The 57,671-nt window shown below is 49.5% G+C and carries 51 protein-coding genes and 1 tRNA gene (1 of these 52 running past the window's edge); 26 read left to right on the top strand and 26 right to left on the bottom strand.

Annotated elements, in window-relative coordinates; all coding sequences use genetic code 11:
- Both HR45_RS08910 and HR45_RS08905 read left to right on the top strand, forming a co-directional pair.
- A protein-coding gene (locus HR45_RS08910) for an efflux RND transporter permease subunit (RefSeq protein WP_037442096.1) crosses the window boundary here: on the top strand, nt 1–2,472 show its 3' portion. The gene continues 654 nt to the left of window position 1, outside the view; the window shows 2,472 of its 3,126 coding nt (coding positions 655–3,126); the start codon falls outside the window, past its left edge; the stop codon is at nt 2,470–2,472.
- A gap of 505 nt (nt 2,473–2,977) precedes the next feature.
- Nucleotides 2,978–3,571 carry a transglycosylase SLT domain-containing protein gene (locus HR45_RS08905; protein ID WP_052074630.1) on the top strand — a complete coding sequence of 198 codons (594 nt, stop codon included), beginning with the start codon at nt 2,978–2,980 and terminating at the stop codon, nt 3,569–3,571.
- 33 nt (nt 3,572–3,604) lie between these two features.
- On the opposite strand, the gene HR45_RS08900 is transcribed toward HR45_RS08905, so the two are convergent.
- Nucleotides 3,605–4,447, bottom strand: a complete 843-nt coding sequence (locus HR45_RS08900; RefSeq protein WP_037442095.1) for a 23S rRNA (adenine(2030)-N(6))-methyltransferase RlmJ — start codon at nt 4,445–4,447, stop codon at nt 3,605–3,607.
- Between the two features lie 127 nt (nt 4,448–4,574).
- Here HR45_RS08900 and HR45_RS08895 point away from each other — a divergent pair, with 127 nt between their 5' ends.
- The 3 genes from HR45_RS08895 (at nt 4,575) to HR45_RS08885 (ending at nt 6,513) form a co-directional block, all read left to right on the top strand.
- A complete protein-coding gene (locus HR45_RS08895) occupies nt 4,575–5,339 on the top strand; it encodes a class I SAM-dependent methyltransferase (RefSeq protein WP_037442093.1) in 765 nt (254 codons plus the stop codon).
- 122 nt (nt 5,340–5,461) lie between these two features.
- Entirely contained in the window at nt 5,462–6,007 is a 546-nt protein-coding gene (locus HR45_RS08890) for a DUF2937 family protein (protein WP_063355103.1), read from the top strand.
- A 26-nt stretch (nt 6,008–6,033) separates the two neighbouring features.
- The gene (locus HR45_RS08885; protein ID WP_037442091.1) at nt 6,034–6,513 is read left to right on the top strand and encodes a peroxiredoxin; all 480 of its coding nucleotides are present in this window, start codon (nt 6,034–6,036) and stop codon (nt 6,511–6,513) included.
- Between the two features lies 1 nt (nt 6,514).
- Here HR45_RS08885 and envZ read toward each other — a convergent pair whose 3' ends face one another.
- From envZ to modA, 5 genes are all read right to left on the bottom strand, one after another.
- The gene (gene envZ, locus HR45_RS08880) at nt 6,515–7,834 is read right to left on the bottom strand and encodes a two-component system sensor histidine kinase EnvZ (RefSeq protein ID WP_037442089.1); all 1,320 of its coding nucleotides are present in this window, start codon (nt 7,832–7,834) and stop codon (nt 6,515–6,517) included.
- Nucleotides 7,831–8,556, bottom strand: coding sequence for an osmolarity response regulator transcription factor OmpR (gene ompR, locus HR45_RS08875; protein ID WP_037442088.1), 726 nt, complete (start codon nt 8,554–8,556; stop codon nt 7,831–7,833). Before ompR ends, envZ begins: the two co-directional genes overlap by 4 nt.
- Before the next feature lie 175 nt (nt 8,557–8,731).
- The gene (modC, locus tag HR45_RS08870) at nt 8,732–9,817 is read right to left on the bottom strand and encodes a molybdenum ABC transporter ATP-binding protein ModC (RefSeq protein WP_037442087.1); all 1,086 of its coding nucleotides are present in this window, start codon (nt 9,815–9,817) and stop codon (nt 8,732–8,734) included.
- Nucleotides 9,811–10,509, bottom strand: a complete 699-nt coding sequence (modB, locus tag HR45_RS08865) for a molybdate ABC transporter permease subunit (RefSeq protein ID WP_037442086.1) — start codon at nt 10,507–10,509, stop codon at nt 9,811–9,813. Before modB ends, modC begins: the two co-directional genes overlap by 7 nt.
- Before the next feature lie 3 nt (nt 10,510–10,512).
- On the bottom strand, nt 10,513–11,280 hold the full coding sequence (gene modA / locus HR45_RS08860) for a molybdate ABC transporter substrate-binding protein (RefSeq protein ID WP_037442085.1): 768 nt from the start codon (nt 11,278–11,280) through the stop codon (nt 10,513–10,515).
- 80 nt (nt 11,281–11,360) lie between these two features.
- On the opposite strand from modA, the gene HR45_RS08855 reads away from it, so the two are divergent.
- Entirely contained in the window at nt 11,361–12,221 is an 861-nt protein-coding gene (locus HR45_RS08855; RefSeq protein ID WP_241461084.1) for a TOBE domain-containing protein, read from the top strand.
- Between the two features lie 84 nt (nt 12,222–12,305).
- Here HR45_RS08855 and HR45_RS08850 read toward each other — a convergent pair whose 3' ends face one another.
- Nucleotides 12,306–15,149, bottom strand: a complete 2,844-nt coding sequence (locus HR45_RS08850) for a glycine betaine ABC transporter substrate-binding protein (protein WP_162180649.1) — start codon at nt 15,147–15,149, stop codon at nt 12,306–12,308.
- Nucleotides 15,150–15,681: 532 nt separating this feature from the next.
- Between HR45_RS08850 and HR45_RS08845 the strand changes: the two genes are divergently transcribed.
- Both HR45_RS08845 and HR45_RS08840 read left to right on the top strand, forming a co-directional pair.
- Nucleotides 15,682–16,368 carry a hypothetical protein gene (locus HR45_RS08845; RefSeq protein ID WP_052074629.1) on the top strand — a complete coding sequence of 229 codons (687 nt, stop codon included), beginning with the start codon at nt 15,682–15,684 and terminating at the stop codon, nt 16,366–16,368.
- Nucleotides 16,361–16,813: a hypothetical protein gene (locus HR45_RS08840; RefSeq protein WP_037442082.1), complete on the top strand. Its 453-nt coding sequence runs from the start codon at nt 16,361–16,363 to the stop codon at nt 16,811–16,813. The genes HR45_RS08845 and HR45_RS08840 overlap by 8 nt, the downstream gene beginning before the upstream one ends.
- 232 nt (nt 16,814–17,045) lie before the next feature.
- On the opposite strand, the gene HR45_RS08835 is transcribed toward HR45_RS08840, so the two are convergent.
- Nucleotides 17,046–18,875 (bottom strand): flotillin family protein, encoded by a 1,830-nt coding sequence (locus HR45_RS08835; protein WP_063355102.1) that lies wholly within the window; start codon nt 18,873–18,875, stop codon nt 17,046–17,048.
- Between the two features lie 10 nt (nt 18,876–18,885).
- A complete protein-coding gene (locus tag HR45_RS08830; protein WP_037442080.1) occupies nt 18,886–19,551 on the bottom strand; it encodes a YqiJ family protein in 666 nt (221 codons plus the stop codon).
- 254 nt (nt 19,552–19,805) lie between these two features.
- On the opposite strand from HR45_RS08830, the gene greB reads away from it, so the two are divergent.
- Nucleotides 19,806–20,288: a transcription elongation factor GreB gene (gene greB / locus HR45_RS08825; RefSeq protein ID WP_037442078.1), complete on the top strand. Its 483-nt coding sequence runs from the start codon at nt 19,806–19,808 to the stop codon at nt 20,286–20,288.
- 79 nt (nt 20,289–20,367) lie between these two features.
- Here the strand turns inward: greB and cysM are convergent, their stop codons facing one another.
- Entirely contained in the window at nt 20,368–21,246 is an 879-nt protein-coding gene (gene cysM, locus HR45_RS08820; RefSeq protein WP_037442076.1) for a cysteine synthase CysM, read from the bottom strand.
- A 212-nt stretch (nt 21,247–21,458) separates the two neighbouring features.
- Between cysM and cysP the strand changes: the two genes are divergently transcribed.
- From cysP to HR45_RS08800, 4 genes are all read left to right on the top strand, one after another.
- Complete coding sequence (gene cysP / locus HR45_RS08815) at nt 21,459–22,466, top strand: thiosulfate ABC transporter substrate-binding protein CysP (protein ID WP_037442074.1); 1,008 nt, start codon at nt 21,459–21,461, stop codon at nt 22,464–22,466.
- A gap of 133 nt (nt 22,467–22,599) precedes the next feature.
- A complete protein-coding gene (gene cysT / locus HR45_RS08810; RefSeq protein ID WP_037442370.1) occupies nt 22,600–23,445 on the top strand; it encodes a sulfate/thiosulfate ABC transporter permease CysT in 846 nt (281 codons plus the stop codon).
- Between the two features lie 9 nt (nt 23,446–23,454).
- On the top strand, nt 23,455–24,321 hold the full coding sequence (cysW, locus tag HR45_RS08805; protein WP_037442072.1) for a sulfate ABC transporter permease subunit CysW: 867 nt from the start codon (nt 23,455–23,457) through the stop codon (nt 24,319–24,321).
- A complete protein-coding gene (locus tag HR45_RS08800; RefSeq protein WP_037442071.1) occupies nt 24,318–25,448 on the top strand; it encodes a sulfate/molybdate ABC transporter ATP-binding protein in 1,131 nt (376 codons plus the stop codon). The genes cysW and HR45_RS08800 overlap by 4 nt, the downstream gene beginning before the upstream one ends.
- Nucleotides 25,449–25,577: 129 nt before the next feature.
- On the opposite strand, the gene HR45_RS08795 is transcribed toward HR45_RS08800, so the two are convergent.
- The 3 genes from HR45_RS08795 to plsB form a co-directional block, all read right to left on the bottom strand.
- A tRNA-Gly gene (locus tag HR45_RS08795) sits at nt 25,578–25,651 on the bottom strand.
- A 132-nt stretch (nt 25,652–25,783) separates the two neighbouring features.
- Nucleotides 25,784–27,031, bottom strand: coding sequence for a tryptophan permease (gene mtr / locus HR45_RS08790; protein WP_037442068.1), 1,248 nt, complete (start codon nt 27,029–27,031; stop codon nt 25,784–25,786).
- Nucleotides 27,031–29,457, bottom strand: coding sequence for a glycerol-3-phosphate 1-O-acyltransferase PlsB (plsB, locus tag HR45_RS08785; protein ID WP_037442066.1), 2,427 nt, complete (start codon nt 29,455–29,457; stop codon nt 27,031–27,033). The genes mtr and plsB overlap by 1 nt, the downstream gene beginning before the upstream one ends.
- 144 nt (nt 29,458–29,601) lie before the next feature.
- Here plsB and lexA point away from each other — a divergent pair, with 144 nt between their 5' ends.
- Nucleotides 29,602–30,222 carry a transcriptional repressor LexA gene (lexA, locus tag HR45_RS08780; RefSeq protein WP_037442064.1) on the top strand — a complete coding sequence of 207 codons (621 nt, stop codon included), beginning with the start codon at nt 29,602–29,604 and terminating at the stop codon, nt 30,220–30,222.
- On the top strand, nt 30,219–30,686 hold the full coding sequence (locus tag HR45_RS08775) for a cell division inhibitor SulA (protein ID WP_052074628.1): 468 nt from the start codon (nt 30,219–30,221) through the stop codon (nt 30,684–30,686). Before lexA ends, HR45_RS08775 begins: the two co-directional genes overlap by 4 nt.
- An 80-nt stretch (nt 30,687–30,766) precedes the next feature.
- Here the strand turns inward: HR45_RS08775 and HR45_RS08770 are convergent, their stop codons facing one another.
- The 4 genes from HR45_RS08770 to HR45_RS08755 all read right to left on the bottom strand — a co-directional run bounded on the left by HR45_RS08770 (nt 30,767) and on the right by HR45_RS08755 (nt 35,157).
- Nucleotides 30,767–32,488: an ArnT family glycosyltransferase gene (locus HR45_RS08770; protein ID WP_037442062.1), complete on the bottom strand. Its 1,722-nt coding sequence runs from the start codon at nt 32,486–32,488 to the stop codon at nt 30,767–30,769.
- The gene (locus tag HR45_RS08765) at nt 32,485–33,195 is read right to left on the bottom strand and encodes a TVP38/TMEM64 family protein (RefSeq protein ID WP_241461083.1); all 711 of its coding nucleotides are present in this window, start codon (nt 33,193–33,195) and stop codon (nt 32,485–32,487) included. The genes HR45_RS08770 and HR45_RS08765 overlap by 4 nt, the downstream gene beginning before the upstream one ends.
- Nucleotides 33,167–33,904, bottom strand: a complete 738-nt coding sequence (locus HR45_RS08760) for a glycosyltransferase family 2 protein (protein ID WP_037442060.1) — start codon at nt 33,902–33,904, stop codon at nt 33,167–33,169. The genes HR45_RS08765 and HR45_RS08760 overlap by 29 nt, the downstream gene beginning before the upstream one ends.
- Nucleotides 33,905–34,098: 194 nt before the next feature.
- Nucleotides 34,099–35,157: a polysaccharide deacetylase family protein gene (locus tag HR45_RS08755; protein WP_081933432.1), complete on the bottom strand. Its 1,059-nt coding sequence runs from the start codon at nt 35,155–35,157 to the stop codon at nt 34,099–34,101.
- A gap of 18 nt (nt 35,158–35,175) precedes the next feature.
- On the opposite strand from HR45_RS08755, the gene HR45_RS08750 reads away from it, so the two are divergent.
- Nucleotides 35,176–36,516 (top strand): MATE family efflux transporter, encoded by a 1,341-nt coding sequence (locus tag HR45_RS08750; RefSeq protein ID WP_037442058.1) that lies wholly within the window; start codon nt 35,176–35,178, stop codon nt 36,514–36,516.
- A gap of 54 nt (nt 36,517–36,570) precedes the next feature.
- On the opposite strand, the gene nfuA is transcribed toward HR45_RS08750, so the two are convergent.
- The gene (gene nfuA, locus HR45_RS08745) at nt 36,571–37,149 is read right to left on the bottom strand and encodes a Fe-S biogenesis protein NfuA (RefSeq protein WP_037442056.1); all 579 of its coding nucleotides are present in this window, start codon (nt 37,147–37,149) and stop codon (nt 36,571–36,573) included.
- A 144-nt stretch (nt 37,150–37,293) separates the two neighbouring features.
- Nucleotides 37,294–38,025 (bottom strand): ComF family protein, encoded by a 732-nt coding sequence (locus HR45_RS08740; RefSeq protein WP_037442054.1) that lies wholly within the window; start codon nt 38,023–38,025, stop codon nt 37,294–37,296.
- Between the two features lie 21 nt (nt 38,026–38,046).
- On the opposite strand from HR45_RS08740, the gene bioH reads away from it, so the two are divergent.
- Together bioH and HR45_RS08730 are read left to right on the top strand one after the other, a co-directional pair.
- Complete coding sequence (gene bioH, locus HR45_RS08735) at nt 38,047–38,826, top strand: pimeloyl-ACP methyl ester esterase BioH (RefSeq protein WP_052074627.1); 780 nt, start codon at nt 38,047–38,049, stop codon at nt 38,824–38,826.
- 44 nt (nt 38,827–38,870) lie between these two features.
- Entirely contained in the window at nt 38,871–39,392 is a 522-nt protein-coding gene (locus HR45_RS08730) for a hypothetical protein (RefSeq protein ID WP_037442052.1), read from the top strand.
- A 55-nt stretch (nt 39,393–39,447) separates the two neighbouring features.
- On the opposite strand, the gene HR45_RS08725 is transcribed toward HR45_RS08730, so the two are convergent.
- Nucleotides 39,448–41,793 (bottom strand): Tex family protein, encoded by a 2,346-nt coding sequence (locus tag HR45_RS08725; protein WP_037442050.1) that lies wholly within the window; start codon nt 41,791–41,793, stop codon nt 39,448–39,450.
- A 171-nt stretch (nt 41,794–41,964) separates the two neighbouring features.
- Nucleotides 41,965–42,528, bottom strand: coding sequence for a NapC/NirT family cytochrome c (locus tag HR45_RS08720; protein ID WP_037442048.1), 564 nt, complete (start codon nt 42,526–42,528; stop codon nt 41,965–41,967).
- 493 nt (nt 42,529–43,021) lie between these two features.
- Here HR45_RS08720 and HR45_RS08710 point away from each other — a divergent pair, with 493 nt between their 5' ends.
- The 5 genes from HR45_RS08710 to HR45_RS08690 all read left to right on the top strand — a co-directional run bounded on the left by HR45_RS08710 (nt 43,022) and on the right by HR45_RS08690 (nt 50,874).
- Entirely contained in the window at nt 43,022–43,447 is a 426-nt protein-coding gene (locus HR45_RS08710) for a hypothetical protein (protein WP_037442044.1), read from the top strand.
- A 115-nt stretch (nt 43,448–43,562) separates the two neighbouring features.
- A complete protein-coding gene (locus HR45_RS08705; protein WP_052074626.1) occupies nt 43,563–43,925 on the top strand; it encodes a heavy metal-binding domain-containing protein in 363 nt (120 codons plus the stop codon).
- A gap of 40 nt (nt 43,926–43,965) precedes the next feature.
- A complete protein-coding gene (locus HR45_RS08700) occupies nt 43,966–45,657 on the top strand; it encodes an efflux RND transporter periplasmic adaptor subunit (protein WP_052074625.1) in 1,692 nt (563 codons plus the stop codon).
- Nucleotides 45,638–48,772 (top strand): efflux RND transporter permease subunit, encoded by a 3,135-nt coding sequence (locus HR45_RS08695; protein ID WP_037442042.1) that lies wholly within the window; start codon nt 45,638–45,640, stop codon nt 48,770–48,772. The genes HR45_RS08700 and HR45_RS08695 overlap by 20 nt, the downstream gene beginning before the upstream one ends.
- A gap of 179 nt (nt 48,773–48,951) precedes the next feature.
- Entirely contained in the window at nt 48,952–50,874 is a 1,923-nt protein-coding gene (locus tag HR45_RS08690; RefSeq protein WP_037442040.1) for an alpha/beta hydrolase family protein, read from the top strand.
- Between the two features lie 78 nt (nt 50,875–50,952).
- Here HR45_RS08690 and gpsA read toward each other — a convergent pair whose 3' ends face one another.
- The 3 genes from gpsA to HR45_RS08675 all read right to left on the bottom strand — a co-directional run bounded on the left by gpsA (nt 50,953) and on the right by HR45_RS08675 (nt 52,999).
- The gene (gene gpsA, locus HR45_RS08685) at nt 50,953–51,972 is read right to left on the bottom strand and encodes an NAD(P)H-dependent glycerol-3-phosphate dehydrogenase (protein ID WP_037442039.1); all 1,020 of its coding nucleotides are present in this window, start codon (nt 51,970–51,972) and stop codon (nt 50,953–50,955) included.
- 6 nt (nt 51,973–51,978) lie between these two features.
- A complete protein-coding gene (secB, locus tag HR45_RS08680) occupies nt 51,979–52,455 on the bottom strand; it encodes a protein-export chaperone SecB (protein ID WP_037442037.1) in 477 nt (158 codons plus the stop codon).
- Between the two features lie 115 nt (nt 52,456–52,570).
- The gene (locus tag HR45_RS08675; RefSeq protein WP_037442035.1) at nt 52,571–52,999 is read right to left on the bottom strand and encodes a rhodanese-like domain-containing protein; all 429 of its coding nucleotides are present in this window, start codon (nt 52,997–52,999) and stop codon (nt 52,571–52,573) included.
- Nucleotides 53,000–53,220: 221 nt separating this feature from the next.
- Here HR45_RS08675 and gpmM point away from each other — a divergent pair, with 221 nt between their 5' ends.
- The 3 genes from gpmM to HR45_RS08660 all read left to right on the top strand — a co-directional run bounded on the left by gpmM (nt 53,221) and on the right by HR45_RS08660 (nt 56,786).
- Nucleotides 53,221–54,753 (top strand): 2,3-bisphosphoglycerate-independent phosphoglycerate mutase, encoded by a 1,533-nt coding sequence (gene gpmM, locus HR45_RS08670; RefSeq protein WP_037442033.1) that lies wholly within the window; start codon nt 53,221–53,223, stop codon nt 54,751–54,753.
- Nucleotides 54,754–54,781: 28 nt separating this feature from the next.
- Entirely contained in the window at nt 54,782–55,897 is a 1,116-nt protein-coding gene (locus HR45_RS08665) for a murein hydrolase activator EnvC family protein (protein ID WP_037442356.1), read from the top strand.
- A gap of 127 nt (nt 55,898–56,024) precedes the next feature.
- Complete coding sequence (locus HR45_RS08660) at nt 56,025–56,786, top strand: divergent polysaccharide deacetylase family protein (protein ID WP_052074624.1); 762 nt, start codon at nt 56,025–56,027, stop codon at nt 56,784–56,786.
- A gap of 1 nt (nt 56,787) precedes the next feature.
- Here the strand turns inward: HR45_RS08660 and HR45_RS08655 are convergent, their stop codons facing one another.
- Both HR45_RS08655 and HR45_RS19245 read right to left on the bottom strand, forming a co-directional pair.
- Nucleotides 56,788–57,240: an Rrf2 family transcriptional regulator gene (locus HR45_RS08655; protein ID WP_037442029.1), complete on the bottom strand. Its 453-nt coding sequence runs from the start codon at nt 57,238–57,240 to the stop codon at nt 56,788–56,790.
- A gap of 12 nt (nt 57,241–57,252) precedes the next feature.
- A complete protein-coding gene (locus HR45_RS19245) occupies nt 57,253–57,504 on the bottom strand; it encodes a YkgJ family cysteine cluster protein (RefSeq protein ID WP_081933431.1) in 252 nt (83 codons plus the stop codon).
- Nucleotides 57,505–57,671 lie beyond the last annotated feature (167 nt).

Below are 57,671 nucleotides of genomic sequence, written 5' to 3'. Positions count from 1 at the left end.
TTCGGTGGTGCTCCCGCAGTACCAGGCCAAGAGCTGAATGCGACGATTACTGCGCAAAGCCGTTTGCAAACACCAGAACAGTTCCGCCGTATCATTCTGAAATCAAACGAAGCAGGTGCTAACGTTTATTTGGGAGATGTAGCACGCGTTGAACTGGGCGCAGAAAACTACAGCGTCACGTCGCTGTATAACGGTCAACCCGCAAGTGGTTTGGCAATCCGTCTGGCCACTGGTGCTAACGCCCTAGATACGGCCAAAGCGGTACGCGCTAAGTTAGACGAACTGAAGCCTAACTTTCCGCACGGCTTAAAGGTTATCTATCCATATGACACCACACCATTCGTTGAAAAATCCATTGAAGGCGTAGTCCATACGTTGCTAGAAGCGATTGTACTGGTGTTCGTCATCATGTACCTGTTCCTGCAAAACTTCCGCGCCACCTTGATCCCAACGATTGCCGTGCCAGTGGTACTGCTGGGTACCTTCGCGATTCTGTCATTTGCGGGTTACTCCATTAACACCCTGACCATGTTCGCCATGGTGCTCGCCATCGGTTTGTTGGTGGACGATGCGATTGTGGTGGTGGAAAACGTTGAGCGGGTGATGGCCGAGGAGGGTCTCAGTCCGAAAGAAGCCACCAAGAAGTCGATGGGGCAAATTACCGGCGCCTTGATTGGTATCGGTGCCACCCTGTCAGCGGTGTTCGTGCCGATGGCCTTTATGTCGGGCTCAACCGGGGTAATTTACCGGCAGTTCTCCATCACCATTGTCTCAGCGATGGCGCTGTCGGTGATTGTGGCGATTGTGCTGACTCCAGCGCTTTGTGCCACCATGCTGAAGCCGATCAAAAAAGGGGAAGTTCACGGCCAAACTGGCTTCTTCGGTTGGTTTAACCGCAGCTTTGAACGTTTCACTAACGGCTATGAAAGCACTGTGGCCAAGTTCCTGAAACGCAGCTTCCGCATGATGCTGATTTACGTTGGCTTTGTTGCGGTCGTGGCGTGGATGTTCACCCGTATGCCAACCGCGTTCCTGCCCGATGAAGACCAAGGCATGCTGATGACGCTGGCGACTTTGCCACCGAACTCATCACAAGAAAGTACCGAAAACGTCCTCAAAAAAGTGTCTGATATGTATCAGAAAGAAGATGGCGTGAAATCTGTGTTTACCGTCGCGGGCTTTAGTTTCGCCGGCCGCGGTCAAAACATGGGTATGGCGTTCGTGAACATGAAAGACTGGTCAGAACGCACCAATGCTAAAGACAGTGTGCAAGCGGTAGCTGGTCGCATGATGGGAGCCTTCTCGCAAATCAAAGATGCGATGGTATTTGCTATCGTGCCGCCAGCAATTATCGAGCTGGGTACGGCGAACGGTTTTGACGTTTATCTGCAGGATCTGACTGGCCAAGGCCATGAAGCATTGATCCAAGCCCGTAACCAGATGTTGGGCATGGCATCACAAGATCCGAAATTGATGGGCGTTCGTCCTAACGGTCAAGAAGATGCACCTATGTATAAGCTGAACGTGGATCACGAGAAGCTGAAAGCCTTGGGTGTTGAAATCAGCACAGTGAACCAAACCCTCGCTACCGCGTGGGGGAGTTCATATGTGAACGACTTTATCGACCGTGGTCGTGTAAAACGTGTGTACGTGCAAGGTGAAGCCAAATACCGCATGCAACCAGACGATTTAGATAAATGGTACGTGCGTAACAACAGCGGCACCATGGTGCCATTCTCCGCCTTCGCCACTGGCGAGTGGGAGTATGGTTCGCCACGTCTGGAACGTTTTAATGGTATCTCAGCCGTGAACATCCAAGGGGCTGCAGCGCCAGGTTACAGTACCGGTGACGCAATGGCCGAGATGGAAAATCTGGCGAAACAACTGCCACCTGGCTTTGCCTTGTCATGGAACGGTATCTCTTATGAGGAACGTTTGTCGGGTAACCAAGCACCAGGTTTGTATGCGTTGTCGCTGTTAGTCGTGTTCCTGCTGCTGGCCGCATTGTACGAAAGCTGGTCAGTACCGTTTGCGGTAATTCTGGTAGTGCCACTGGGTATTATCGGGGCATTGCTGGCAATGAACGGTCGCGGCCTGTCTAACGACGTATTCTTCCAGGTCGGCTTGTTAACCACTGTAGGTCTGGCGACCAAGAACGCCATTCTGATTGTGGAATTTGCCAAAGAATACTACGAGAAAGGTGCCGGACTTATCGAAGCTACCTTGCACGCAGTCCGTGTGCGTATCCGTCCAATTCTGATGACCTCACTGGCATTCGGTTTAGGTGTGGTACCACTGACCGTCAGTACCGGTGCAGGCTCTGGTAGCCAACATGCTATCGGTACCGGGGTGCTGGGCGGTATGATGAGCTCTACCTTCTTAGGTATCTTCTTCATCCCAATCTTCTTCGTGGTAGTTGAGCGTCTGTTTGTGAAAGGTAAACCGACTGAAGCGCCAGCCAAAGCTGAATAAGCCTGAGTGATTGCATGCAAAAAGCCCGACTGTTGAGTCGGGCTTTTTATTTACCGCTTATCGTTCTATCTTTAGCATTAGTTCGCTGAATTTCAGGCAAAAAAAAGACCCGGGGAGGGTCAAAGGTAAGCTTAATGAACTAATCACTGTGTAACCATGTACGCGTTCACTTTAGCTGAGTAAGTCTGAATAGATGCTGAATATTTTTTAGCCGAATTATTAATATTCCTTCATTAATGAATGTTGCTAATAGCCAGCCAATATAGAAACGACGTACAAAAGCACTAAATTTGCCACTTAGAATGCGAATCACTAGCGTAATTGACTAAAACATAACGTTAAGTAACGCCAAAGATAGCATAATGATATTGAAAACTACGATGATGTTGAATTTATCACCTGTTTCAAAACAATTAGATAAGAGAGACATTTGATGCAACTAGCATGGCGACAAAACCTCACTAAATCAGGCGTAAGACGTCAATTTGCCAGAGTTTTCTGTGTCATGTTCACCTGTTTGTTAGTACTGCTATGCCAAGGTGTTTTTGCGCAAGAAAGTAAAGAACGCGTATTTCGTTACGAAGATGCTAATGGAGTGGTAGTTTTTAGTGATCAACAACCCAAAAACCAATCGTTTGAAGTGCTGCTTTATGATTGTTACGCCTGTAATCCCGATTCTAAGGTCGACTGGCATAACACTCCGCTGTTTACCGAGCAATACCGCCAAGAGATAAGCTTAGCCGCCAAGCAACATCAGTTAGATCCAGCGCTCATTCGCGCGGTTATTCATGCCGAGTCCGCCTTTAACCCAGCAGCGCGCTCACGCACTGGAGCGGTGGGGCTGATGCAATTGATGCCCGCGACAGCCAAAGAGGTGGGAGTCAGCAACCGCTACAATCCAAGTGACAATATCGAAGGCGGCAGCCGTTACCTTGCCGAACTGATGCAACGTTTTCATGGCAATATGCAATTGGCCTGCGCCGCCTACAATGCCGGACCGACATTAGTCAGCCAACTGGGTGCCGTGCCCGACTACCCGGAAACGCAAAGCTATGTCGAGCGGGTGCAGATCTTATGGCAACGCTATCGTCAGCAGTAGCGCTCAATTAACTTATCAGGCAACCGCTGACTGTTACTCGCCCACTTCCCACGTAAGCTGAATGCTACCATCTGCTTCGCCCAGCAGCGGTTTTAAGTAGTTGAGCATCTCTTCTGCCAGAGTATCTAACTGCCAAGGGGGATTGATCACCCACATGCCCGCGCCGGTCATGCCAAATTCATCGGAATCCGCCCGGACATTTTGCTCAATGCGTAACTGACGGCGAATACCACTGTTTTTCAAGGTTTGCAGCATGGCTTCGGTGCGCTCACGATCCACCACCGGATACCAAAGCAAGTACACTCCGGTAGCAAACTTGCGATGCGCTTTGATGATGGTGTCCGCTACAGCATCGTAGTCGCTTTTGATTTCGTAACTTGGGTCAATCAAAATCACCCCGCGACGCTCTAACGGTGGCACGGCGGCCAACAAACCTTTCAAACCGTCGCCGTTTACCATCTGCACCTGCTTATCACCAGCAAAGTAGTCTGCCAACATCTCTTGCTCGGTTGAGTGCAGCTCATGCAGTACCATGCGGTCTTGCTCGCGCAGATTCATATCCACCAGCGCGGGCGACCCGGGATACTGTACTAATTCGTCGCTATCGCCATTAAAGTGCTGCACATTCTCCAGATACAGCTGCAAACTCGGTGGCAGGTCAGGGGCTTGCCACAAGCGTGCTACGCCATCGCGGTACTCACCGGTCTTTTGTGAGAACTCATCCTCTAAGCTGTAACCACCCGCACCGGCATGAGTATCGATATAGACAAAGCCTTTTTCCTTCTTTTGCAGCAATTGCAGCGTGTGTAACAGCACCGCGTGCTTAAGCACGTCAGCATAGTTGCCTGCATGAAAACCGTGGCGATAACTGAGCATAATAAATTCCGTCGACCGAGTTGGCCGCATTATAGAGAGCCGCACGCCAAATTGCATCCGAGCAGCGCTATCCGCCATCCCCCAGTTTTGGCATAATGCGGCCAATTCATGATTAAGGAACTCGCCAGTGAGTCGCACACCGTTTGATATCTATTTTGACGCAGACAATAGCGCCCTCAACGCCATCGCCGCAAGCTGGCAGTTGCAGCATACCGATGACGCGTTATTTGAGCTCAAATATGTCGAGCAGCAACTCACTCTGTTTAAACGCGACGAACCTAAACTTGGCGGTATCAACGTCGATTTCGTCGCGGGCGCTGTGGCCCACAGACGTAAATTCGGTGGCGGCCGTGGCCAAGCGATTGCCAAAGCCGCGGGGTTAAAACAAGGGGAAAATCCGACAGTGCTGGATGGCACCGCCGGGCTTGGCCGTGATGCGTTTGTGCTGGCGAGTCTTGGCTGCACTGTATCACTAGTCGAACGTCACCCTGTGGTTGCGGCCTTGCTGGATGACGGCTTACAACGCGCTTATCAGGATGCAGAAATTGGTGACTGGATGCAGCAACGTCTGCATCTGCTGCCAAGCCATCATATCGAATTATTAGCTGATGAAATGGCGGCGAGTGTTGATGTGGTCTATCTCGACCCTATGTACCCGCACCGAGAAAAATCGGCACTGGTGAAAAAAGAGATGCGCGTATTTCAAACCTTGGTGGGTAGCGATGATGACGCCGATGCCCTCCTCGCACCCGCGCTTAAAATTGCCAGCAAACGCGTGGTGGTAAAACGCCCGGATTATGCTGAAGATCTCGCCGGTGTAAAACCATCAACGGTAATTGAGACCAAGAAAAACCGCTTTGATGTCTACGTCAAAGCAGCGATGAAAGACTAGCGCGTCACCCTAAGGACAGATGCGGTTCAATATTTAGCTGTTATCATCATAATTCCATCATCCTAAGCCACACTTTGGCTGTCTGCGTTAACGACTGCCACTGAGTACAGACGGAGCTAACGATGTTGAACGCTATGGTGAAATTGCTACGAGATTATCTACGGCTGGTCCTGTTTTGCTTGGGCGTACTGGCGGGCATTCAAGTGCCGGGATTTGTGGATCAATACCATAAAAGTCTGCAGGCACATCTGGCCGAGGTGAATCAACAACTTACGGGTTTTCAACGCGATGCCGACCGCTATTTTAATGGCAGTCTGGAGCAGTTGATCCAGCACTATGCAGCCAGTGATGACCCGATATTTACAGCTGGCGGCCAAAATATTGGTGATATTGCCCAGCGCCGCCAACAACTCGCGCAAGCACTACAAGGTTTCGACGGTGCCTTTTGGCATCCCTACCGCGAGTTAGTCTTGCATCCACAGCCCGATATTCGCGCAGAAGTGTGGCAACACTTCAGCTATCAACTATTGTTGAAACCAGAGGCCATAGTGTTCGGCTTGCTCTCAGGATTACTGACTGCGATGCTGATTGAAGCCTTGTTGAGTGCCTGTTTCTGGTGCACTATCAAAGGCGTAGGTCGAATTTTCAAACGGCCTATTTCTTCTTAATGCCTTTATTACACGGAGTATTTTTTATGATTGCTGTAGGCCAACGTCTTCCCGATGCAACTTTGAGTGAACTCACTGCCGACGGTGTAGTTGAGCATCAAATCCGTGAATTATTCGCGCAGAAAAAAGTGGTACTGTTTGCGGTACCCGGCGCTTTTACGCCCACCTGCTCCAATGCCCACTTGCCCGGATTTGTCGCACTTGCCGATGAAATCAAAGCCAAAGGCGTGGACTTGATTGTCTGTGTATCGGTTAACGATGCCTTTGTCATGAAAGCCTGGGGCGAACAGCAGAACGCCAGTGAGATTATGATGCTGGGTGATGGTAGCGCCGCTTTTGCTAAAGCGCTCGGTTTAGAGTTTGATACGGGTAATTTTGGCGGTGTACGCTCTCGCCGCTATTCAATGTTGCTCGATGATAGCGTTGTCAAAATTCTGAATCTTGAAGCGCCAAAAGCCTTTGAGGTAAGTGACGCCCATACCATGCTAGCAGCACTTAACGCCTAATCTACGCTGGCGGCCATTTGGGCAGCCACACCTTAGCACACAGGCCGCCTTCAGGCCTGTTGCTGAGGCTGACCGCGCCATGATGACGTTCAATAATGCGCTTGATAATCGCCAGTCCCAGTCCCGACCCGACGCTACCACGCGCGCTGTCGCCCTGAGTAAAAGGTTGGAACAGTTTCTCAACTTGATCAGCCGCAATACCCGGGCCGTTATCTTCAACCGTAAAGTAGGCACCGGCGCCATCATTACCGCTGGTAATCTGAATCCAGCCGTGGCCGTAACGCAGTGCGTTCTCCACCAGATTACCCAACACGCGTTTGACAGCAATAGCACTGGCGGTCACCGCCTGACATTGACCCAACTTGAGTTGTAGCTCAGTACGATTTTCTAACTGCGCGACTTCGGCAATCAGCTGATTTAAGTCTACCGCCGCGCGGTCATGCTGCTGGTCATGCCGAATATAGGCGATGAACTGATTGATGATGGCATCCATATCTTCGATATCTTTGACGATGCCTTCCTGCAGATAACTGTCCTGCTCGCTCATCATTTCCGACGCCAGCCGAATACGCGTCAACGGCGTACGTAAATCGTGGGAGATCCCCGCCATCAGCAAAGCGCGGTCCTGCTCAAGTTGCTTCATGCTGGCCGCCATCTGGTTGAAGGTATTGGTCACCTCCATAATCTCAGATGAGCCCGCCAGCGGCAGCAGATCAGGATATTCCCCTCGCGATACCCCTAAGGCAGCGCTGCGGAGTCGTCTTAATGGCCTGTTTTGCTGCCGCGCAAACCACCAGCCACCAGCGACACTGAGCGCGCCAATCACCATCAGATACAGGTTAAGGGGTGACAGGGCATTTTCATTCCAACCATCCAGCGGTACCCGAATCCACACGGACGGTGCTTGCGGCGGCTTAATCCACACTTGCAAACCTTGGTGCTGCGAAATGCGGACTTCGGCATCACCTTTCAGATATTGCGACATCTGACTCGACAAAAAGCCGTAGTAAGTGGTGTCTTCTATGCCCGCTTCACGCGCCTGTTTTTGATTGAAGATCTGCATTTCGCCACCATGCACTTTGGCGTTAAGGGCATCGACCAGCGTGAGATGCTCACGACCAATGTCGACACCATCGGCGAACAACAGATTGATCTGCCGCGCTATCAGCTGGTTAATCTGCTGGTAGCTCGGCTTAATGAAGTAAATGGTAACCGTGAGGTAGGACACCAGCTGATTGATCAACAATAAGCAGGCGATCAGGGTAACGGTTTGGCTAAAGGCACTGCGAGGCAGCAGATAGTGCCACCAGCGGCGCTTCATTTTCTGGCGGCGCCGTCAGGTACGAACACATAACCCAAGCCCCACACGGTCTGAATATAACGTGGATTGGCCGGGTCTTTTTCAATTAAACGGCGTAAGCGCGATACTTGAACGTCAATCGAACGCTCCAACGCAGAATAGTCACGTCCACGCGCCAAATTCATCAGTTTGTCACGCGATAACGGCTCACGCGGATGCGTCACCAATACCTTCAACACCGCAAATTCACCACTGGTGAGCGCGATCGATTCATCGTGATGGTACATCTCGCGTGTCGCCAGATTGAGGCTGAACTCGCCGAACTCGACAAGCTCTTCTTGTTGTGAAGGCGCGCCAGGAATTTCCTGAGTTTGGCGACGCATCACCGCTTTGATGCGGGCCAGCAGTTCGCGTGGATTAAACGGTTTTGGCAGATAGTCATCGGCACCGAGTTCTAAACCGATAATCCGGTCAACTTCATCGCCCTTGGCGGTGAGCATGACAATCGGTAAGGCGCTGCCTTGTTGACGCATGCGGCGGCAAATGGATAAGCCATCTTCACCGGGCAACATTAAATCTAATACCAACAGGTGGAAATTTTCGCGCTCCAACAAGCGATCCATCTGTTCGGCATTTGCGGCGGTACGCACCTGAAAGCCCTGCTCCATCAGATAACGCTCCAACAATGCCCGCAGTCGCATATCATCATCAACTACCAGAATTTTTGAGGTTTCTTGTCCCATGGAATTGTCCTTCAAGGCCGATGCCGTTCAATACGCTAACGCGGTATTTTGGCACCATACTAACCGAATTAATGTCGAGAATGGCAAATTTAGCGGTTAAGGGCACAAAAAACTACCCTGTACTTTGTAACAGCAATTTAAGACAGCGAGTTAGGCTTACCCGCGCATACCAAGATTACGCTGCCGCTAAATCGGACGAGGTCAGGCTTACGCCCTTAATCTGGGCAAAAAGTGGTTCACCAACAACTAATTGCAACTCATCTAACGCCCAACGGGTGATGTTGGCCCACAGCACTTTTCCAGCCAAATCGAGCTTTAAGCTAACGTACTGCCCGGTTTCGGCAGTTTCAATGGCGCTGAGCGTCACTGGCAGCACATTGCGAATGCTGGTCGATTGCGGACGCTCACGGCAGACTGACACTTGGTTACTGTGAATACGGGCGCGAATGCTCTCCCCTTGTGGCAATAACTTATTGACCCACAGCGAAATATCCTGCGTCAGGTCAAGTCGGCTCATTTCATAGCTGGGCAGGGTTTCGACCACACGTGCCGACAACAACGAGCTTTGCTCCTGCACACTCTGCCACGGACGCAGCAACGGACTGTCCCACACCTGTTCCAGAGCACCGTTAAGCACCATCTTGCCGCTGTCCAGCACCAGCATATGATCGGCTAGCTGTAGAATTTCATCCAAGCTGTGGCTGACATAGACAATCGGCAGCTTCAACTCTTCCGCCATACGTTGTAAATAAGGCAGCAGCTCCTTTTTCCGTGGTAAATCCAACGAGGCCAAGGGCTCATCCATCAGCAGTAACTCAGGTTCGGTGAGTAATGCCCGACCAATGGCAACACGCTGCTTTTCACCGCCGGAAAGTGCCGCAGGATAGCGGGGTAATAGCTTCTCTAACCCCAACAGCTCCACCACTGTGTCAAACGAGGTTTTGCGGCCTCGACGAGGGCGACCATAGTTGAGATTGCCGCTCACACTGTAATGCGGAAACAAACGTGCATCCTGAAACACAAAGCCGGTGCCACGTTGCTCCGGCCGCAGATTGATGCGACGACTCGCATCAAACAGCACGCGCTCGCCAAGTTGTACACGGCCGCTATCGGGCGTAGCTAAACCGCCGAGAATATTCACCAGCGAGGTTTTGCCCGCACCGGAACGCCCGAAAATAGCACTGACGCCATAGGTCGGTAACTCAGCCGTTACCTGCAACAGGGTGTCGCCTAACTGCTTGTTGATATCAATGGTTAACATTGGCCACTGGCCCTCAACTGTACGCGCCGCCCCAGCCACTGTGAGGCCACCAGCGACACCAACGAAATCACAATGGCGATAACACATAAGCGGGCTGCTTGCGCTTCGGCGCCCGGCGTTTCGATAAAGGAATACATCGCCAGCGGAATGGTGCGGGTTTCCCCCGGAATATTGGACACAAAGGTGATAGTGGAGCCAAATTCACCGAGGCAGCGGGCAAAGGCCAACACCATGCCCGACACAATGCCCGGCGCGGTAAGAGGCAGACTAATGGTAAAAAACACCTTTAATCGCCCGGCGCCCAAGGTCCGCGCCGCTTGTTCTAAGCGCGTATCTACCGCTTCAAACGACTGCCGAATCGCGCGTACCATTAAGGGAAACGCCACTACCGCAGCCGCCAAAGCGGCGCCGCGCCAGCTAAAACTAAAACTGATGCCCAGATAGTGATACAGCCAGCTACCCAGCCAGCCGCTGCGCCCCATACTGACCAACAACAAGTAACCCACCACCACAGGCGGCAACACCAGTGGCAGATGCACTATGCCGTCCAGCAGCGATTTTCCGGGAAAGCGACAACGCGCTAAAATCCAGGCGACCATCACGCCGAATGGCAAACTGCAGCACACCGCCACACTCGCCACTTTGAGGCTCAGCAGCAGTGCCGCCACTTCATAGTCGGTCAGCAACGACATGGCTTACTGCACCTTAAAGCCGTACTTGATGAATATCGCTTTGGCTTCATCCGTTTTCAGGTAGTCATACAGCGCTTTTGTGGCAGCAGTTGGCTGAGCTGACGTCAAAGCCACCGGATAGGCAATTGGCTTATGGCTAGTAGCGGGGAATTCCGCCACCGTTTTGACTTGCGTTGACACCAAGGCATCTGTGGCATAAACGATACCTAAACTGGCCTCACCACGTTCCACCAGCGCCAATGCTGCTCGCACGTTGTTAGCGCGTGCCAGTAATGGCTCGGCCGCCGACCACAGACCTAAGTTTTCCAACGCTTGCTTAGCATAACGTCCAGCAGGCACATGATCTGGATCGCCCACCGCCATGCGGCTATCGCCAATCACTGTGGCAAGGTCTAACTTGCTATCAACAACGACACTGGGCAGTGGCCGTGATTTGGGCGCAATCATTACCAACGCGTTGTGCAGTAAGGTGTAACGACTGGCGGTATCGATCACCTGTTGCTCTTGCAGATAATCCATCCACTTTTGGTTGGCCGATAAAAACATCTCGGCGGGTGCGCCTTGGGCTATCTGACGCGCCAATGTTGATGAAGAAGCAAAGGAGAAACGCGTTTCCGTGTCGTGGGTCTGGTCAAATTGTTTACCGATGTCGGTCATCGCGTTAGTTAATGATGCCGCGGCAAACACGGTAATTTGCTCTTTTGCCAAGGCTGCAAATGAGACTGAACTGGCGATAATCGCCCCCAGTAACAGCTTGATTCCAACTTTCATTGTTCTCGTCCCTAGTAAGTCATCTTAGTCTTGAGTATTCGTTATATACTAAACTATATAACGATGAACAAGGATTATCTGTGACTTTTTTGATCAGCAGTAGCCTTTCGCGGGTGAATCAAGGACAATGGCTTTGGCTACAAATGGATAACATGATTATGGATCTTAAAGCACTTCTTACCCTGAATGACGATAGCAAGCTATTTGCTAACCCACGTAGAATCAAATTGTTACAGCAAGTTCAACGTACAGGTTCTATTAGCCAAGGCGCTAAAGAGGCGGACATTAGCTATAAAGCGGCCTGGGATGCTATCAATGATATGAACACGCTTGCAGGGCAAGAGGTGGTGCATAGCGCCAAAGGGGGCAAAGGCGGCGGTGGCGCCAAACTAACCCCTTTTGGTGAACGTCTGTTGCAACTCTATAGCCTGATGGATCAAATGCAGGATATGGCGTTGACCGCCTTAGTGGATGCAGCTGTTCCCATGGGTAGCTTGCAGGAATTGATGGCGCATTTTTCACTGGAAACCAGTGCCCGTAACCAACTGCTCGCCGAGGTGGTCTCACTCCAAGGAGACAGCCTTAGCGATAGCATTCGCCTCAAGTTGGCGGGTAATCAGATTGTAGAAGCGTCGATCACTCACGCTAGCACCGCAAAGTTGGCGCTCAATGTGGGTAAAAAGGTGCTGCTGCTATTTAAAGCGCCATCGGTTTCGATTCAGTTGCACAACGATGATTCCAGCAACAACCAACTGCGCGGTGTTATTTCGCAATTGGTAAAAGGCGATTCACGCACTGAAGTCACCCTCGATATCGGCGGTAATGATGCCGTTTATGCCTCTGTCGGCAACGATACTATCGTCGGATTTAGTCTCGCAGAAGGCGATTACTGCTACGCCTGCTTTACCCCAAGCAATGCCATTATCGCCAGCATGAAATAACTGCTGATAGGTAGCCGTATCCAATACCAAAAAGCACAGCTGACGCTGTGCTTTTTGCCTCATCTTGCTCACGCCGCATCGCTGTTACTGCAAAGCGCCGGTCGCGTCTTGCGGGTTCCCGTGACTGGGCTCATCAGCCGTGATATTGGCAGATGGGGAAACAAGTTCAAACCCAGTCAACCAAGACAGCACTTTATCCTGATGGGTCTCGACCCACTGCTTAGCAAGCTGCTGCGCGGTCTGCCCAGACTGCATTTTGGCTAACATGTTGACCAACTGTTGGTTGCTGATCTGAAAATGATTCAGCAGTTTGATCACTTCATCTGACTGCTGCGCCAACGAACTGCGATAAGCGACGCGAATTTCGGTATTGGGCCACGCACTGCCACCCAAGCTTTTCAGCTTGTCTTTCGGCGGCTGTTTAATTTGCGCCCATGCCGCTTTATTAAACGCTTTATCCTGCACAAAATGCACATGCTGATCTCTGAATACCGCATCTGGGTAGTAGCAGAAGAACAAGCTCGACAACTGCTGCCGATTATTACGTTGCAACAGCATCTGCATCACATCGGTGTCAAACACATGGAAACGGTACTGCTTATCTAAGCCATATGCCGCCAGACGGCGTTTTTCAATTGCCACCGATGCCCAGCCTTGCCCGCCGACCCAGATATCACCCAGACCATCACCGTCGAGGTCAAATTTTTGTGCCGTCTCTTTGGACAGCAACTGGGTGTAGGACAATGAACTTTGCTGCTTCGGCAGACCGATATCGGTGTAACACAAGCCCTGCTCAGCTTGAGATGCCTGTTCCCCCAGTGTGACCGTACCAAACGCTCGTACATAACGACGGATCAGTTCACTGTTATTTTCTACCCACAAATCGGGATGCACATCGACAATGCCATCCTTCTCATCCATGGCGCGAAACACCTGCTCATTGGCCATCGACACCACTGACGCTTTTAACTCAGTGTGCTGATTGATGATCTCCGCCAGAATATGGCTCTTTATCTGCGCCGACGGCCAGTCTAACAGTGCGATATGAATTTCATGCGGCGCAGGTTTACTGTTGCTGGCCACCAGCGGCGAGCTTTCATACGAGCGTTGTTGCTGCAACGACTCAAACAGAAAGCCGTAACCGAAGCCGACAAAGAGAAAAGCAAATACGCCGAACACCCAGTAAGCGGTGCTGCGATTTTGCACTGAACCCGCTCGAGTGTTTAACACCCGCTCGATATCTTGCTCGGTCTGTGACACCTGCGGTTGCTGCGCCTCCGCCACCGGATGGGGTTTTAGATAGCTGAGCAGATTGCGGCAGACTAAGGCGTGGTCGTGGCGAATACGCACATATTTGTCGCGCTCGAAAATAATCAACAGCAGATAGATGACCGCGGCGCCGACAATCAGCGCAAACAGCCCCGTGGACAAGGTCGGTGGTCGAAACACCAGCGAGAAAAACACATTGGTGCCGCCAAGCAGAATCAAAATCACAAACTCTTCCGGCGAAATGCGGTCGCTTTCAATCGTCATCAGCTTATCGCCGATTTTAAACAGCTCTAACAGTTGCTGGCGTTTGCCGTCATCCTGCTTGACCTGAGGCAACATCTCATATTTCAGCTGTTCAAGGTGTTGTTGGTTGCCTGCGAGCTGCCGTAAATTTTTAAATGCGCGTAAAAAGCTGTGCAGATTTCCAAGTACATACTGTTTGATGTTACTGCTGTATTGCTGCTCTGACGCCGAATTGCCCTGCGCCTCCAATACGCCAATAACCTGCTCGCTAAAATCACCGAGTAAACCTTCACGTTCGCGATTAAGCGAGGCAGTACGATCTAGCGCGAAGGTCGCCAACAGTACAAAAAAGACCGTCGATACCGCCAGCAAATCGTAATAGCTGTTAATTGCCGCCGTCGGCATAAACAGAATCCACAACCCGATACTACACACGGCGACGAACAGAAATAGCATCGAAGAACGCAACGGATAACGCAGTCCGAGGAAGATATTGGACGAGACAATCAACACCGATGCGACAGCTTCGTACTGGTTCAGCAAACGCCCTTGCATGACCGCCAGAATCACCACCGCGCCAACCGGCATCAAATACCACAAGGCGCTGATAGACGCGTTGCTGGAGAGAAACACAGATAAGTCATACAGCAAACTGCCCAGCGCTAATATCGCCACCCCAACAAACAGCAACAACAGGAAACTACTGCCACTGACGGCGGGCACCTCGTTACCGGACAATACAAACGCCATGATCAACAATGGCGCGGCCACGGTGCGCACCCCAGCTTCGGTCAATAAACCACAACGAAAATGACTCAGGTTGAGACCGTTGTTGGCCGAAATCGCCGTCCAGTTATCCATGCAACGCATACGGAAATAGCAATTCACGGCCATCGCCAAGCCACCTAATGCGGCGAGGCCGATGGTTTGTAGCATCGGGCTGTCGAGTAACAACCAATCCGCCATATCAATATTGGGCGCAGTCAGCACTAAAAAGCCCGCAAAGGCAGCGCCGGAAAAGACATAGTCACTCAGCGCAATCTTGCGTTTATTGCGTCGTAAGGCGCTGTCGATATAGAAAAATAGGATCGGCCAGGTTTCAAACACCAAAATGGCTATCACATCAAAGTCTTTGGAACGACTTAACGCGGCATATAACAACAAGTGATTGGCACAGATCAGTATGCCGGAGAAGAGGGTCGGCAGTGACAACTTCCGCAGGTTGTCACGGGTTAACACCGCTTTGGCTAACGCCCGTCGCTGATGAAACAGCATCACGGCAACGCACAGCAAGGTACAGACGGCGGCAAACGAATGCGCTACCGCCGCCACATAAAACACACTGGTTTTATCCACCAAGTAGTTGACCACGGGCGGATAGAGCATCCACAAACCAATGGCGACAAACATCAACATGATCGGGTGGCTCATTATCTGGCGTAACGTTAGCGGCAAATCTCTGTCTCCAAGGCGTTGTGGCTAGCGTGAGGTCGATAGTTATCAGTGTAACTAAAAAGTTATTTGATGTGGGGCTTTTTATATGAAAAGCGAATAATGGCTAGGCAGGCGATGGATCATGAAAGAAATGGTCACTTGCCATTGCTTATAAGACGGATATTGAGAGACAACATCCTGTATCGTGTCGTTCATCAGGAAGCCGAAAAACTGGGCAGCAATGCAGTCGTATCAAACTCCCCTGTATTTTGGTCGATTCTGAGCACATCTTCGTGGGCACTCCCTCATTATTAAAAATAATAAACGGCATTAAAATCAATTAGTTAAATTTGAATTCGCAAAATACTAGGTTGGGGAAACGCACATGCGGCGTTTCCCGGATAGTGTATTTGAGGAAAAGCTGATAACTTCTTTTTAATACAAAGAGTTAACAATGCGTATTTTTAGTAATCTAACCTCATAAATGCGCACTAATAATCTGTTAGGCATACACATGAGTTGTGCTCACGACAAAATTGAAGCTGCGTTGGATAGATGGCAAGAGAGCCACTGGTATCTTCATCAGATTGAAGGTAACTATCATGACGCGGACGCTCTTAGGTATTCTATGAATGCCTTTATACGATCTTTGCGGGAAATTCCCGATATGATCAATATGGCACTACAAAACCATGACGGATTTCCTGCGTGGCATAAGCCAATTAGAAAAGAATTAGAGTTAGTAGATCCTCTTTTCTCCAAAATAATCCAGCATCGTCGTCATATCGTTCACAAGTCAATGTTAAAGCCAGAGAGCAAAGCTTTTGTGGCATCTATTAGAGGGTATACGATCAAGATGCAATTTGGTTTTTATGTTGATCCCTTTGAAGATAGCGATCTTGCGATTAAGAGGTTTATCGAGCGCTCTGAGAAAGAGCCAATACTAATGCAGGCTTTAGCGCCAGATGAAGTTCAGGTTTTAGCTCTTATCAGAGAGTGGCACATTGAAGGTTTTGATGAAGAGATAATTGAGTCATTCCGAAATGCTTGGATTAGAGTAACAACCTATTTATCAGATATTCTAGAATTTCTCGGTGGAGAGCGCTTCCCAGAGGGGTTGCCTCCTTGCTTTAGAGACTCTAGGGACTTTAGGTATAAAAATTATCATGGCCTCCAGAAAGAGGCCCAAGCAAATGCCTAACAAAGTCAGCCTGCTGGGGCCGATAGTACTCAAGAAAAGTATGCGTAAGATTCTCGTTTTTCTATCAATCACGCTAATCACAGCATGTGCAGCAGAAACTGAAAGCATGTCTAGTTACTACCCAGAATATGTGGGTGGATACTTCTATCTCGCTGAAGATATGGCCTTGTTTGAAGTTGATGAGCACAACTACAGCTTTTTTGAAAATACTTTGGTAAGCCAGTCTGATTGCTGTGCTAGCGGGAAACGAATAGCTTTGTTACCCAAAGGCACTAAGATCCAAATTCGCGATATTCTTAGGTATATTCAATTTACTAATGATTGTAATGAGGCAATAGGAAGTGTACTCGTTAATGGGAGGCATTTAGACTTTGAATACTTTATAAATTGTAATTATCAAGGCGTTAAACCGGTTGAAGATTTACCGTGGAAACGAGAGTTATAACAAGTTACTTAATTTCGTTAAGGTCATGAGTAACGTAACATCCACAGGACTTCCTACACTGCGTCAACCAATTAGCAATGCACGAACCACTCCATCGCCTTTGTAGTATCTCATAATTAAACAAATCGAGTTGTCCAACAACGAGTTAAGAAGAGTATTACTCCTGTAAGAGCAAGAAGCTAAGCATAAAAAAGCACAGCCTTAGCTGTGCTTTAAGATGCTGAATCAATACTTATTCGATGTCAGCGGCTACATCTGCAGCCGGTGGCGTAGTTCCGTTGGTTTTTAACGGTGCGCTATCTACTGTAGTCCCCTTCACCGCTTTACTGTGGATTGCGCTTTGAGTGATGGCGGCACTACCACTCAATAACTGCTCCAGACCTTCACCCTGCTTGACCATGCCGAGTTCTGACAACATAGCGTCCACCATAGGCGCATTAGCACGATACTTCAGCGCGGCATTGGTGATCTGCTCCGACAGACTGCCTTCGGCACTGACGCCTTCGCCAGCACTAGCGCTGCTGCCTAAGCCGTTATAGCCCTGCAAAATCTTAATACTGTCGATATGTTCCAGAGGTTTCACAGTTTGCGCGATGATGTCTGGCAGCACTTTGAGGATCTGAATCGCTTTTTGAAGCTCAATTTGCTCTAAGCTCAGCACGTTATCGGCTTCGTTGAGCATGCGCTTACCTTCAGCTTCTACCTCATAGCTACGCGCTTTCGCTTCTGCTCTGATGCGCTCGGCTTGGGCACTCGCTTCTGCTTCAGTCACTAACGCTTCGGCGCGAGCTTTCGAGGCGGAGTTCTCCGCTTCTGCGGCCACTTTCACCGCAACGGCTTCACGTTCAGCTTCTTGGCTGGCTTCCAGCACTTCAATCTGTTTCTTACGGTTGGCTTCGGCCAATTGACGCGCGGTGATAACCGCTTCTTCGGCTTCTACTTTCTTACGCTCTTCGCTGGCTGCATCAGCGCGGGCAACGGATTCTTCTTTCGATTTCACCGCCACCGCCACTTGCTTGCTCTGCTCCGCAACTTCAACGGCGCGTTGCTGCTCAATTTGCTTCTCGCGAATGGTTTGCTCTTGATCGATTTTCGACGCTTCAATCGCCTTTTTACGCTCGATTTCGCGCTGTTCGATCACCTGCTCTTTCTCAATCCGTGCCTGTTGAATGGCACGCTCTTTATTGATCTCGGCAACTTCAGATTCACGCGCTTTTTCAGCCGCCTGTTGGGCAATCAGGGTTTTCTGTTCGGCACGGGAGAATTCCAGATCACGTTGCTGCTCCAGTGATGCTTGTTCTTTGGCCTTACTGATATCCAACGATTGTTTGTCAGCTTCGAGATTACGGGTTTCAATCTGAATCCGGGTTTGCTGCTCAATATCGTTGGTTTCTTTGCGTTTTTCCTGAATGATACGCGTCAAACGCGCACGACCTTCGGCGTCAAAGGCGTTATTGGCATCAAAATACTCGAGATTCGTTTGGTCAAAGCCGGTCAGCGACACTGACTCCAGCTCCAAGCCGTTCTTCTCCAGATCGGTTGCGACGTTGTTTTGCACCCGCTGCACAAAGTCGGCCCGCTGCTCATGCATTTCGGTCATGGTCATTTCGGCCGCAACTGCACGCAATACGTCAACGAACTTACCTTCCATCAACTCTTTCACTTGGTCAGAGTCCATGGTGCGATAACCTAAAGTTTGTGCCGCCATCGAGATACCTTCGGTGGTTGGCGCCACCCGCAGATAAAACTCGGCGCGTACATCCACCCGCATGCGGTCTTTGGTGATCAGCGCCGATTTTAGATCGCGGACCACTTCAATGCGCAGTGTGGTCATGTTCACTGGCATCACTTCATGCAATACCGGCAACACGACGGCACCGCCATCTTTAACCACTTTCTCACCGCCTAAACCGGTACGTACAAAGGCGGTTTCTTTGGTGGCACGCTTATACAATTTGGCAAAAATCAAACCAATAGCGAGAATGGCAACCACCACCACGCCGGCAATAATTAACATCAAGCTCAGGTTATCCGTAGTACCTGACTGAACAAATTCGTTCATACGTCCTCTTTTAACTTAATGATGAATGGGAATTGAGTGCTTTCACGATGAAGTGACGTTTGGTTTTTTCGAGTAAGGCGACTTCGGTGCCGGCAGGCAACACGCTGTCATCTTCGGGCGCCACCAAAATGTAATGTTTCTGGCCGAAATCATCGACTAACACTGCTTCGGCAGGCAGTTCTCGCCGAGCTGTGCCAATAGTGATCCGCGCCGATTTGCCCACAAATGAGCGGCTGCTGATGGCGGAAGATTCGTTTTTCGGCAGTAAACGCGCCAATGGCTGGCCAATCATGCGCGTTAACCACAACATGGCCACAATCGCGACCGGTAAGCTGATATAAAGTGGCAACAAAGTGCCAAATAGATTTTGTGCAGTGGCATTCACCACATAGCCGCTGACACTAAAGCTGGTCAACGCCAGAATGAGCCATACCAGAAACGGCAGTTTGGCAAAACAAAGCCAGCCGAGCAGCGCCGTTACGCCATTAGCCGGATTAGCCAGTTCCACGCCGGCATCGGCATCAATGTCGAGATCGACCGGCAACAACTGATCAATCAAATTCCCTAATGAGATGCCCACAAGAGCACCAACACCTTCCACTAGCGCTAGCAACAACATCAAGCACAAGGCACAACTGAAAAGAAAATTCTGATCGCTCAGTAGAAACTCAAACATATGCTCGTTCTTCCATGTGACATAATATGTCAAGTTATCGAAATCGGCTGAAATGTCAACCGAAAGATTAAAAATTCCTTAAAACGTTTTGTACGAGTCACAAACATTCACCCAGCTGATACTGATGCGAAGATTGGCACTCACCCGCAAGGGCAGTATATTACCCTGAGTCGTCAATAAGCCCGTGAAACGGCCTAAAGTTCGACTGTCGAAACAACATTTTTACCAAGCCAGTTTATTGTCTAGGATGCAGCTTGAGAACAAATTTAATCACGCCCGAAGGCTTAGCTAAACTCAGCAAAGAGTTGGATTATTTATGGCGCGAATATCGCCCTGAAATCACCAAAAAAGTGGCCTGGGCCGCCAGTTTAGGCGATAGATCAGAGAATGCAGATTATAAAGAAAACAAGCGCTTACTAAGACAGATAGATTCGCGCGTGCGTTTTTTGCGTAAGCGCATCGAAGCGCTCACCGTGGTCGAATATTCACCCGTTCAGGAAGGCAAAGTGTTTTTCGGCGCTTGGGTTGAAGTGGAAAGTGAGCAAGGTGAAGTGAAGCGTTTTCGTATCGTTGGCCCCGATGAAATTTACGGCGAGAAAGACTACATCTCCATTGATGCACCGATGGCGCGGGCACTACTCAAAAAGGAAGTCGATGATGAAGCCACGGTGAGCACGCCAACCGGCGATAAGCTGTGGTTTATTAATCACATCAGCTATCAAAAGCCAACGGCTTGATACACCAAGATTTCCCCAAAAGAAACGCTCACTTGCACCAAGCAAAGTGAGCGTTTTCAGTATTTGCTACCGCTATTGGCTAAGAAAATAACCCAGATGACAAATAGCGATCGCCACGGTCGCAAATAATCGCCACCACAACTGCGCCCGGATTTTGTTTGGCAATTGCCAGAGCAGCAAACACAGCGCCACCTGACGAGACACCAGCGCAAATGCCTTCTTCCCGTGCCAAGGTACGCGCCATCTGCTGCGCATCCTGTTCTTCTATGTCCATCACCACATCCACACGTGAGGCATCAAAAATACTCGGCAGATATTCTTGCGGCCAACGGCGAATACCGGGAATAGCACTGCCTGCAGCCGGTTGTAAGCCAACAATGGTGACATTAGGGTCTTGATCTTTAAGGTAACGAGACACGCCCATAATAGTGCCGGTAGTGCCCATACTCGACACAAAATGGGTGACCTTGCCATGGGTTTGCTGCCAGATTTCCGGGCCGGTCGTCAGGAAATGGGCATTGGCGTTATCTTGGTTATTAAACTGATCCAACACCTTACCTTTGCCTTCCGCTTGCATCGCTAACGCCAAATCGCGCGCTTCTTCCATATTGCCCACCAGCAGCAGCTTGGCACCATAGGCTTGCATGGCATCTTTACGCTCTTGGGTGGAATCCTTCGGCATAATCAACGTCATCTTATAGCCTTTAATAGCGGCCGCCATCGCCAGCGCGATGCCGGTATTGCCACTGGTGGCTTCAATCAGTGTGTCGCCGGGTTGGATCTCTTGCCGTTGCTCCGCCTGCACAATCATATTTAACGCTGCACGATCTTTAACTGAGCCCGCCGGGTTATTGCCTTCAAGCTTCAACAGTACCGTTGCAGAGCCACAATCTAACCGCTGCAGACGTACCAGCGGCGTTTGCCCAATGCAGGCTTCAATAGTCGGAAAGTCAGACACAGCAATGGTCCTTAATTAAATTAGACACAAATAAGCGATGTCCTATTCTAAGACTGATGTGATTCACAAACACGATGAATATGGTGCGCCACATACAATAAATCGCTCATAGTTATTCCAAAAAGCTCTAGATATGCACCTTCTTATAAAAATTAACTTCTATTAATCTATATCGCAACACACTGGTATCGTTGCCAGATTAAGGAGTAAACATGTCAGTTAAATTGATAAAGGCAATGCTGGGAACCCTGTTGCTGGGCACCTCACTCAATGTGGCTGCTGCAGATCAGACCCTGCTGAATTCCTCTTACGATATCGCACGGGAATTGTTCAGTGCCTATAACCCAATGTTTGCCAAACACTGGGAAGAGAAAACCGGTAAAACAGTTGAAATCAAGCAATCCCATGCTGGTTCATCGGCACAAGCACGTTCTATTTTGCAAGGGCTGCCGGCCGATGTGGTGACCTTCAACCAAGTGACTGATGTCCAGATTTTGGCGGATCGCGGCAAGTTGATCCCAGCGAATTGGCAACAACTGCTGCCAAACGCTAGCTCGCCTTACTATTCCACCATCGCGTTTTTGGTACGCAAAGGTAATCCAAAGCAGATCAGCGACTGGGGCGACCTAGCAAAAGACGATGTGAAGCTGGTATTTCCGAACCCGAAAACCTCTGGTAACGCTCGCTACACCTATTTGGCTGCCTTAGGTTATGCGCAAAAGCAGTATGGCAAAGATGACCAAGCTGCACTGGATAAATTCCTGAAGAAATTCCTCGCCAACGTTGCCGTATTTGATACGGGTGGCCGCGGTGCAACAACCTCGTTCGTTGAACGTGGTATTGGTGATGTGCTGATTACCTTTGAATCTGAAGTGAACAACATTCGTCAGCAATATGGCAGCGACGACTATCAAGTCGTGGTACCAAAAACCTCTATTTTGGCTGAGTTCCCGGTTGCAGTCGTTGCCAAGAACGCCAAACGTAACGGTAATGAAGCGCTGGCCAATGAATACCTGAGTTACTTGTACAGCGAACCGGCACAACGTCTGCTGGCAGGCTTTAACTATCGTGTTCATAACGACAAAGTCAAAGCGGAATTTGCCGAGAAATTCCCAGAAGTTGACCTGCTGACAGTAGAAAGCATCATCGGTGGTTGGGATAACGCCATGAAGACGCAGTTTGCCAGCGGCGCTAAGCTCGACCAATTGTTAAAACGCTAAGTCCTGCAATTGTCGAACTGCGAAAGTGACCCGGGCTCAGCCCCGGGTCTCATAGCTTGTAGGCGACAAGCATCGGCGCAAGATCAGACGGGCAAAGGTTTATCTCAGTTAACGTAATGCGGTGGCTAACTCTGTGATTTTTAATAATGGGCGCATACGCCATAAACGGGTACTTCCTGGATTCAGCATCAGCTTAGGTGTGTCGTTGCTGTTTGTCAGTTTGATCCTGTTACTCCCCACCACAGGACTCATTATGCAAACCAGTGCAATGAGTTGGTCTGAGTATTGGGGCGTAATTGCTGATCCGCGGGTGGTGGCCAGCTATCGTGTCACCTTACTGTCAGCACTGGCGGCCTCGGTGTTTAACGGACTGTTCGGTCTGTTGCTGGCATGGGTATTAGTCCGTTACGAGTTTCCCGGCAAGCGTCTACTCGATGCGTTGGTGGATCTGCCATTTGCGCTGCCCACCGCAGTTGCGGGCATTACCTTGGCAACCTTGTATGCCGAGAACGGCCAGATTGGTAGCCTGTTGGCGCAAATCGGTATCAAAGTGGCCTACTCGCCGGTGGGCATTGTAGTCGCCATGGTATTTACCAGCATTCCGTTTGTAGTGCGTACCGTGCAGCCTGTACTGGAAGAACTATCGCACGACGAAGAAGAAGCGGGCATGACCCTTGGAGCTTCGGATCGCGCTGTGTTCTGGCGCATTATTCTGCCCTCACTGTGGCCCGCACTCGTCGTCGGCACGGCGCTGTCGTTTACCCGAAGTCTTGGTGAATTCGGCGCGGTGATCTTCATCGCTGGCAACATGCCTTATATCAGTGAAATTACCTCACTGATGATCTTCGTTAAGCTACAAGAATTTGATTTTGCGGGCGCCAGTGCCATTGCTTCAGTGGTGCTAATGACCTCGCTGTTATTACTGTTGCTGATCAACCTCTGGCAAGCGCGCTACTTGCGCCGAATTCGCGGACGTTAAGGAGCGCAGATGAACACATTTAAACCTTCAAGAGTCGGTGATGCGCCGCTCATCAAATGGAGTCTCATCACACTGGCAGTGTTACTAAGCTGCCTGATGTTGTTGGTGCCGTTAGCGAGTATTTTTCAACAAGCCTTTGCGGGCGGCTGGCAGCTTTATATAGAGCACTTAAGTGATGCCGACACGCTGCACGCAATTGGCCTGACCTTGATAGTTGCGGCACTGACCGTCCCAATCAACTTAGTGTTTGGTGTGCTACTGGCGTGGAGCGTAACCCGCTTTGAATTTCCCGGCCGTAAAATTCTTATCACGCTGATTGATATTCCGTTTGCGGTATCACCAGTCGTTGCGGGCCTGCTGTATCTGCTGCTCTATGGCAACAGCGGCTGGCTCGGGAGTTGGTTGTTTGAACACGATCTACAAGTGATGTTCGCTTGGCCGGGAATAGTCATGGTGACCATTTTCGTCACTTGCCCGTTTGTAGCGCGCGAGCTGATCCCGCTGATGCAGCAGCAAGGCGCGTCAGAAGAGGAAGCGGCTGTGATTTTAGGCGCTTCATGGTGGCAACTGTTTCGCCGCGTTACTCTGCCCAACATTAAGTGGGCATTGATTTACGGCGTCATTCTCACCAACGCCAGAGCCGTCGGCGAATTTGGCGCCGTGGCAGTAGTGTCCGGTAACATTCGCGGGGAAACCAACACCCTGCCATTACACGTACAGTTGCTGTATGAGGATTATCAGGCCGAAGCCGCTTTTGCCAGCGCCTCGCTGCTGGCACTTATCGCCCTCTTTACCCTGCTGTTAAAAGCCATTGTCGAATGGCGCCAACAACGCAGTTTATCCGCCCATCATGATAATGAGCAGAGCCAATTATGAGTATTCGTCTTACTAATATTTCCAAGAAATTTGGCCAGTTTCAGGCGCTTTCTCCTCTCAATCTAGACATTGAAGAGGGAGAAATGATCGGTCTGCTCGGGCCGTCAGGTTCAGGTAAAACCACGCTGCTGCGGATAATCGCCGGACTCGAAGGCGCCGATAGCGGCCAATTGCATTTTGGTGACCGGGACGTCACTCAGATCCATGTTCGCGAACGTCGTGTTGGCTTTGTCTTTCAAAACTATGCGCTGTTTCGTCACATGACCGTGGCCGAAAACGTCGCCTTTGGCTTACAAGTGATGCCACGTAAACAACGCCCATCTGCCGCCGAGATTAAGCAACGGGTAACGCATCTACTGGAGACGGTCCAACTGGCACATCTGGCGCAGCGCTATCCTGAACAGCTTTCGGGTGGGCAGAAACAACGTATTGCCCTCGCCCGCGCCTTGGCTACGCAACCGGAAGTATTACTGCTTGATGAGCCTTTTGGTGCGCTCGATGCCAAAGTGCGTAAAGAGTTACGCCGCTGGCTGCGCACACTGCACGATGAACTGAAATTCACCAGCGTGTTTGTTACCCATGATCAGGATGAAGCGCTGGAGCTATCTGACCGCGTTGTGGTGATGAGCAACGGCCACATTGAGCAAATCAATACACCGGCTGAGCTCTATGCACAGCCAAATAGCCGCTTTGTGTTTGATTTTCTCGGCAACGTTAACGTGTTTAACGCCAACTGGCAGCAACCGCGCTGGCAAAACGATGCCGCATTTTTAGTACCGCCAGAGCAGCCAGAGTTACAACAAAGTGGCGCTATCTATGTGCGAAGCCACGAACTTGAGTTGGCTGACAAGCCCAACAGTCAAGCCTGCCTGCCGTTCGATATTGTGGCCATAACGCCGATTGGCGCTGAAGTCAGGTTGGAATTGGCACCACGCGGTTGGCACAGCGACGAGTTATGGGAAGCCAGATTTACCCACCAACGTCTAAAGCAACTGGGCTTAGAAAAAGGCAGCCAAGTATTTGCAACGCCGCAAACCGGTTACTTTTTTGGTGCCGAAGGCGACGGCGCCCCAATACGACTCAACTGGCCATTCTTGCCGCCTGGCAGCTTAGTGTTTGATATCTAACGAGCAACTGCCGTTTACAGAAGCCACTGCCACCAGCAGTGGCTTTTTTAGGTTTGACGGGTAAAAGGCCAAGATTCAGCGGTTGAATTATTAGCAACAACGGGATAAGTAGTGGAAAAAGCTGAGATTTGGAGCGGGTGAAGGGAATCGAACCCTCGTATGCAGCTTGGGAAGCTGCCGTTCTACCATTGAACTACACCCGCGCGCAGAGCAGCGGGACGCTGTGTGCTTAAATTACTGCAACCCAGAAAATTGTCAAGCAGGTCATTAAGTTAAGGTCGCGCTTAAGTTGACTAGCGGCGATTTTATCGACGCGCTAGCCACTTCAATCCGCATCAGCCTTGGTACACCGGCAGAATATTGGCCATCGATAACAGATGGCATACCGCAGTTAACACACCGAACAGAATCACAATCACGATCAGCGCAGTACCACCTGGCACTTTAAAGCCCTTGGCTTCGGCAAACATCTGCCGCGAGCGATAGGCCATCAACGCAGGCACAATCACGGCCCAAATGGTGGCCGCCAAGCCAGCAAATCCAATCGCAATCAAAAAGCCGTTAGGGAACAACACGCCCATGATGGTTGGCGGTACAAAGGTCACCAATGAGGTTTTAGTACGACCGCTACGGCTATCGTCAAATCCAAACAGATCGGCCACATAGTCAAATAAGCCCAGCGTTACCCCAAGAAATGAACTGGCCACTGCAAGGTTAGCAAACAGTGTCAGCATGCTATTCATCAGCTCGCTTTCGACGACGTTTTGCAGCGCGCCGACCAACACGCCCATGTTGCCGCCAGCGGCGATTACCTCGCTGAATGAGGAGCGGCTGAGGTTACCCATAGTGGCAAACATCCAGCCAAGATAGATAACTAACGCAAACACAGTGCCGATACTAATCGCCTTAACGATAGTCTTTGGCTGACGGCCGTAGTACTTCACTAGCGATGGCACATTGCCATGATAGCCAAAGCTGGTTAGCCCAAACGGAATGGCCGCCCACAGATATGGGGAAAAAACTTGTTCGCCATCCGGTTGCCACAACTTAACCGGATCGACTTCTAGCCACAGATTACCAATCGCCAGTACAAAGGAGATCACCATGCCGCCAATCATAATGGTGGTAAAGCGATCCACCGCTTTAGTGGAGATCATCACCACTGCCGCTAATACAATGGCAAACACCAGTGCCGCCATACTTTGCGGCAAATCGATGCCGGAAAATGCTATAGCGTGATTAACGATAGAGCCGCCACCACTAATGTAGGCGTAAGTGAGAATGTAGAGTACAAAGGCGATAGAGGCACCGTTGACCACGCGCCAGAACTGGCCGAGGGTTTTGCGGGTTAAGGTATCGAAACTGGCACCCGGTTCAAAATGCAGGTTAGTTTCTAGCAACAGTAAGCCTGACATCCACATACAAAACCAAACGCCGATTAACATCAGCGCGGCATAGCTAAACCACATACCGGCGCCGGTCACTGGCAGCGAGAACATACCGGCACCAACCGTGGTACCGGCAATAATCATCGCCCCGCCGAGTAGCGAACGCGGCTTTTCAGGGCTGTTGCTGTGCTTCATCAACTCTCCTGTTGGACTTCCGCACTGGCAACAATTGTTTGACGAACTTGGGGCGTCAATAACTGGTTAACTAGATCGCGCACGGCGGAAATCTCTTCCATATTGTTGTTATTGTTGAGATACCCAAGCTCTTTCAACTTAATGCTGAGCATTGAGTACAACTTCTTGTCGTAAAATTCCGGTGCTGTAATACCATGCAGACGGCCGAGTCGACTGGCCAGCAGATGGCTTTCTGATTCTAAATCACCACGCTCGATTTGCGGCTTGGCAGCGAGCAGGTTGAAGATAATGGCGTAGCGCTGCAGCGTTTCGCTCATTACTTCCGCCAACAGTGTCAGCGGCAATTCACCTTCTGGCGTCACACGCCATTGCTGTTCATCACCACTGATAAAGCCCATTGCAGCAAATCGTGCCAGCAACTTATCGGCATAATCCTGTATCTGTTGGCAGCCCATAAACAGTTCTGCTTTCAACAATGGATACAGACGTTGCAGCACCTGATGCATCTGTTCGCGATTACTGTTTTCAAAGCCAATCAGGCAACATGCTAACAATGAGGGGATCGCAAACAGATGAATGATGTTGTTTCGGTAATAAGTCATGGTTACCGCAACATTTTCATCAATGGACACTATATCGCCAATGCCATCATTTTGAATACAGAATTTTTTCAGTTCTAAGCCCTGCTGCAACAAACTGGCGCCATCACCTTCAGCGACGGAGATAAAACCGGTATAAGGAACCTCTTTCAACAGGTCGAGATAGAAGTTGAGCTGATGCTCCAACTTGCCGCGCTCCAGCGCATTTTGTTCGGTCGCCAGTAGCACAGTACTGGTCAGCGTTACTGCGGTCGCAGCGGCCGCATTATTGATTCGGGTCATCACCTTGTTGGCGAGGCCGTTCACCGCCGGCGTTAACCAAGCAGGTTTTTGTTCAAGTTCCGCATTAACTTGGGTGCGCCATTCAGGCTGTAAGTCCGTAAGAAACTGCTGCAGATTGATCGGCTCACCAAAGTTCACATAACCCTGACCAAAGTTGCCGAGTTTGCGCACCGCGCCAAGCACCTGCCACACCGACTCTTTCTTCTTCTCTTTACCGCGTAGCTCTTTGAGGTACGTGGCCACTTCCATCACATGGTCATAACCCAAATAGACTGGCACTAAGGTCACCGGCCGCTCGATACCGCGCAATACTGAGTGCATGGTCATGGCCAACATACCGGTTTTAGGCGCCAACAAACGTCCGGTACGCGAACGACCACCTTCAGTGAAGTATTCCACGGAGTAGCCTTTGGCAAACAAACGATCCAGATATTCTTTAAACACCGCGGTGTAGAGCTTATTACCGTTGAAACTACGGCGAATAAAGAAGGCGCCGCCACGACGGAACATAGGCCCGGCGGGCCAGAAGTTGAGGTTGATACCCGCGGCAATGTGCGGTGGCACCATCCCTTGGAAATAGAGAATATAAGACAGCAGCAAGTAGTCCATATGACTGCGATGGCACGGTACATAGACAATTTCGTGGCCATCGTGATGCAGTTGACGGATCTGCTCAGCGCCTTTGATATTGATGCCGCTATAGAGCTTATTCCACAACCACGTCAGCAAACGCTCCGAGACGCGAATTAAGCCATCGGAGTAATCAGCGGCTATCTCATCGAGATATTTCTCCGCAATATGACGCGCTTCCGATGATGAAATCTTTTTTGATGCAGCTTCTTCGTCAATTGCATGCTGAATATTATCGCTGCGCAGCAACTCAGCAAACAGCGCTTGGCGGTTCGGTAATACCGGCCCCGTCATCACCTTGCGTTGGCGACGGAAATGCACTCGTGCAACACGTGAGAGTTTGTGCGCGATAGTTTCGTCGGTACCGTGTTGTTCGGCCATCAGCTTCACTGACACGGCATTGGAAAACTGCACAAAGTTATCGCGGCCAAGAAAGAGGATCATCAAAAACTTACGCAGCCAGCTTGGGCTTTCGCGTTCGAACACCGCGGCGCGCATGGTGTCGTCTTCTTTACCCGGCGTTCGGCCCCAGTAAAGGCTGACGGGGACCAACTGCACATCTAACTCTGGTTGCTGCTTATGCAGATTGAGCAACTGACTAAAGGTGCTCAAGTAAGCCTGATCTTGCTTACGCGCCCCAAAAAGTGGTTTGGCGCCTTCTAAACACATGACGCGAGGAATGGTGTGGTCGCCCACCATCAACGGCTGGTAGGGACTCGGTAATCCCAACTTGTCGGTGACGTCTGCCAGCGCGGCTTTATCACTGCAAGATTCCGTCTTCATCACATATACCACCGGCCGCTCACCATCGAGGTTCAAATCAGCAAATGGTTCCTGTGGCACCACGACGGTATGCACCAATTTACGTTGCAGCCAGCGAACAGAAGAAAGCCAGAATGAGGTATGAGTTGACATGTTTTAATAAAACCTACTTTTGATACCCCATAGAATACCAGAATCCGCTGAGGGTGCGCCAACGTGTTGCTAACTGGTTAATAGTTGCACGAAAAAAAATACTGTATATACTGACAGGTACTGTATGAAAAAACAGGATTAACCATGAGACCTCTGACGCCAAGACAATCGCAGATCTTAGATCTGATTAAGCGCAACATTGCCGAAACTGGTATGCCACCCACACGGGCAGAAATTGCGCGTCGTTTAGGCTTTAAAAGTGCTAATGCTGCCGAAGAACATCTGAAGGCCTTAGCCAAAAAAGGCTGTATCGAGATTATGCCGGGCACTTCGCGTGGGATTCGTTTACCACAAGAAGAACTCGCAGAAGAAGAACAAGGCCTGCCACTGATTGGTCAGGTTGCTGCAGGCGAGCCGATACTCGCACAAGAGCATATTGAACAGTTCTATCAAGTTGATCCTATGATGTTTCGTCCAAGCGCCGATTTCCTGCTGCGGGTACGCGGCGATAGTATGAAGAATATCGGCATTCTTGAGGGCGATTTGCTGGCGGTGCACAAAATGCAGGAAGCCCGTAATGGCCAAGTGGTGGTAGCGCGTGTCGAAGATGATGTCACCGTAAAGCGCTTTGAACGTAAAGGCAATGTGGTCTATCTGCATGCTGAAAACGACGCCTATAAACCGATAAAAGTCGACCTCAGTGAGCAAGCACTTACCATTGAAGGTTTAGCAGTTGGCATTATTCGTAACGGAGATTGGCTATGAGTATGTTGCAGGGGAATGCACCACGTCATCCGGGATTATGGCAGGATGTCGACAGTCAACTTAACGATGTTGGCGTCTCTAATCTACCTTCCAGCAGTAATGGTCGTCGCGAGCTACAACAGCTTAGCAGCCAACTGGCACAACTCAGCCAACAAGGGCGTTGGATTGTGCTGATTAATCCGGGCTTCGCTGGTTACAAAACGATTTTGGCGAATGCCGGCGTCAGAATGGATCGCGTCCTGCAAGTCCATGCCCGCGACGAAGTAGAAGCCTTGTGGGCAACCGAACGTGCTTTGACTAGCGGCACTACCAGTGCAGTAGTGAGTTGGGTTGAGCAACTGGACCACAAAGATAAGCGTCGTCTGCAACTGGTAGCCAAGAGTGCGCGCGCTTTGGGCATAGTGTTAGAAACCCATGCGGCCACCGAATTGCAATCGAGCTGCTGGCTGCAAGCAGTGCATTAAACAATGCGGCAGAAACAACAAGGCCGTGCAGAGTCAGAGGCTGCACGGCTTTTTTATGCGCTTAACTAAGCGTTTTATCTTTATTGCTTCATCCAAGCGCCGGGCTTAGGCGTAAAAAACACTGTCGTATGTTCTGGCGCTGGGCAATCGGCTAAACGCGCGTCTTCCCCGAGTAAAATCCAGTTTTCACGGTGCGCTTCGCCCATGTCACGACCTTTGCTCATATCAAAGCAATGCAATTCTTCGGTGGACGGCACTAACAAATAACGGCTACTGCCCTGTTGTTGCCAGCGCCAAGCATTGCGTTCTTGCTGTTCCACTGGCGCCAGATAGCTGAAGTGCGTAATGTCGATCGGCGAGAACAGAATAAACTGCTCTTTGAAATCGATAAGCCCCAGTTGGCCATCATCCCCAATCACCTCGGCAGTATGCTGCATCACATCTTTAGGAGTACGCATATGCTCCAGCAATGCATAACCCCAAGTGGTATAGAGCGCCCAACCAAAGATGGTAATCACGCCTGCTTGCAACAGCGCCGGCTGCTTCCGCGATACCAGTAGCAACACTAACCAGCCAATGGCCATCGTCAGCGTGAAATAGCCAACATGGGTTAAATCATCGGTGTAGTCAGCTAACTTTTTCACAATGGCGGGATGCTCACACATCGCACCAATCGCCAATACCAAAATGACAATGCCGAGCAGCCACATTAGCCCCTGTAGCAGACGCTCAAACCAACGGCATTCTTTTACCTGTTGCAACGCTGCGGCGAATGCCAAACAGGCCATCGGCAATGCTGGCAAAATATAGACGTTACGTTTACCCGGACTGATACTGAAAAACAGCACCACTAAGGCGACCCAAATGAGTAGAATTGCAATCCGCGGATCGGCTTTAACGCTGGCCACCAATTTCTTCCAATACGCAATCGCCAGCAATGGTAACGGCAGCCACAACCAAGGGATAACGGAAAAAATAAAGAAGTACCAAGGCTTAATATGGTGCCAAGCGGCAACGTAGCGGTGACCCGTTTGCTTGAACAGTATGTTGTTCATATAGGCCAGATGCTGCGCATCACCTGAGGTCATAACAGTCACCACCATTGGCACTAACCAACATGCAATGACCGCTAACATCACCACCGGCCCCAACGCCGCTTTCCAACGCCAGCTATCGCGATAAAGGCCTTTGCGCCAGGCATAAATAGCCAGAGGCAATAACATCAGTAATGGCAGGAAGCCCACGCCTTTGGTAATGACGCCGAGCCCCATAAAGGCCCAAGCGATAAAATACCAGCGCCAACTTGGACCAGTGAAAAAATGGCGAATAAGGCCGTAACAACCCACAGTGATCCAACACATCACCATGGCATCGATCTGGGCATTTTTTGATTGGATCAAAAACTGCGGCACCAGCATCAACAACAGTGCGGCATTACGTCCAGTGCGCACGTTCCACAGGCGCGCACCGAGATCAAACACCAACATTGTGGTGAGCAAGCCACAGAGCGCATTGGGAATTAAAAAGGCGAGTTGCAGATTACCAATCAGCTGATAGCAGAGCGCAATGGCCCACATAAACACAGGAGGCTTATCGGGGTAAAACTCACCGCCTCGCGATGGAAAGAGCCACTGACCGCTTGCGACCATTTCTCGCGCAACTTCGACGAAACGCGGCTCGTCGGCAGGCCAAGGTGAACGTAAACCGACGCCTAGCAACATCATTATCAGGGTAATGATGAAAATGGCCCAGAACGTACGGCGATAATCGTCAGACTCAAAATAGCTTTTCAACAGGGTCATGATTGCGTCTCTTTATCATCGGCTTCTGCCAGAATGTCAGCCACCGTAGGCTGCACGCGACGGCGATATAGATAAGTACCAATAAGGCTGGAAGCGACCAACAGAATGCAACTGAACATCAGTGTAAAATGGTCGGAGAAACCAATACCCGCACCGGCGCTGGCAAAGATAAAGGTTTGCGGCAAATAGCCAATAAAACTGCCGAGGAAAAATCCGCTTGAAGGAGTGTGGGTCGAGCCAGCCAGCAGGTTGGTGACTAAGTTACTGCCCACAGGTAAAAACCGAATAATAATGACTTTAAGCCACGTTTTATGGCAGATAAATTGTTCAAATTTCTTGGTTTTTTTACCGAAGCGGCGAGTAATAATACCCTTAATGGTAAAACGGGCCAGATAAAAGGTCACGCCACAGCCCACAATCGCGGCCATCGCGGCCATCAGCGTGCCTAACGCCGTTCCTAAGGTGTAACCATATACCAAGGCAACTAGTTGCCGAGGTCCTCCCACCGCCATAAACAATACTGCACAACCAAAGACCAGTGCATCACCGCTGATCCCTTCTTGGTTGATCAGTGCAGCAACCCATTGCTTATCAGTCAAGTGTTCAAACCAACCACTCTCCACCAGCAACGCCAGCAGTACAAAGATCAGTACCGTAAACAGCGATTTACCAAACTGCTTACTTGTCAGCAGAGATACTAGTTTCAATCTGTTTGATCTCCGCAATCTTGGCACGACGGATTAACCACATAACACCCAGAATATCGACGATGCCGACCCAAGCACGGTTCCACGCAGTGTATTTAGACACACCCACCTGACGATCACGATGGTTAACCACTGAAATCTGCACTTCGCCGCCCATACGTCGTACGAGTGCCGGAATATAGCGATGCATATGATTAAAATAAGGCATCTTGATGAAGGTTTCGCGTGGGAACAGCTTTAAACCACAGCCGGTATCTGGCACACCATCATGCAACATGGCGTTACGTACCTTATTGGCAAAGCGTGACTGGAAACGTTTCCAAGCCGTGTCCTTGCGATTCTTGCGATAACCCGCAACGCAAAAGTCTGCTGCCTTGATCTGCTTGGCAAGCTCAATCATGGCGGGAATATCTGCCGGGTCATTCTGACCATCAGCATCCAGCGTCACAATCCACTCACCTGCTGCCTGACGTACACCAGTCCACACCGCAGTACTTTGTCCAGTGCTCTGTTTGTGAATTACGGCTTTGGCGGCACAACCCAATGCATTAGCTGTGTTCACCACTTCTGCTGCAGTACCATCAGTACTACCATCATCAACAACAATCACCTCAAACGGCGTCAGCTTGTTAAGTGCTTGATGAATTTCGGTAATGAGCGGACCTATATTACCCGTTTCATCTTTGGCAGGAATTACTACAGAAATCAAAAACTTGCTCCTAAATACTCAAGTCAAAGCAGCGCTTGCTCTTCAACTTGAAAAGCGGCGATTGCATTACCAAAACAGCACAAATGTAAATGCAACGGCATATAAAGCACCCAATTCGGCCAGATATTTTACCGAATCTCAAGAATGCTTTTATGACACGTTACAAGAAATTTAGTTCTGCTGTGCTAAAACTCTTATTCTTTCAACCAGCTACCATCATTTAGTGGTCGTACCCACGCCTGGCTAAACCAGTAGTAACCGGACTGTGACTTGCTGGGCGCGGTGCAATTGTACCTTGAACGGCCCGCAGGCAAAGGTTTTTCCGCGCGAATAACAAAGGTGTGGTCGTCAACCCACGTTGGCAGTTGCTTACCTTGCCCCTGAATAAAACAAGCAAACTGCGATTTTTGAATATCATCCAACTTCAGCGATACGCGTAACTCTGGACGATTTTGTGTTGCCGTCAGTTGCGGATTTTCAGGCGTTTGCGCCACAACCGGCATATTCAAAGACATCAGTTTAATCTTCAGCGTCTCCATGTTGGCGTAAGCACCCGCAACCGGAAAACGCGGGATCGCCGTCAGAGATGAGTATTCACCTGCCGCACCGCTTTGCTGTCCTAAGGCAACATAGCCCATCTGTGTCAGCAGTTGCTGCAATGCGCTGTTGTATTCGCCATACGGATACGCCAATGTTTTTACACTTTGACCCGTATGTTGTTTGATCGCCGCTTCAGTACGCTCAAGGTTAGCTTTAATACGCGCCAGCCACTGCTGCTCTGTCTCATGGTTTTCACGACGGATAAGATGGTCATGTGCCCAAGAGTGATTCGCAATCGTAGCCCCATGCTGCGCTAATTGCTGTAGTTGCGGCCAATCCATCATTTCACCAAAGCCTTTTTCAATTGGCTCTATGGCAACAAACAGGGTGTAAGGGAAACCGTATTTTTGCAAAATCGGTGCAGCATTTTCAGCGATACTGCGATAGCCATCATCAAAGGTAATCGCCACTGTTTTCGCTGGTAATGAGCGCTTCTGTCTAATTGACTCAATCACGTCTGCAAGCGGCACCACATGAAATTGTTGTTCCGCCAGATACTGCATCTGTTCGGCAAATTGTGCTGGTGACACACTGGTAACGGCCGGAGAGGTTTCAGAAACATGATGATACTGTAGAATAACGGCAGCCTGCACAGCAGATATTTGCGTGGTAACTACCAGCAGCAATGCCGAAAACAACGTTTTGAATCCCATGAAGAATCTCCGAACCTAATGAGTAAACAGCCAGTGCCACAGCCAAGCAATCGCCACAAAAAACTTCTGGCACTTGCGCTGCCAATGATTTTATCCAATATCACAGTGCCACTCTTAGGTTTGGTCGATACTGCGGTCATTGGCCACTTGAGCGATGCCGCCTATCTAGGTGGCGTGGCGGTGGGGTCGACGATTATAACATTGATGCTGTGGTTGATGGGATTTCTGCGAATGTCGACCACTGCATTAGTTGCGCAGGGTTTTGGCCGCCGGGATAACCCTGCGCAGTTGCAGATTTTATTACAGTCGTCACTTATCGCACTCTTCTTAGGCGCACTGTTTTTATTGCTGCAATGGCCGGTGTGGCAGCTGGCGATGCAGTTTAACGATGCCAGTAACGATGTGGTGCAATATGGTCATGCCTATTTTAGTGTGCGTATTTGGGGTACACCCTTTGCGCTACTCAACATGGTACTGCTCGGTTGGTTGATGGGGCGGCAGCAACCTAAGGCCGCAATGTGGCAATTGATCATCACCAACAGCGTTAATATCGCGCTCGACTTACTGTTTGTGGTCGGCTTCGGCTGGGGCGTGAAAGGGGCGGCGCTTGCATCCGTTATCGCCGATATTATCAGTACACTGGTAGCACTGTTGATAGTAAAAAATGCCCTTTCATACCTAGGGAATATCGCCATCAAGCCGCTATTGGCGGCATTAAAATTGGTGGATTTCAGCCGCCTACTAAGACTTAACCGCGATATTTTTATTCGCAGTCTGTTCCTGCAGCTCACCTTTGCTTTTATTACCTTCGCTGGCGCCAGCCTGGGGGATAATACCGTTGCCGCCAACGCAGTCATGCTGAATCTGTTGTTGCTAATTTCCTACGCCCTTGACGGCATTGCCTATTATGCGGAAGCCGAGGTTGGTCGCGCTGCTGGTGAACACAACTACCCAGAGCTTTATGCCACCGTCAGCTTAGCATTCAAGTGGTCAGCCGCTATCGCCCTGTTATTTTCGCTGGCATTTTGGTTGGAGGGAGATGGGCTTATCCGCTTGCTAACGTCGATTGACGACGTCGTGCTTGCTGCCACGGCGCTGCGGCCATGGCTAGTGGTGTTACCCATTTTATCCTTTGGCTGTTATCTGTTTGATGGTGTGTTTATCGGCGCTGCCAAGGGCCATACCATGCGCAATAGTATGATGATCGCCAGCTTGTTGGTGTTTGCGCCATTATGGTGGTTTAGCCAATCTTGGCACAACCAAGGACTATGGTTAGCGCTTGCGGGGTTTATGCTGGCTCGCAGTGTCACCCTTGGAGGTTACTACCTTTGGCGCCGAGAACGCTTTTTGGAACCTTAAATGACCAATAACAAAAAAGGCGCCCGAGGCGCCTTTTTTAATGGGAACAATCCATTATTGGAAAGAGTGTTCACCATGTTGGTGATCGGTCGCATCTGTCACGGCGGTCAACTCACCGGCAAAACGCTCCAACATCTGCTTTTCAATGCCATCTTTCAACGTGACATCTACCATTGAACAGCCGTTACAACCACCGCCGAACTGCAATACGGCGACGCCGTCTTCGGTCAGTTCCACCAGCATGATGTGACCACCATGGCTGGCTAACTGCGGATTGATTTCGGATTGAATCATATACTCAACACGGTCACGCAGCGGCGCATCGTCAGCAACTTTACGCATTTTCGCATTAGGCGCTTTCAGGGTGAGCTGTGAACCCAGTTGATCTGTGGTCAGATCGATACTGGCTTCTTCTAAAAATGGCGCGCTTTTCTCGTCAACCATCGCATTGAACCCATTGAATTCAATTTCGATATCGTCAGCTTCAACCGCATCTGGTGGGCAGTAAGATACACCACACTCAGCCTGAGGGGTTCCCGGGCTAATAACAAAAACGCGAATATTAGTGCCTTCTGGCTGGTCAGCCAGCAGCTTCACAAAGTGAGCCTGAGCTGCTTCAGAAATACTGATCATGAAAACCTGCTCCATCAGGATAAACCTGAGTGATTTAGTAAGAATTGACCCTATGATACTCCTGATAAACGCCGCTTTGTAGCCCCATTAACTAACGAAACGGCATAGAACCATCAAAAATGCACTATACGGAGCTTAACCAACTTATTCCTTTAAGGCGGGGGCTTCAGCTCTTGCTAAACACCATGCTTGAATATGCGGTGCCGAAGGACTGAGGACTCGGGCAATGGCATCAATGGTGCTGCCCGTCGTGACCACATCATCGATTAACGCGATTCGTTGGTAAGGTGACGCCCGCCTGAGCGCAAATGCATCTGCAAGATTTTGCCGTCGCTGCTTTCCCGATAACTGTGCCTGCGCTGGCGTATGCGCTACCCGCAGCAGCAACTGATCGTCCATCGGAATCTGTAAGCGCTTTGAGAGTGCATCTGCGATAAGCCAAGCTTGATTATAGCCACGCGCAATAAGACGTTGGCGATGCAGCGGCACCGGAATTAACACCTGTGGCAACGTCAGTAATTCATTCTGGCAGAGATGTTCGATGCGTTTAGCCAAGGCTTCAACCAGTGCTGGCAATGCCGCAAACTGCGCCTGATATTTAATGGCGGGGATTAACTGACCGAGCATGGTGTGATAGCTCGCTGGCGCCACAACGCTAATGGGCCGATGTTTGACACAGTGGCCACAATATTCAGCCAACACATAGATAGGCTTACCACAACCCAAGCAGATCTCGGTCTGATATAAGCAACTTGCGAGACAGGCATGACAAACGCCCCGTTGCGGAGACGCAATGGTCTGATGACACAATAAGCAGCGGTTAGGTAAAATGTTCGCCAATTGCGTCCAGCGAACTGCGAAGTTACGACTGACCATCACTCATCCTTGAGCTTTGTAATGACTTCTACATCCTTGTTTTCTCAAACCGTCGGTAGCGGCCGTCCATTAGTGTTACTGCACGGCTGGGGCGTCAACAGCAGTATCTTTCTGCCCTTAATTGAACAGCTTGATCAGTATAGTTGTATCGCTATCGATCTGCCGGGCTTTGGTGAGAGCCAAGTGATTGAAGGTGGCTTTGACGCGTGGGTGGCAGCATTGGCAACGCAGATCCCGCCGCAGTCTATCGTTTTGGGTTGGTCATTAGGTGGCTTGCTCGCCACCCGCTTAGCGCAACGATATCCTCTGCAGATTGCCGGACTTATCACGGTCGCGTCATCCCCCTGCTTTTTAGCGCAAACAGAGCAACAATGGCCTGGCATTGCAGCGCCGGTGTTAACGCAGTTTGAGCTACAGTTGCAGCAGGATCTAGGTAAAACAGTGGAACGCTTTTTAGCACTACAGGCCATGGGCAGCGTGACGGCACGCGACGATATTAAACGTATTCGCGAATTGGTGTTGGCCAAGCCACAACCTCAAGCACTGGCACTCGCTCAAGGACTGGAGATGCTCAGAAGCATAGATCTGCGGGATTCATTAGCAACGCTGAACTGCCCGTGGCTGAGAATATGGGGCAAGCTAGACGGATTAGTGCCGCGCAAAGTGATATCGCTGCTACAAAGTGAAGGTGATATTACCGATGTGCTCATCAATAAAGCATCACATGCGCCCTTTATCTCACACACCGATGAATTTTTGAGCCATTTTCAGCAGTGGAGCACGCAAAAGGGTTTAATTTAATCACCTCTTTGGCTAGAATTTAGGCAAATCAAGAGGTTTTCAGCATGCAAGTTATCTCTAACTATCCGCAAATACCGATCGCGACCAGTAATCCCGCGACCGATGTTGCACGCGCTGAAAATCTGCAACGCCCACCTGTGATTCCGCCGCAACAGCCCACCAGCAACCACGAAGAACGGGCGCTGAATTCTCAGAATGAACGGGCCAATGTCACTGCGCAGCAACAAGCGCGTCTTGCCGATACCGTGCATGAACGGCAGCAATCTAATCAGCAACAGCAGCAGGAACAAGGTTCGCAACAGCAACGCCAGCAACAAAGTAAGGCGCAGTTGCTGCAATTGTTTACGCCGTCAAAACCCGCCTTGGACAGACGCGATATTCGCAACCGCGTGGTGCCAGAAAGCAACAACAAAACTGCCTCATCAGCCGCTACGGAGCCAAGCGCAACACAGCTGAGTAACATTCCAGAGCAGAATGTGTACCGCCAATTTGCGCAACATATCGGTGATTTCTATCAAGAACGCAGTCAGCCACAACAAGACGCTGGTCTGACGGTATCAGCCTGATTCACGCATCGATTTAACCTATAAAAAAGCCGGCAATGCCGGCTTTTTCAGATGCTTACTTTTTCAGTTTGGCAAACGCCTCAGCAAAGGCATTGCCCATAGCAGCGTTCACCTGTTTTGGCTTTTCTGGCCGCTTCTGCGGTTTAGCACCCTTATTGTTCGGCTTATTCGCTTTGGCTGGCTTGTCGTTACGCGCTGGAGCACTGGCTTTTTCTGCGGGCTTTTCATCTAGCCGCATAGTTAAGCCAATGCGACGACGTTCAACATCCACGTCCATCACTTTTACTTTCACCACATCGCCAGCTTTCACCACAGTATGCGGATCGCTGACGAACTTATCGGTCAGTGATGAGATATGCACTAATCCGTCTTGATGCACCCCAATATCGACAAAAGCACCGAAGTTCGTGACGTTAGTGACCACGCCTTCCAAAATCATCTCTGGACGTAGATCCTTAATCTCTTCAATACCCTCTTTGAAGGTAGCGGTTTTAAACTCACCGCGAGGATCACGTCCCGGTTTATCCAATTCTTTCAGAATATCGGTGATGGTCGGCACCCCGAAATCAGCCGTCGTAAATTCACTCGGGTTAATCGCATTTAACACGCCGGAATTGCCGATGAGAGCATCTACCGGACTATTTTTAGCAACCGCGATTTGCTCCACCAACGTATAAGCTTCTGGGTGTACTGCCGAGGCATCCAATGGATTACTGCCATCGCGGATCCGTAGAAAGCCCGCGGCTTGTTCAAACGCCTTTGGCCCCAAACGCGGCACGTTGAGCAGTTCCTTACGACTATTAAAGCGGCCATTTTCGTCACGGAAATCGACGATATTTTTCGCCAAGGTGCGATTCAGTCCCGCCACTTGGCTAAGCAGAGGAGCGGAGGCCATATTCACGTCGACACCGACACTGTTTACACAGTCTTCCACCACAGCTTCCAGTGACGATGACAACTGACTTTGGCTCACATCATGCTGATATTGGCCCACGCCAATCGATTTCGGCTCAATTTTTACCAGCTCAGCCAAAGGATCTTGAAGACGACGGGCGATAGATACTGCGCCGCGCAGCGAGACATCTAAGTCAGGGAATTCATTGGCAGCCAGCTCTGACGCAGAATAGACAGAAGCGCCGGCTTCACTCACCACCACTTTCGTCAGCGTTGGCGCATCAGCCTTAACTTCGGCAATCACGTCTGCGGCCAGCCGATCTGTTTCGCGCGAGGCGGTACCGTTGCCGATAGCGATCAGTTCGATACTGTGCATTTTCACCAGATTGGCCAGAGTACGAACTGACTTATCCCATTGGTTTTGCGGCGCGTGAGGGAAAATCGTGGTGTGTGCCACCAGCTTACCAGTGTCATTGACCAACGCGACTTTCACACCCGTGCGCAACCCTGGGTCAAGCCCCATCGTCGCCTTCGCCCCTGCTGGCGGCGCCATCAGCAAATCACCTAAGTTGCGGGCAAACACTTTAATGGCTTCACCTTCGGCAACTTCGCGCATCTGTCCAATAAATTCGGTTTCCATCTGTAGCGCAATCTTAATGCGCCAGGTGGCGGTCACCACAGTGCGTAACCAGTTATCAATGGCGCAATCGGTTAACGATAAGGCTTGCTGCGCAGCAATAATCTGTTCGCAATAACTGCCACTACCTTCACTGTTAGGGTCAGCATTCAGATTCAGTGACAACACGCCTTCGTTACGGCCGCGCAACATGGCCAGCGCGCGATGCGAAGGTACGCTCGACAACGGTTCGGTATGTTCAAAATAGTCACGGAACTTAGCACCGTCTTTGTCTTTACCCGCAATCAGTTTGCTTTCAATCACGGCATTGTCGGCAATATAACGACGAACTTTGGCAAGCAGTTCCGCATCTTCGGCAAAGCGTTCCATCAAAATGTAACGCGCGCCATCGAGCACGGCTTTGGCATCGTTAAAACCGGCGGCAGCATTTAAATACGCAGTGGCTTCCTGCTCAGGCGCAACTGAGGCATCGCCTACGGCCGCGAACAGTTTATCGGCTAAGGGTTCGATACCCGCTTCAATGGCGATCTGCCCTTTAGTGCGACGTTTGGGTTTGTAAGGTAGATAAAGATCTTCCAAACGGGTCTTGGTATCGGCGTCGTCCAATGCGCGTTGTAGTTCTGGCGTGAGTTTGCCTTGCGCGTCGATGGAAGTAATGATGACCTGACGGCGTTCATTCAATTCGCGCAGATAACCGAGGCGGGAGAACAATGTCCGTAGTTGAGTATCATCTAAGCCACCCGTAATTTCCTTCCGGTAACGGGCGATAAATGGCACGGTGGCACCTTCATCTAATAAGGTGATGGTCGCGGCCACTTGCTGCTCACGAACCTGCAGTTCCTGAGCAATAATTTCAGCAATATTGTGCATAGTGCGAATCGTCTGATTTTTGAATTAACGAAAATTGCGCCAACAATAGCACAAGGCCATGAAAAGTTTCATGGTCGATAAGTCGCAATCGCCGTTTTGTCAGCCAGAGTTCATTTTAGGACAATAAAAAACCGGCGCCATGGCACCGGTTTTTCAAATGAAAAGCTTCAATTAGCCTTTTGGATAGAAGTGAGCAACACCTTTGTGGCAATCCACACAAGTCTTACGCTTGTCTTCTGCTTTCTTGAAGTTCATTTCGTGCATACGTTTCGCGATTTTCTTCATGCCTTCTGGCTGATTTTCAAAAATGCGAGTATGGCAGTGTTGGCAGTTTTCAGAATCATTAGCGCGGAACTCTGCCAATGCTTTGTCTGCTTGTTCTTTACGGTTTTCATCCAACCATGCTTGGGTGTTAAAACCATCGATAGTCAGGAAGCCATAAAGATCTTTAGATACGATGATTTTCTTGATCAGGTATTTGATTGGATCATGTGGCAAGTGACAATCTTGACAGCTAACGGTGATACCTTGTGGGTTATTACCGTGAGCTGATGCCATCAACTCTTTCTGTAAAGAATGGTTACTGTGACAGCTCATACAAAATGCATCTTGGCTGGTCGCATGTAAGGTTTGTTGTGTCGCAAAGTAACCGATAACGCCGATCACAACACCGATGACCAGCAGAGACAGCACAGAAAACTTCGCGCTAGGTTTGAATAGTGCACGCCAATTCATCACTCTTCTCCAAAATCTTTTTAATTATCTCTATCTAAAAATAGGGACCCCTTTTTAAGGGTTTCGATTATAAACCAACTTTCGTTCATTAATTGTGACTTAATAAGCTAAAATGAGAGCCACATCTAACTCTGCTACAAAAGCCTGCAAATTTTGCTAACAGATAGTCAGCATTACAGTTTTTATGCTAATGAGCGTTAGCGATCAACGTCGATCGCGACAATTTATTCATTGATCGTGAACAAGTAATTGCTGAATTTCATAAAAAATTTCGCTGCAAGTTTCAGCAAAACTCGTGCATTTTTTATGCGCCAGCGCGATAATCGCGTTCGCATTTTGCCATGACAACAACGTCGCTATATTGTGAGAACGATCGATTTTAAGTGATTGCGAATACACAAGTATTTCGGCTAAGGTAAAAATGTAGTTCGCCACACTGGCTATATTAGCCAAAGGTGAATATACCTAGCAGTCGTTTAATTCGGATTTTATTATGCAAAGCATTCGTCGCTACATCTGGACATTATTGCTGTTGCTCGCATTTGTCGGGCAAGGGCTGGTGTCTAATGGCATGACAATAATGCCTGCAGCAAAAGCCGAACCGCTAGACGCTATGATGTTAGCGCATCACCAAATGAACTCCGATATGAAATGCTCAGACACTGCAATGCCCGATTGCTGCGATGGCAAAATGGCGTTAACTAGTGTGCTTCCCGACGCGCCTGCTCACCATTGCGGCGATAGCAAAGGGATGTGTTGTAAGGGCCATTGTCACTGTACTGTGGCATCTATAGCGGGATCATTGGTAACTGCGCATATCTGGTCTAACAATCGACTGCCAGAAACTGCTGTCGCGACTCCTGAACCTCATTTCACCTCTATCGCTGTTAATCCAGCCTTTAAACCACCTATAGCCTAATCTCCACGGCACACGTGTGCCTAAAATCTGTTAACTGAATAAAATATTTAACATTTTTGGTATTGTTGCACTTAGCGATCAAGCAAGTTGCCATGCCATATTGGAGAACAACAACATGAAATCTTTTGTATCTATTGCGTTTGCTGCAGTCATGGCACTGGCATTTGCGTTTAACTCTTTTGCTGCAGAACAACCTGCCCATGAACACGAGCATGCAGCAATGAATGCTGTTTATCACTGCCCAATGCACCCTGAAGTCACAGGACAAAAAGGTGATAGCTGCCCGAAATGTGGCATGAAGCTGGTCAAAGCGGAGCAAGCTGTTTACCACTGTCCTATGCACCCTGAAGTTACCGGACACAAAGGCGACAGTTGCCCGAAATGTGGCATGAACCTCGTACCCGCCAACGATATGAAACATGGTGATATGAAGGACATGAAACACATGGACGATATGAAGCACATGCACCAACAGTAATTAGGCGCTTTGGTGAAGTTGAAGTAGAGGAATTGAGGTCATGAGTCGTAAACATCACACACGTAAAATGACATGCTTGTTCGCCATGGCGCTGACAGCAGCGTTGCCACCAGCCGCACCATTACTGGCGGCAACACCCAGCCAAACTGCCGTCGCTACGGCAGTGCAAGCGCATGTTCATGGTGAATACTACTGTCCAATGCATCCGCAAGAGCGCAGCGACAAACCGGGTCGCTGCCCGATCTGCGGCATGTTTTTAGTTAAAGATGAAGATGATGCCACGCCGCAGCAAAACCCAGCTGCTGCGGCTGGCTCTCTGGTAGAAAATGCGAAAGCCAACAAAGCCCAAGATGAAGGCAAAACCTACACGTGCCCAATGCATCCTGAGGTGATTACCCATGAGCCGGGTCGTTGCCCTATCTGCGGCATGTTCTTAGTGGAAAAAGAAGATGGCGCCAACCAAATGCAGATGGAGCAAGCGACGCAGCAACAGAGCGCAGCTCAGCAAGCGGTTACACCAAAGGCTACCGATAGCAGCTCGCAACATCAGCATAAGTTAGTGCCGCAGGCGGATAGTTCGGGTTCTGGTACCATCAAATATGTCTGTCCAATGCATCCGCAAATTGTCATGGATGCGCCAGGCACCTGCCCAATCTGTGGCATGACCTTAGAAAAAGTGGAAATGGGGGGCCATCAGGATCAGGTGCAGGTCAACGTATCCGGCGGCATGCAACAAGCCCTAGCATTGAAAGTGGCCAAGGCGCATCACCAAACCATGTGGCGCTTCGTTGATACTGTCGGTGAAGTGGATTATGACGAAAGCCAAATCACCCATATTCACTCGCGCGTCAGTGGCTGGGTGGAAAAGCTCACCGTCACCTCCGCCGGTGATAAGATCAAAAAAGGTCAGTTGCTCTATGAGATCTACTCGCCTGAGTTAGTCAATGCGCAGGATGATTATCTGCTCGCCGCCGACAGCCTGAAACAACATGGCACCAATAACCGTAACAGCGAGTTGTTGCGTAAGGCACAAACCCGTCTGGAATTACTGGGCATTAGCCGCGATCAGATTAGTCAACTGGAGAAAACCGGCAAAACGCTTTACCGCGTGCCTTTCTTCGCCGAAACCGATGGCTATGTCACCAATCTCAACATTCGTGATGGTATGTATCTGCAACCCGCGACCGAAGTGTTGTCTATGGTCGACTTACACAAGGTGTGGGTGATTGCCGACGTATTCGAAAATGAGCAAAGTTGGCTAGAAGTCGGTCAACCGGCTGAAGTCAGCATTCCCGCCATGGGCATCAAAAATCTCGAAGGTAAGATTGACTATATCTACCCCGAACTCGACCCAGTGACCCGCAGTTTACGGGTACGCGTGGTATTAGATAATCCCAGCATTAAATTACGCCCCAATACGCTGGCAAAAGTGTCCATCTACGGTGGCGCTAACAAAGATGCGTTAGTGGTCCCACAAGAAGCACTGATCCAAACCGGTAAAGAAAACCGTGTTGTGGTCAAAACCAGCGACCAAGGCTTTGTCGCGAAGCCAGTGACGACGGGCATGATGAGCCGCGGTCAGGTAGAGATCCTCTCCGGTATTTCCGCAGGCGATGATGTGGTAATTTCCGGCCAATTCCTGTTGGATTCTGAAGCGAGCCTCAAAGGCAGCTTGTTGCGCATGTCAGCCAAACAACCACAGGAGGCCGACGATGCTAAAGACCATCATTGATGCATCCATTCGCCAACGCGTAATGGTGCTCGTGCTGGCAGTGATAGTGATGGCGGTTGGTATTCATGCCATGAAGCAAACACCGCTGGATGCACTGCCGGATTTGTCCGATGTGCAGGTGATTATTAAAACTGAATACCCTGGCCAAGCCCCTAAGTTGGTTGAAGAGCAGATCACCTATCCGCTCTCTACCGCCATGTTGGCAGTACCGGGTGCCAAAACCGTACGCGGTTTCTCGATGTTTGGTGATTCCTACGTTTATGTAATTTTTGAAGATGGCACCGATATTTACTGGGCACGCTCACGGGTATTGGAATATCTAAGCCAAATCGGTAACCGCTTACCAGACGGTGTACAGCCATCGCTTGGACCAGACGCATCTGGTGTAGGTTGGGTGTTTGAATACTCACTGGTTGATAAAAGCGGCAAGTTGGATCTATCACAACTGAAAAGCTTGCAAGACTGGTATCTAAAACTGGAACTGCAAAGTGTTGCTGGCGTGTCAGAAGTGGCGACTGTAGGCGGCATGGAGCAAACCTATCAAGTGGTGCTCGATCCCGACAAAATGGCGCTCTATCGTTTAGATATTGCCACCATCAAAAATGCCATTAACAAAGCGAACAACGAAGCAGGCGGCTCAGTGGTGGAAATGGCCGAAGCTGAGTATATGGTGCGTGCTAAAGGTTATCGCCAAACATTGGCCGATTTTCAGGAGATCCCGCTTGGAGTCGCCAGTCCGGCAGGTACCCCATTGCTCCTAAAAGACGTGGCTTATATTCGTAAAGGGCCAGCGGCACGCCGCAGCATTGCCGAGCTCGATGGAAAAGGTGAAACCGTTGGCGGCATCATTGTGATGCGTTACGGTGAAAACGCCTTGGCGACGATTGAAGCGGTAAAAGCCAAACTGGAAGAGCTGCAAGCTGGCTTACCAGATGGCGTTGAAGTGGTACCGACTTACGACCGCTCCACCTTGATTGAAAACTCGGTAGAGAACTTAGTGCACAAGGTGATAGAAGAGATGGTGGTCGTCAGTATCGTCTGTCTGCTGTTCTTGATGCACGCCCGCTCAACCTTAGTTGCCGTTATCACCCTGCCGATGTCGATCTTGATGGCCTTTATTGTGATGAACCACATGGGGGTTAACGCCAATATTATGAGCCTTGGCGGTATCGCGATTGCCATTGGTGCAGTAGTCGATGGTGCGATTGTGATGATTGAGAACATGCACAAGCACTTGGAGCATTTTGAGCACCAGTATCAACGACGGCCTAACATTACCGAGCATTGGACCATTGTCGCGGAATCCTCCAAAGAAGTGGGCCCAGCGCTGTTCTTCTCATTGCTAATCATCACCCTGAGCTTTGTGCCGGTATTTGCGCTGGAAGATCAGGAAGGCCGCTTATTTACCCCGTTGGCCTACACTAAGACTTTTGCCATGGGCGCCGCAGCAATTTTGTCGGTGACCTTAGTCCCTATTCTGATGGGACTGTTTATTCGCGGCAAAATCCCCTCAGAAACCAGTAACCCGATTAGCCGCGTGTTGATTGCGGGCTATAAACCTGCGCTGTCATTAGTGCTGCGTTTTCCTAAAATCACGCTGCTACTGGCCATTGTGACGTTAATTAGCGCCTGGTATCCGGCCACCCGCATGGGCAGCGAGTTTATGCCAGATCTGGAAGAAGGCGATCTGCTGTATATGCCTACGACCCTGCCAGGGATCAGCGCAGGTAAGGCCGCGCAACTGTTGCAACAAACTGACCGATTGATCAAAACCGTGCCGGAAGTAAAACGGGTATTTGGTAAAGTTGGCCGCGCTGAAACCGCCACAGACCCAGCACCACTGACCATGCTGGAAACCACCATCATGCTCAAGCCTAAAGATGAATGGCGAGACGGTGTTAAGCTGGACGACATTATCGACCAACTGCAAAAAACGGTAAAAGTGCCCGGTTTAACCAACGCTTGGGTACAACCGATCAAAACCCGTATCGATATGCTGTCTACCGGGATAAAAACCCCTGTAGGTATCAAAATTACGGGTTCGGATATTAACGAGCTGCAAAGCATTGGTGCGCAGATTGAAGCTATTTTGATGCAACAACCGCATACCCGCTCCGCTTATGCTGAACGTGTCGGTGGCGGCCGCTATATTGATATTACGCCTAAGCTGGACGTGGCCTCACGTTACGGCATGACCTTGAGCGATATTCAGGATGTAGTGCGTTATGCCATCGGTGGTATGGACGTGGGTGAGTCAGTTCAAGGAGCTGAACGCTATCCAATCAACCTGCGTTATCCACGCGAACTACGCGATAACATTGAGAAGCTGCGCGACCTGCCCGTCATTACCAAATCAGGTAACTATCTGCCACTGCGTAATCTGGCTGACATTGAAATTACGGACGGCGCGCCAATGCTGAAAAGTGAGAATGGCCGCTTAATCTCGTGGGTGTTTGTTGATATCAAAGGCACCTCGATTGGTGAGTATATCGATACCGTAAAACCGATTCTGGCCGCGAACGTAAAACTGCCTCCGCGTTATAGCTATGCCTTTGCTGGACAATATGAGTATATGCAGCGCGTTACCGCCAAATTGGAGCAAGTGGTGCCAATGGCGTTAGCGGTTATCTTCATTCTGTTGATGATGACCTTTGGCTCTGCTCAGCAGGCGGCAATTATTATGCTGTCACTGCCGTTTGCCTTGGTGGGCAGTACTTGGGTGTTGTATGGTCTTGGCTTCAACTTTTCCGCTGCGGTAGCGGTGGGGATGATCGCATTGGCCGGGGTTGCCTCTGAGTTTGGCGTGGTGATGTTGGTCTATCTCAACAACGCCATCAAACATCGCCAAGATAACAATATGTATGACACGGTGAGTGATCTAAAAGCCGCACTGATTGAAGGCGCAGTCATGCGTATTCGCCCCAAGGCGATGACGGTTGCCACCATCTTCTTCGGCTTGCTGCCGATTATGTGGGGCGCAGGTTCAGGTAATGAAGTGATGCAGAAGATTGCCGCGCCTATGGTCGGCGGCATGATTACCGCGCCAATTCTGTCGCTGTTTGTATTGCCCGCCATTTATTTGCTGCTGTACCGTCGCCAATTGAAACAGGGTTAATCGTTACCGTTATGCTCAAAAAAGGATGCCAACAGGCATCCTTTTTTACTGTTTAGAGACATTGTAATTCGGTTGTTTGATGTGACATAGGTACTAATCTCCACTTATTGCGACGAATTGCCCACCTGAATGTGGTACGTTAAGATTATGTAACAGCATGTCAAAAAAGGATTTTTACCATGATAAAACCGTTGCTACTAGCAGTAGCATTCTGTTGTTTATCGGCTCAGGCCGTGACCGTCGCAGATCTCGCAAAACATCCAGAATTCTATAACGTCAAAATATCTCCTGACGGTAAACACCTCGCTATCTTAGTAAATAAAGATAACCACAAGACCTTAGCCTTCATGCGCACCAAGGATTACCAGATCACTTACGCGCTATCCAATTCCAGCGATCAACAACCCGGCCAATACTATTGGGTCAACAATGAACGGGTGCTGATCCAAATCGAGCGGATTGGCGGCTCATTGGAGCAACCAAGAGATTATGGCGAGATCTATGGCATCAATTATGACGGCAGCAAACAAGCATTGCTAAACAGTTATAAATCGCCCGGCTTGGCACGCTCAAATTACGGTCAGGGCGGTTATACTCAACTGCTTTATCGCCTGCCTGAAGATGAGCGTAATGTGTTAGTCAGTCAGACTAACGCTGATTCAAACGCGCAGTTTGTCTCTCAGCTCAACATCGTCACCCAAGTACAAAAGATGAACATTTATACTGGGCGTATGATTAAGGAAAAGGTTTCACCCATTGGCTATAACCGCTTTTTGGTTGATAACAATGGTGTCCCCCGCTTTGTGGTGGGAAAAACGGCGACAGACCAAACAAAATTATTCTATTCTGATGGCAAAGGTGAGCAATGGATAAGCTTTGACGAAGATGGTGAGAACTTTCAGCCACTCGCCTTTTCACAAGATAATCAAAGTGTTTTTGCTCTCAAAAGTGTTAATGGCGCGCCTGCGGGTTTATACCGTTATGACCTAGCCAGCCAAAAACAAACCTTGCTTTACCAAAGTAATATTGCGTCGCCCACTGCGCCTTTAAAATCAAGCATCAGTGATATTTATGGGGTGCGACTAGATGAAGATTACCCCAATTACTTCTTTATTCGTGATGACCTGAGAGTTGCACAAATACACCAAGCCCTCGTCCAAGCGTTTAAGGGCAGTAGTGTTGAGATCACTAGCCGTACTGACGACGGTAAACTGATGGTAGTGCATGTTAGCAGTGACCGAGATCCTGGCCAGTTTTATCTGTTCAATACTGACACAATGAAAGCCAAGTTCTTATTGACGGCAATGGCGTGGATTAAACCCGCTGAAATGAGTCCTACAGAAGCATTTCGTATTAAAACGGCTGACGGACAATCTCTCACGGGCTACCTGACGCTCCCTAAGAATAGTGACGGCAAAAATCTCCCCACCATAGTAATGCCACATGGCGGCCCCCATGCGCGAGATTACTGGCGTTTCAGCGCTTGGGTGCAGACGTTGGCAAGCCAAGGCTATGCCGTTGTACAAGTAAACTTCCGTGGTTCAACCGGTTTTGGCAGCAACTTTATGCGTGCGGGGTATCAAGAATGGGGCGGAAAAATCCAAGACGATATTTATGCAGCCACGCAATATGCGATACAAACAGGCGTATCCAGTAAAGATCATATCTGTATCGCCGGAGGCAGCTTTGGCGGCTATTCAGCAGTACAGAGTGCAATTCGCTATCCCGATACCTATAAATGCGCCATAGGTTATGCTGGCGTTTACGATCTGCCACTGCTTTATAAAGATGGCGATATTAAAGACATTCGCTGGGGTGACAGTTACTTAGACAAAACGCTGGGATTGGATAATAAACAACAACAAGCAATGTCACCGACTTATAACGTCAACAAGCTTAAAGCGGCATTATTTATCGTCCATGGTGAAGAAGATAAGCGGGCCCCAATTTCACAAGCCTACGCACTCAAGAAAGCCCTTGATGACATCCAGTATCCTTATGAATGGATGGTGAAAGCCAATGAGGGACACGGCTTTTACAAAGAGGAAAACATCAGGGAATTTTACGACCGCAGCTTGGCGTTTATCAAAAAGAATATCTAACCAACACGTGGGATGATCAAAAAAGGATGCCAATCGGCATCCTTTTTTATGCGGTCGGGCACAACTCACTGTAGCGAGCTATTCCTGACTACCGGTTTCCGATTTTTTCTCGCGTGCTAAAAGCTCTTTAGCGGCATCCAACGGTGATTTACCGAGATACAACACTTGGTATATCTGCTCAGTAATAGGCATTTCTACCCCTAAGCGGCTGGCTAACGTAAACACCTCTTTGGTGTTACGGTAACCTTCAACCACCTGCCCAATTTGCGTTTGAGCAGTATCGACATCCAACCCTTGTCCCAACGCCATACCAAAACGGCGATTGCGCGATTGGTTATCGGTGCACGTCAGTACCAAATCACCTAAGCCTGCCATCCCCATAAAGGTTGCATCTTTAGCGCCGAGAGCTACACCGAGACGAGTCAACTCAACGAGACCGCGGGTGATCAGTGCCGTTCGAGCGTTGGCACCAAAACCGATGCCGTCAGACATACCTGCACCAATGGCAATCACGTTTTTCACCGCACCGCCGAGTTGCAAACCGATAAAGTCATCGTTGGCATATACCCGCAGGCGTTTTGGACTATGCAAAAGCTCGACTAAGTCGGCAGTGAAGCCTGCATCCGTTCCCGCGACAGAAATCGCAGTAGGCAGGCCAGCAGCCAGCTCTTTAGCGAAGGTAGGACCCGATAACACCGCTAGCGGATATTTATCACCGATCACTTCTTGTGCAACGTCTTTCAACAAGCGGCCAGTGTGTGGTTCCAACCCCTTGGTCGCCCACACAATACGCGCATCATCACGCAGTAAAGGCTTAGCCTGAGTAAGCACATCAGCGAACACGTGGCTTGGAACCACAATCAAGACATTACGCGATGCCGCTACTGCCTTGGCCAGATCGGCTTCCATGACCAACTCATCAGGAAAGGCGATACCCGGCAAAAACTCTTCGTTACTGCGCGCTTGAGCTAAACGCGCGACGTGATCGGCTTCATGGCCCCAGAGTACTGTGCGATGGCCATTACTTGCCAAAGAAATGGCAAGAGCGGTGCCATAAGAGCCCGCTCCCAGTACCGTAATTTCGGCTTCAGTGGTCATGGAGAATTAAGCTTCAGTAGTTTCCGCAGCTGTTTCTGCTTGACGAGACTGTACATATTGGGCGAACAGAGCGTCAAAGTTAACAGGTGCCAGATTCAACTGAGGGAAAGTACCGCGAGAAACCAAGCTTGCAATAGTTTCACGTGCATATGGGAACAGCACGTTCGGGCAATAAGCGCCGATTGAATGTGCCATTTGTGGTTCAGTCAGACCAGAGATAGTGAAAATACCCGCTTGTTGTACTTCGCACAGGAACGCAGTTTCTTCGCCCAATGTTGCAGTAACGGTCAACGACAGAATCACTTCGTATACGTCATCACCCAATTTTGAGCTACGAGTATCGAGATCCAACTTAACTTCTGGTGTCCATTCCTTTTGGAAAATGGCAGGGCTGTTAGGCGTTTCAAATGACACGTCTTTAATGTAAACGCGTTGAATGTTGAATTGTGGGCCTTGTGGTTCGTTGTTTGTAGCTTCAGCCATAATGCTTTACCTATTCTTTTTCGATGCCCCAAGTTGGGCTAATGTTAGTTGAGGGCATCTGTTACGCGGAATACCGGTCATCATCCCAATTAAACTGAACAGTTGTATGGTCGCGTTATTTTTTGCGACTAACAGGCATATTGGCCGCCTGCCATTCCCCCATACCGCCTTTCAGGCTGTAGACCTGTTCAAAGCCATCTTTTACGAGAAATTGCCCCGCTTGCGATGATGTCATCCCGGCGTTGCATACTAGTATGATGGGTTTAGATTTGTACTTTTCAACCTTTGTAAGGCTATTTTTAATTTCGGCCATCGGAATATTGTGCGCGTTCACAATATGTCCCTTGCGGTATTCTTCCTGGCCACGCACATCCACCACCACTGCTTCATGCTTATTAATCAGCATGGTCGCCTGCTGGGTGTTGATGTTTTTTACTTTGGAAAACGCCATCTTGAACGTTGTCACGATCACCGCGACAAGTAAACCAACCCAAGCCACGCACAAGATAGTGTGTGCTTGAAAAAATTCGATATATTCTTGCATTGTTACTGCCTGTGTTGAGCGAGCCTCAAATAACAAGCGCTGAGTATACCCATCCCCCAAGCAGATTGCAGCAGTTAAAACCCCGCTTTTGTACGGTGATCAAACCGCTATTTACGATGAATTCCATTACACCAATCGGTTAAGCGCCGCTTTTTCGGGCTTAGCAGCTGTAGTAATATTTAATCAGATAAGAATTTTTCATTTACATTTAGGTATCAATTATGAAGGCTATTAAAGGTCCTTTGGCGTTATTGATTCTCGACGGATGGGGCTCTCGCAGCGACACCAGCAATAATGCGGTGTTTCACGCTAAGACTCCTGTACTCGACGGACTCACTGAAAAGTACGCCCACAGTTTGATCTCCGGCTCCGGACTTGATGTCGGTCTGCCTGATGGACAGATGGGCAACTCAGAAGTGGGCCATATCAATATCGGTTCCGGCCGTATCGTTTATCAAGAGCTGACACGCATCGGCAAAGCCATTGATGATGGTGAATTCTTCGATAATCCAGCGCTAGCTAAAGCGGTTGACGCAGCCGCTGCGGCTGATGGTGCGGTACATATCATGGGACTACTGTCCGCCGGTGGTGTACATAGCCACGAAGACCACATTGCCGCCATGTGTCAAATGGCGGCTAAACGTGGTGCTAAGGCGATTTATTTGCACGCATTTTTGGATGGCCGCGACACTCCACCTCGCAGTGCTAAAAGCAGCTTAGAAATGTTTGATAAGCTGTTTGCCGATTTAGGCGTAGGTAAAATTGCGTCTGTGGTTGGCCGATACTACGCCATGGATCGGGATAATCGCTGGGATCGCGTATCGCAGGCTTACGAGCTAATCACTGAAGGCAAAGGCAAATACAACACCGCTTCTGCTGTCGAGGCATTAGAAAATGCCTATGCTCGCGATGAAAACGACGAATTCGTCGCCGCCACCACCATTGGTGACGCAGTAGAAGTCAATGATGGCGATGCACTGATCTTTATGAATTTCCGTGCCGACCGCGCCCGTCAAATCACTCGTGCCTTTGTGAACCCAGATTTTGACGGTTTTGTTCGTAACAAAACACCAAAGGTTAACTTCGTGATGTTGACCGAATATGCGGCCGATATTGACGCTGCTGTAGCATTCCCGAAAGAAGAATTGGTCAATACCTTTGGCGAAACGCTACAACAACAAGGCATGCGTCAGCTGCGTATTTCTGAAACAGAGAAATATGCTCACGTCACCTTCTTCTTCAATGGTGGTATCGAAACACCATTTGAAGGCGAAGACCGTATTTTGATCAACTCACCTAAAGTTGCCACTTATGACCTGCAACCTGAGATGAGTTCGGCAGAACTGACCGATAAGTTAGTTGAAGCCATTGAATCATCTCAATATGATGTCATCATCTGTAACTATCCTAACGGGGATATGGTTGGCCACACCGGTAGCTTTGATGCCGCGGTAAAAGCCTGTGAAGCTGTTGATAGCTGTTTAGGTCGCGTAGTGGCAGCGTTGGAAAAAGTGGGTGGCGAGTGCATTATCACTGCTGACCATGGCAACGCTGAGAAAATGGTCGATGAAACTACTGGCCAACCGCATACCGCCCATACCAGTGAACTGGTGCCATTTATCTATGTTGGCCGTGAAGCCGAGATCGATAATGGTGGTCGCCTGAGCGATATAGCTCCATCAATGCTGACTTTGTTAGGAAAAGACGTTCCGGCAGAAATGACCGGCAAGGCTATCATTCACGTTAAAGAGTAACCACGTACCCGTGATTATTAACGCAACCATGAAAGCCAGCATCATTGCTGGCTTTCTTATATTCAGCATTCACGCCTTTGCAGCTGATCTCGACAAACGTCAATCAGAACTCAAAGCTATTCAGCAGCAAATTGCCTCCGAGCAGCAAGATCTGCAAAGCAGTAGCCAGCAACGCGACAAACTGGTTCAACTGCTAAAACGTGATGAGCAAGCCGTGGGGGATGCAGCGAAAAAACTGAATCAAACTGAAGGCCAACTCGAAACTTCACGTCAACGCATCAGCGAATTAGCTAAGCAAGAAAGTCAGCTGTCACAGCAGCAACAAGCACAGCAACAGGTACTGGCGAAGCAGTTAAAAAGTGCATTTCTCGCGGGCAACCATGACTACAGCAAAATGCTGTTGAATCAGCAAGATCCTGCCACTGTTGAGAGATTGCTCACCTATTATGGCTACCTCAATAAAGCGCGTATGACCGCGATTGAATCACTAAAGAAAACACGCACAGAGTTACTCCAAGTACAGCAACAAGCTAAAACAGAGAATGAACGGCTCAACGCCTTAGCAGTCGATCAACGCGCGCAATCTAATCAACTCGCGGCAGAACAACAACAACGACAAAACACTCTCGCACAATTGCAGAAAGTGATTAACCAAAAAGCGTCTGGTCTAGAACAACTGCAGATTGAAGAAGCATCGTTGAAGCGCGTCATTGAACAGGCGATGAAGTCCATGTCCGAAAGCCCAAGCATGGAAGGATTGGCAAAAAGTAATGGTCGTCTGAATTGGCCCACAAAAGGCGCTTTACGTCATGCATTTGGCAGCACTCGCTCAGGCAATGTGCACTGGAAAGGCGTGGTAATCGATGCGCGCGAAGGACAAGCGGTCAACGCTCCGGCATCAGGCAAAGTCATCTATGCCGATTGGTTAAAAGGCTTCGGCTTATTGATGGTCATCGACCATGGCCAGGGCTTTATGAGCTTGTATGGCTACTCACAAGCGTTATTGAAAGATGTCGGCGATACCGTAAAAGCGGGTGAAGAAATTGCTTTGGTAGGGCGTTCTGGTGGGCAAAGTCAATCAGGGCTGTATTTTGAGATTCGCCATAAAGGTGAAGCTGAAAACCCGGCTAAATATTGTCGTTAACCGCTACCGCGGCTTGACACTACCTAGGCAACAGCTGGTATAAAAGACAACGAAGGATCGTCAACATTATTCGAGTCAGTCGATAGTCATGCTGACCTAACTTAATAAAAATTATTACATCATTATAGTGCGCCGACTTTTATTGGGACTATTGCTAGTTCTGTATTACATACCATGCAATGCAGGACAACTTGCTATCATCATCGATGATATTGGTTATCGTCATACCGACGAGGATGCATTGTCTCTTCCTGCCGGTATCACCCTGTCAGTACTGCCACATACTCCCCTAGGACATAAGCTCGCCGAACAGGCACACCTCAAAGGCCATGAAATTATGGTGCACCTGCCGATGCAGGCATTAAACGGTAAAACCATGGGGCCGGGAGGGCTTAACAATAAAATGGACGAAGCTGACTTCAAGCAGACCGTTGTCGATGCCATCAATAGCGTGCCTTATGCTAAAGGCAGCAACAACCATATGGGGAGTCTGTTGACCCAATTAGATAAACCGATGAGTTGGCTGATGCAGGTGCTAAGGAGTGAAAACTTCTACTTCATCGACAGCGTCACCACTAAATATTCCCGCGCAGAAAAAGAAGCGACAACATTCAATGTGCCAACCTTAAGACGTCAGGTGTTTCTTGATAACCAGTTGAGTGAGCCTAAGTTGGAACGGCAATTAGCTGAAGCAATAACCTTGGCGAAGCAAGATGGGCAGGCAATCCTAATTGCACATCCTTATCCAGAAACCATCACGTTTTTGAAGCGCCAATTAAAACAGCAATTACACCAACAAGGCGTTGAACTCGTCAAAGCGTCTGAACTGCTTTCCTTCCAATTTGCCAAAGAGCAAACCAACAAGGCACAGAATAAAGAACAGCTTTAAGCTAATCAGCGATAGTAATGGTCTGCTGTAGAGGTAATAATCTCCGCAACTCCACATCATTCTTAACGATATCGGCTAACGTGTATTGAGCCAACACATCCAGATACGCATCTACAGCATCAGTTAATACGCCACGCAGCGCACACGCTGGCAATAATCGACAATAGGGCTTAGCACAATCAATAGGCGCTAGCGAGTGCTCAAGATCGCGCACAAGTTGCCCCATATTGATCTCACTCGGAGTCTTGGCCAAACTAAAGCCGCCAGCTTTACCTCTCACGGTATGTAAATAACCCAATTTACCTAAGTGATGCACAATCTTAGAAACGTGATTAGGCGACAATTCAAATACGTCAGTAATCTCAGCGATTCTAAATAAGGTGTCCCTATTTGAGTTTACGGCAAGATACATCAGTGTACGAATGCCAAAGTCTGTATATCGCGTTAGTTGCATCAGCTTATCCAGTTAAGAGGTGTGTTGTTCGAGTAACGTAATGATTTGATACGCCTCTTCATTGGTGCTGCCACACACGTCACGAGTCGGCGAAAATTGAATACAAACCTTAGGTCTTTCTGGCAATCCAAACAGACGGCAAAGATTGTTCTCGTCTAACTGGACACACCTTGTTCCGGCAGGCTTACCGTCAGGCATTCCTGGAATATAACTACTTATGGAAGGTGCTATACAACATGCACCACAGCCCGCTCGACAATCCAACAGTGTTACCCCAGTATTCAGACGTTGATTATAACGTACAAAAAAATGTGAATTGGTGCGCTAATCACAGAGCAAAAATAAAACCCAGCTAACAATTTGAGTTTTTGCACTATAACACCAGCAAATACAGATATAGAGAAATACGAAAACAAAAAGGCCTCGTCTTT

The sequence above is a fragment of the Shewanella mangrovi genome (assembly GCF_000753795.1).
GTDB lineage: Bacteria > Pseudomonadota > Gammaproteobacteria > Enterobacterales > Shewanellaceae > Shewanella > Shewanella mangrovi.
The sequence above is the reverse complement of the archived record's forward strand: the minus strand, read 5'-3'. Positions and strand labels throughout refer to the sequence as shown.

Coding starts and splice junctions, on each gene's coding strand:
- HR45_RS08905 (WP_052074630.1), top strand. CDS start 2,978: ATGTTCACCTGTTTGTTAGTACTGCTATGCCAAGGTGTTTTTGCGCAA.
- HR45_RS08900 (WP_037442095.1), bottom strand. CDS start 4,447: ATGCTCAGTTATCGCCACGGTTTTCATGCAGGCAACTATGCTGACGTG.
- HR45_RS08890 (WP_063355103.1), top strand. CDS start 5,462: ATGTTGAACGCTATGGTGAAATTGCTACGAGATTATCTACGGCTGGTC.
- HR45_RS08885 (WP_037442091.1), top strand. CDS start 6,034: ATGATTGCTGTAGGCCAACGTCTTCCCGATGCAACTTTGAGTGAACTC.
- envZ (WP_037442089.1), bottom strand. CDS start 7,834: ATGAAGCGCCGCTGGTGGCACTATCTGCTGCCTCGCAGTGCCTTTAGC.
- ompR (WP_037442088.1), bottom strand. CDS start 8,556: ATGGGACAAGAAACCTCAAAAATTCTGGTAGTTGATGATGATATGCGA.
- modC (WP_037442087.1), bottom strand. CDS start 9,817: ATGTTAACCATTGATATCAACAAGCAGTTAGGCGACACCCTGTTGCAG.
- modB (WP_037442086.1), bottom strand. CDS start 10,509: ATGTCGTTGCTGACCGACTATGAAGTGGCGGCACTGCTGCTGAGCCTC.
- modA (WP_037442085.1), bottom strand. CDS start 11,280: ATGAAAGTTGGAATCAAGCTGTTACTGGGGGCGATTATCGCCAGTTCA.
- HR45_RS08850 (WP_162180649.1), bottom strand. CDS start 15,149: ATGTTGATGTTTGTCGCCATTGGTTTGTGGATGCTCTATCCGCCCGTG.
- HR45_RS08845 (WP_052074629.1), top strand. CDS start 15,682: ATGAGTTGTGCTCACGACAAAATTGAAGCTGCGTTGGATAGATGGCAA.
- HR45_RS08840 (WP_037442082.1), top strand. CDS start 16,361: ATGCCTAACAAAGTCAGCCTGCTGGGGCCGATAGTACTCAAGAAAAGT.
- HR45_RS08835 (WP_063355102.1), bottom strand. CDS start 18,875: ATGAACGAATTTGTTCAGTCAGGTACTACGGATAACCTGAGCTTGATG.
- HR45_RS08830 (WP_037442080.1), bottom strand. CDS start 19,551: ATGTTTGAGTTTCTACTGAGCGATCAGAATTTTCTTTTCAGTTGTGCC.
- cysP (WP_037442074.1), top strand. CDS start 21,459: ATGTCAGTTAAATTGATAAAGGCAATGCTGGGAACCCTGTTGCTGGGC.
- cysW (WP_037442072.1), top strand. CDS start 23,455: ATGAACACATTTAAACCTTCAAGAGTCGGTGATGCGCCGCTCATCAAA.
- HR45_RS08800 (WP_037442071.1), top strand. CDS start 24,318: ATGAGTATTCGTCTTACTAATATTTCCAAGAAATTTGGCCAGTTTCAG.
- mtr (WP_037442068.1), bottom strand. CDS start 27,031: ATGAAGCACAGCAACAGCCCTGAAAAGCCGCGTTCGCTACTCGGCGGG.
- plsB (WP_037442066.1), bottom strand. CDS start 29,457: ATGTCAACTCATACCTCATTCTGGCTTTCTTCTGTTCGCTGGCTGCAA.
- lexA (WP_037442064.1), top strand. CDS start 29,602: ATGAGACCTCTGACGCCAAGACAATCGCAGATCTTAGATCTGATTAAG.
- HR45_RS08775 (WP_052074628.1), top strand. CDS start 30,219: ATGAGTATGTTGCAGGGGAATGCACCACGTCATCCGGGATTATGGCAG.
- HR45_RS08770 (WP_037442062.1), bottom strand. CDS start 32,488: ATGACCCTGTTGAAAAGCTATTTTGAGTCTGACGATTATCGCCGTACG.
- HR45_RS08755 (WP_081933432.1), bottom strand. CDS start 35,157: ATGGGATTCAAAACGTTGTTTTCGGCATTGCTGCTGGTAGTTACCACG.
- HR45_RS08750 (WP_037442058.1), top strand. CDS start 35,176: ATGAGTAAACAGCCAGTGCCACAGCCAAGCAATCGCCACAAAAAACTT.
- nfuA (WP_037442056.1), bottom strand. CDS start 37,149: ATGATCAGTATTTCTGAAGCAGCTCAGGCTCACTTTGTGAAGCTGCTG.
- HR45_RS08740 (WP_037442054.1), bottom strand. CDS start 38,025: ATGGTCAGTCGTAACTTCGCAGTTCGCTGGACGCAATTGGCGAACATT.
- bioH (WP_052074627.1), top strand. CDS start 38,047: ATGACTTCTACATCCTTGTTTTCTCAAACCGTCGGTAGCGGCCGTCCA.
- HR45_RS08730 (WP_037442052.1), top strand. CDS start 38,871: ATGCAAGTTATCTCTAACTATCCGCAAATACCGATCGCGACCAGTAAT.
- HR45_RS08725 (WP_037442050.1), bottom strand. CDS start 41,793: ATGCACAATATTGCTGAAATTATTGCTCAGGAACTGCAGGTTCGTGAG.
- HR45_RS08720 (WP_037442048.1), bottom strand. CDS start 42,528: ATGAATTGGCGTGCACTATTCAAACCTAGCGCGAAGTTTTCTGTGCTG.
- HR45_RS08710 (WP_037442044.1), top strand. CDS start 43,022: ATGCAAAGCATTCGTCGCTACATCTGGACATTATTGCTGTTGCTCGCA.
- HR45_RS08705 (WP_052074626.1), top strand. CDS start 43,563: ATGAAATCTTTTGTATCTATTGCGTTTGCTGCAGTCATGGCACTGGCA.
- HR45_RS08700 (WP_052074625.1), top strand. CDS start 43,966: ATGAGTCGTAAACATCACACACGTAAAATGACATGCTTGTTCGCCATG.
- HR45_RS08695 (WP_037442042.1), top strand. CDS start 45,638: ATGCTAAAGACCATCATTGATGCATCCATTCGCCAACGCGTAATGGTG.
- HR45_RS08690 (WP_037442040.1), top strand. CDS start 48,952: ATGATAAAACCGTTGCTACTAGCAGTAGCATTCTGTTGTTTATCGGCT.
- gpsA (WP_037442039.1), bottom strand. CDS start 51,972: ATGACCACTGAAGCCGAAATTACGGTACTGGGAGCGGGCTCTTATGGC.
- secB (WP_037442037.1), bottom strand. CDS start 52,455: ATGGCTGAAGCTACAAACAACGAACCACAAGGCCCACAATTCAACATT.
- HR45_RS08675 (WP_037442035.1), bottom strand. CDS start 52,999: ATGCAAGAATATATCGAATTTTTTCAAGCACACACTATCTTGTGCGTG.
- gpmM (WP_037442033.1), top strand. CDS start 53,221: ATGAAGGCTATTAAAGGTCCTTTGGCGTTATTGATTCTCGACGGATGG.
- HR45_RS08665 (WP_037442356.1), top strand. CDS start 54,782: ATGAAAGCCAGCATCATTGCTGGCTTTCTTATATTCAGCATTCACGCC.
- HR45_RS08655 (WP_037442029.1), bottom strand. CDS start 57,240: ATGCAACTAACGCGATATACAGACTTTGGCATTCGTACACTGATGTAT.